The organism is Saccharopolyspora sp. NPDC002376 (assembly GCF_053593195.1).
In genome coordinates, this window is sequence record NZ_JBSFBZ010000046.1 from 1 (window position 1) to 56937 (window position 56937).

The following is a 56937-nucleotide window of genomic DNA, read 5'->3' on the forward strand; positions in this document are numbered from 1 at the left end:
TCATCCACCGCGAGGACCAGGGCGTTCTCCGGCGGGGCCATGTAGAGACCGACGACGTCACGGACCTTGTCCACGAACTGCGGATCGGTGGAGAGTTTCCAGGACTCCACCGCGTGGGGTTTCAGGCCGAAGGCACGCCAGATCCGCGAGATCGCCGACTGCGACATCCCGGTCGCCTCGGCCATCGACCGCGTCGACCAGTGCGTGTCCGAATCCGGTTTCTCCTCAAGGGTTTTCGCGATCACCGCCTCGACCGCCTCGTCGCCGATGACCCGCGGGCGTCCCGGACGGGGCTCGTCGGACAAGCCCTCCAGTCGTGCTTTCGCGAACCGGGAACGCCATTTCGACACCATGTCCCGCGAGACACCCAACTCGGCCACGACCTGGCCGATCGTGCCGCCTTCAGCGCACCGCAGCACAATCCGGGACCGCGCCGCCAACGCCTGCGAGGTCTTGCGCAGACGACTCCACGCCGTCAGCGCCTATCGTTCCTCGTCGGACAGGACCAGCGGCTCAACCTTCGGACTCGGCATACCACACCCTACAACTACCGACGAACTAACGACTCAGAACACTAGGTCAGCTGGGGCGTGGGATCATTCCCGAAGGAGCGGAGCCGGGACTTGTTGACCAACTAATCTATCGACTTCAGATGGTCACTCTATTTGGCTCGTTGTCCGGCTGACCCGTCCGTAGCTGAAGGCTGTGTGGCGATCAGTTCGAGTCGTCGGCGAATTTCGGTCGCTCGCGGTGATCCCTCCGACTCGAAGATCGCGAGCGCCGTTTCCCAGTGAGTTCTGGCTGTGTCCTGATCACCACGCGAACCAGCGGCGTCACCGAGTCCTAAGTAGGCGGCGGCCTGCCGCACCACCGAACCGCACTTCAGCGCGACGTCGAGGGCGTCGTGGTGGCAGCGCTCGCCGTCGTCGAACCGGCCGAGCTCGATGCAGACCTCACCGCAGTTGTTCAGCACCATCGCCAAAGTGTCCAGGTCATCGGCGGCGCGGTAGAGCGCCTCGGCCTCGCGCAGATGCATCAGCGCCTCCTCCAGCTCGCCGTCGACTTGCTCGACCATCGCGAGGTTGTTCAGCGCCCCGGCCTCGAAGTAGCTGTCGCCGAGCGACCGGTAGACCCGCAGCGCGTCCTGGCAGTGCACCTTCGCCTCGTCATAGCGCTTGAGCCGGAACAGCACGCTGGCCATGTTGATCTGCGTCATCGCCCGCCGCGACGCATCGTCGTTGGCCACCGCGACCCGGTAGGACTCGTCGTAGTGGGCCAACGCCTCGTCCAGCTGCCCCGACCGCGAGTGCGCCACACCCAGCCCGGCCGACATCAGCACCTCGCCGGTCGGATCGTCCGCCGCTCGCGCAGAGTCCAGCCCGTCAGTGTAGACCCGGATCCAGTCCTCCCAAGAGGGGACACGCGCCATCAGGTAATTGAACTGCAACCGGGCCAGCTGCCAGGCCAGGTCATGCATGCCCCGCGCCTTGGCCGCCCGGACCGCGGCGACCAGGTTCGGCCACTCGGCGTCGAACCAATCCAGTGCCTGGGCACGGTCGCTGATTTCCGGCCGCGCCACCTCGGCTCCGTCTGCGAAGTTCAGCTCGTCACGCGTCGGGCGCAGGAAGCGGCGCGCGTGATCGGCCGTAACCAAGTAGTGCGTCAACAATCGGCGCAAAGCATCGGTGTCTGGTTGCCGCAGCGGGGTCACCAGGTCGCGGGCGTACAGACGCGCCAGGTCATGCATGCTGTACCGGCCAGGCGCCGATTCGGCGACCAAGGATGCCGCTACCAACGCGTCCAGCCTCCGTTGTGCTTCTCGCTGATCGGCATCGCACAGCGCGGCGACGGCATACGCGGTGAAAGTGTGGCCGGGCACGAGTCCGAGTACCCGGAAGGTTTCGGAATGCGCCGGGTGCAAGCTCCGGACGGAGGTATCAAGCACTTGGCGGACACTAGTGTGCGTGTCACCGATGTCCAGTGCCTGCAACCGGTTCTGCTCGTCCTTGAGCTCATGTACCAGGTCGGATACCTTGCACGCCGGTCGCGCAGCCAGCCGCGCGGCGGCGATCCGTAACGCCAGCGGCAGCCCAGCACACAACTCAGCGAGTTCGGCCACGGCGGCCGGTTCACCGGAAACGCCCATGCGATACAACAACTCGATCGCAGCCTCGATGTGCAACGGATCCAGCACCATCATCTGGGCTCCGTGCTGCACCATGAGACCGCCCATCCGCCGCCGAGTGGTCACCAGCACCAGCGACTCGGAGCTGCCCGGCAGCAGCGGGCGGACTTGTTCTGGAGCCAACGCGTCATCGAGCAACACCAGCACCCGCCGCTTGGCCAGCAGCGACCGGTACAGCGCTGCGCGACCGTCCAGTTCAACAGGGATCGCTTCCGCAGCAACACCAAGCATTCTCAACAGTTGCGTCAGCGCCTCACCCGCACTCAGCCGCCCACGATCAGAATCGAAGCCGTGCAAAGAAAGATAGAGCTGCCCACCGGGGAACTCGCTCTTGACACGGTGAGCCCAGCTCAGAGCGAGGGCACTCTTGCCAACGCCGCCCACTCCGGTGATCACTGCGAGCCGGCTGGAGCTGCCGCGCTCGGACAACAGCCAGTCGAGCTCGGCGATCTCGTGCTGACGACCGATGAAGCCGTGCGGAACCGCTGGCAAGGTGGCCGGAACCAGGCCATCGACACCGTTGGAGACAGTCACATCCTCTGCTGGACAGCGCCGGATGGTCACCGTGATGAACGCCTGCTCCTGCCGGACGGTCGGCGCCGGTGAACCGGCATTCCGGCAATCACGGAGCGCCGACGGAATACCGCTGCCCTCTCCTTCGACCAACCGGATCCAGGACAGAACATGGGCGAGCCGAAAGTTGCGCTTCTTGGACTGGCCGTCCAGCTCCGCCAGATCCCGTTCAGCACCCGTGAGAAGATCTTGCCCAAGCCACGCGCCCGGGCTACTGATCTCTAGCCGATCCTCGAAAAGACGCACATGCACGCAGGAATCCGCGACCGAATAGTCGCGGTGCACCAGCGCGTTCGCGATGATCTCGCGAACCGCGATCATCGGGTAGTCGTACACCACCACGGCCTCGGCCTGATCACTGCTCGGCCGTTCACCACGCCGCACGTGGCGGGCGACGAACTCGCGGGCGGCCACGATTTGTTCCGGGACTGTAGCCTCGAATGTCTCGATCTCTCGTTGGGCAGCACGGTCCTGGCCGAAATAGCGCACGCATTTGACCATCGCTGTCGAACACACCGACAGCGGGACCTTCCCGAACATCAACGCGCCGGTCCGCGTCAGCCCACTACCGTCCCAGAGCCCCGCACGTTCGAGGAACTCCCACGGGCTGAGCGCTGCCGGATACCGAGCAGCCACCTCACGGCGGACTTCCCCACGGAACCTCTGGAGTGCCTCCACGTCGAACGTGGCCAGGTCCGTACGCCGGTCGAGGTACTGCCCTTGGTCGGTGGCCCGGTGCGGCGATTCCAGTGCCAGTTCGACCGGCACCGGCGGGAAGTGCTTGGCCAAGGCATCGCGGAGTTCCCGCAGCCCGGTCGCGGGATCGTCGCAGTACCGTGCCACCTTCGTCTGGATGGCCAGTTGTTCGACGTACGCCTGCCGCTCCATCTGCACCACGAAGACCCGGTGCACACCCTCGGAATGCCCTGCGTTGACGATCTGGTGCGCCCACGCGCTGCCCACCGCACGGGTCGTGGCGCACAGCACGATCGGTGAGCCCGAAGCCAGGGCCTTGGTGGCAGTGCCCACGAGCGACTCACCGACCCCGATGGTCCCCTGGTGCGTGACCGAGTAACCGGCTTCGCGCAGTGGGCCGGCCAGTTGCTCGGCCAGCGGCTCCTCTCCCTCGGCGCACACCACGTGCACAGGCTGCCTACCCACGGGTCACTCCAGCGCCGAGCAGAGGGCGGCCAGCCCACCCGCCCAGTCAGCGACGAGGTCCGCGTACTTGATGTCGGTCAGGATCGCCGGAGGCGCCCCACCGGACAACCGCACCGGAAGCAGCCGAACTCCAGCGCCGTCAAGCTGTCGCGCCAGGGCGGACATCCACTCCCTGCTCATCCACGGACTCTCCACCCCATCGGCCGAGTAGCACACCACGACGTGGGAACAAGCCGTTAGCCCCTCCCCGATCTTCTGCACGGTCGAGTCCCCGAGCCCGATCTCCCAGGCGTCCAGCCAAACCCTATGCCCCCGCTCGCGCAGCTGAGTGGCCAAACGCTCGGCGACCTCCGCATCGGCGAGACGATGGCTGACGAAGACGTCACTCACCAAGCCTCCAATCCGCGCCCGGCACCCTACCTGCCACGTCCGCCGCGGGGTGCCGGAACGGACTTGCAACCGATCATCGGTCGCAGGTCCGACGGGAGTTCTGCTGAAATGGCCCCTTCCGGAACGTGGTTCGGCCAGGATTCACTGGGGTCCCCGAACCATGGAGCGTGCATGTCGATTACTGATCAGCTTCGGTCGTTGAGCTCCACCGACTACCCGGGGCTGTTCCAAGCAGCTGATGCGGCCTCGGTACGCCAGCAACGCACGTACCTGCGGGGTGTTCGCGCCCAGTTACTGCTGACGGTTTCGGCCGCAGTGTTCGCCGCTTTCCCCGTGGTCATCGGTGCGTCGTCGATCGACGTGTTCGCAGTCGGAACCGCGCTGGCGCTAGTCGGCGTGATGATGATCGAGATGGCCACCGCCGGGTCCCGCCCGGACAAGGTCTGGTACGAGGGGCGCGCACTGGCGGAGTCAGTGAAGACCCTGACCTGGCGCTACTCCGTAGGTGCCGCGCCGTTCTCACTCGATTCCAGAGGCGCCGACGACGAGTTTGTGTCGCGCATCCGCGCCCTGCAGCAGGACAAGCCCGGCGTCCTGCTGCTGCCCAACACCTCCTCGGCCATCACCAGCAAGATGCGGTCCCTACGCTCCTCACCGCTGGCCGAGCGCAAGGATGCCTACCTGACTGGCCGTGTGCTCGACCAGCAAACCTGGTACGCGTCCAAAGCCCTCTTCCACCAGCGACGCGCACGGATCTTCCGGACCATCATGCTGGCCATGGAGGCGCTCGGGATCGCCGGAGCGCTAGCGAAGGCGTTCGGCGTGGTCGACTTCGACCTCGCTGGCATCGTAGCCGCCGCGATCTCAGCGGTCGCCGCGTGGAACGCCACCCGCCAGCACAGCACGACCGCCACGGCGTACGTCATGGCCTCCCACGAACTCGCAGTGATCCACGACCTTCTCGACCGGGACCTGGACGAACAACAGTGGTCCGACGGAGTGGCCGACGCGGAATCGGCGATCAGCCGAGAACACACCATGTGGCACGCCAACAGAACCGGCTGATCATGACTGTCGCTAAGAGCTCAATGCCAACGAGGGCCCGTGCTGTAACGGCGCCGTGCGCCGACCTCGACGGGGTCGGCGCGCAAACACCTGTCACTGTTCTTGGTCCCGGCTCAGTCAGCTGGACGTTGCAAGGTCGCGCACTGACATGCGCGAAGAAATTGGTCTACGACTCAGCTCGCCGGGAATGCATCCAGTGCAGCTACATTAGGTAGCCAACCCTGAATCCATTTGGGTGATCTTGCAGGTATCTAAAGTGTCTTTGTGGCGGATCGATCGCTTTCAGCGCACCATGCGTGGGGGGTGATCACGCGCCATCACGATGGCTCGCGCCCCGGGGCGAGGAGGGGGACAGGGCGTGTCGAAAGGTACGTCGTCGGGTCTGCTAGAGGATGCCAAGACCCAGTCGGTCTTCAAGCATGCGATCCTCAACAACTACTTCATCCGGTTTGTCACGATGACGGCCCGGTGGGTACCGACCAAGCGAGTCGTGCTGTTAGATGGCTTCGCGGGACGTGGCCGATACCCGGACGGCAAACCCGCCTCGGGCGAGCACATGCTGTTGGCTGCGATGAAGGCGAAGAACTCCGCTCACGTCGAGGTCGTACTAGTCGAGCAGAGCGAAGAGGACTTCCAACACCTGTCACGCGTCACGACGGAGTACCAAAAGCATGGCGTCACTGCCACGGTTTTCCACGGCGACGTGGAGGACCACCTCGACGCGGTCGTGCGTCAGGCGAACGGAGTGCCGCTTTTCCTTTTTCTCGACCCGTGCGGGGCGAACGTGCCGTACGAGGTTCTGGAGCGGGTGCTCGTTACCACCCGACGGCCGCGGCGCCCGGCGACCGAAGCACTGCTCAATATCAGCGCCGACTTGACACGTCGCGCTGCTGGAGTGGTGAACAAGGGACAGCGCGATCACAAGGTCATCGAACGACTGAACGTCATGTGCGGCGGTGACTGGTGGCAACGAGTGGCATTAGACGCCCACGCAGCTTCACCAGATGGGACCTGGGAGACCGCTGCCGAGGCAGTCGTGGGGGAATATGCACGTAGGCTCGGCGAAGCCTCCCGCATGAACGCTGTCGTGGTACCTGTTCGACGTCGGGCCCATCACCAGCCGGTATACCATCTGGTTTTCCTCACCCGGGCCGAACATGGCCTGTGGGTGTTCGGCGACGCACATGCCCGAGCTCGGCACGAGTGGATGCGCGCACTTGGCCCGGATCAAGATCAAGCCGAAAGTATGTTATTCCATCCGGTAGAAGACCAGATCGAGCATGAGCAACATCGCGGACTGGAACAAATCAAGGAAAATATGCTCGCTCTCGTTGCGCATCAAGGCAGAGTGAAGCTGGTGGACCACACTGTTGCCATTTTCGGTCACACTTACGGCGAGATGCCAGAAAAGTTCGTCCGCAAAGCGGCACGCGAGCTGAACAAAGCTGGGAAGATTCAGCTCAACGCCAAGCCGAAACAGCCGCGCGACTGGGAAATTTGGTTGTAATCTGGCCTATCAGCCCAACGATTCCACGGGCATCTCGTCCCACTGACGCCCGTCCAGCTCCCGGCCGAGCGCCTTGGGTGTTCGGCCGCCCCACTGCTTGAAGAAGAACGGTACGCCGGCGGCCTGGCATGCATCCCGGACGCCGCGGGCCCATGACAGCTCCATCGGCCGGTACCGCGGGCCCGACTCTCCTCCAGCAATCACCCACGAGATTCCGTCCAAGTTGAGACCGTCCAACGGCCCGAGCAACGGCTCACACGACAAGAATCGAACGTTGGCGGGCACCTTACGGAGATCCGCTACGCGTGGCAGTGCATCGGCGTTCTCCACGGAGACGCCCATCCAGAGGTTGCGTGGCCAATCGAGCTTGTCTGCGACGCGACGCACCCGCGTTGAGCGCTTCGTCAGGACCTGGTAGGTATGTTGCGGTGTATCAGAGATGACGGAGAACACATCACGGACGAAGCTCAGCGGCACCTTGGCGTGGAACAAGTCGCTCATCGAATTAACGAACACCACGCGCGGATTCCGCCAACGATAAGGCTCCTCCAGCGCCTTCGGATGGATGGTGACTCCGAAGCCAGGCCCCGAAGTTCGTGGATCACCGTCGTTCCGGTACTTGTCTGAACCCATCGCCTTCAGCCGCGCGGCAAGCGCGAGCGCATAGCAGGAATCGCATCCGGTCGAAACGCGGTCGCACCCCGTCGTGGGGTTCCACGTGACCTCGGTCCACTCGATTCCGGAGCGCTGCTTCGCCATCGTGTTCAACCCTTTCACACTGCACGCTCGCCCGTTGATGCCCACGGCAGTGTGTCCAGGGGGTACCCGAGCCGCCGTGAGCCGCGTGCTACGTCCGCGCAGCTAAGACATGAAGGAGCTTAGGGTATAAGCAGATGACCTTGCGGGGCCACAGAGGGGGACGTTTAAACAGCGCCCTTGCAGCACTTGCCCGTCCGGCTGGTCAACACGACCCTACTGCTATTTGCTTGACCCGATCGCGGGGTCGCCGGTGTTCGACATCCGGTTCCACACAGCGCGTCACCCTCGCACAGCAGCGCATGCTCCGAACACCCTGCCTGGTACGTTAGCGTTCCCGACCGGCTGAACCGCTCCGCCTGTACTCGTCGGTGCTGGCCGTGCATACGGGCCGAGCCAGTTCGGCCATCGAGGCGGCACCGCGTTCTTCCGGGGCGGCAGCGACCTCACCGGACCAGCAACGCAGCCGCTCGCACGTCCCTCTCACAGCGGACATCACTGCCGTATCGGCCATTCGCTGAGCCATCGAGAATCCCTGTGTCGACACCCAACCCGGCACCGCCGCCGCTCAACGGTGTACGACACGAATCCGCAACGTCACGAGGTGCACCGGCTCGATGCCGAGCACTGGACCTGTATCACCGGCCTATCTCGACCAACGCACCCAGTCTGCAACTCGGTATCGGCGCTACCCGCACACCTGTCACCGCGAGCAGTGACGTCCACCGCCGTGGTTGGCGCGACCGCAAACCGAAAGCGGGTTGGCACGGGACTCGCTGGCTTTGAACCACGAAGCGAAGTCGTGCGCCGCATCGGCTCGAAACAAGCCCGCCTCACGCGCCACACCCGCCAGCACCACCTGCCCGGAGCAACACTGGCGGCAGTGGAATGACCACCGGCCTATCTACCTACACGCCAAGCCCACTAGGGCGGCGACTCGCTGTCGTGGCGACAAGTGGCTGGCCGCTGAGCTGCGAAGACGGGGCCGGTGGTCGCACTGTGGTCGTATCCCGCGCAGCCTAGAGATACAGAGCTCTGACCTGCGGATATAGAGCCACTCAAAGAAGGTGATCCCGATGGCCTCGAATCCGAACCGTGGCCGGGTCTACCGGCGCTGTGGATGTCGCGACCAGGACGGTCAGCAGCTCGGCCCGCACTGCCCCAAGCTCGCCGCGGGCAAGCACGGCACGTGGGCCTTCGCCGTGGACCTGCCCTCTATCACCGGCCGCCGCCGCACCCTGCGCCGCAGTGGCTACGACACCCGAGCCCACGCCCTGGCCGAGCTCAACCGCGTCCTGGCCTGCGAACGCAGCGGTGTCGCTATCGACGACCGCCAGACCGTCGCCGACTACCTCACCGACTGGCTCGCCACCAAGACACTGACACTCAAGCCCACCACCATCGCCCGCTACACCGACTACATCATCAAAAACCTCATCCCCGCCCTCGGCGAGATCCGGCTGGAGAAGCTCAGCCACCAGCACGTCACCGAGTTCGTCCACGCCCAACTCGACGCTGGCCGCGGCCCGGTCACCCTCCGCCGCTGTATCGCCACCCTCTCCAGCGCACTCAACGACGCCGTCCGTCAACGCCGACTGACCCACAACGCAGCCAAATACACCGTGATCCCGCAACCACCGAAACCCCAACGGATCTGCTGGACACCCGCCGAAGCCGTCCGATTCCTGGCCCACTGTGCAGACATCAACGACCCGCTCACCGAGCTGTTCGAGGTACTCATCGGAACCGGCATGCGCAAAGGAGAAGCACTCGCTCTGCACTGGGCAGACGTCCACCTCGATGACCGCGTTCTCTACGTTCGCCACACACTGTCCAATGTGAACAACACAACCCCGGTGTTCACCACACCCAAAACAAAAACCAGCCAAGACTGGGTCGGACTCTCCTGCCGCGTCATCAAAGCCCTGCAACGACAAGCCACCCGCCAACACACCCAACAGCTCGCCGCAGGGCTCCGGTGGCGCGACTACGGGCTCGTCTTCACCAGAGCCGACGGACACCCCCTAGGGGCTGCCCAGGGTTTGGTTGACACCTGATGTGTGAGGTCAACTCCTCATCTGGAAGGATGTCGCCGTGCCCAAGCCCTATCCGCGGGAGTTCCGTGATGACGTGGTCGCTGTGGCCCGTCGTGGCGAGGCTCCGTTGAGACAGATCGCCGCTGATTTCGGGATCTCCGAGTCCTGCCTGGCCAATTGGATGCGTGCCGCCGACGTCGAAGCCGGCACGCGTGCTGGTGTGACGCGTGAGGAGTCCGCTGAGCTGCGGGAACTCCGCAAACGCAATCGGTTGTTGGAACAGGAGAACGAGGTCCTGCGTAAGGCGGCGGCGTATCTGGCGCAGGGCAATCTGCCGGGAAAATAGTTTTCCCGCTCGTCCGTGACCTGGCCGCCACCGACGCCCCGATCAGGGTGTCGGTGGCGGTGACGTGCAGGGTGCTGGGGATCTCCCGGCAGGCCTACTACCAGTGGTGTGCGCAGCCGGTGTCGCAACGCGACCTCGACGACGCGTATTTGATCAACGCGGCACTTGATATTCACGCCGACGACCCGGCCGACGGGTACCGGTTCATCGCCGATGAACTCGCCCGGCGTGGCTACCAGGCGTCGGAGAACCGGGTGTGGCGGATCTGCTCGATGCAACAGATCTTTTCCGTACACGCCAAGAAGAAAGGCCGGTCGCCCAAGTCCGGCCCGCCGGTGCACGACGACCTCGTGGCCCGGGAGTTCACCGTGAGCGCCCCGAACCTGACGTGGTTGACCGACATCACCGAACACCCCACCGATCAGGGAAAACTCTACCTGTGTGCGATCAAGGACTGCTACTCCAACAAGATCGTCGGCTACTCGATCGCCGACCACATGCGTTCCTCACTCGCGGTGGCCGCGTTACGCAACGCCATCGCATTACGCGACCCACGAGACGTGATCGTGCACTCGGACCGGGGCAGCCAGTTCCGGTCGAAGACCTACCGGAACCTGCTGCGCGAGCACAAACTGACCGGATCGATGGGCCGCGTCAGCGCCTGCGGCGATAACGCCGCGATGGAATCGTTCTTCTCCTTGCTGCAAAAGAACGTTCTCGACACACGCCGCTGGCGCACACGGGACGAACTACGCCTGGCCATCGTCACCTGGATCGAGAAGAAATACCACCGCAAACGCCGGCAACGCCGCCTGGGCAAACTCACCCCGGTCGAGTTTGAGACCATCTACACCACCGCCCAAGCGGCCTGAAACCAGTCAACCCCTGGTGACAACCGAAGTCTGGGCAGACCCCTACGACCGGAGTACGTCCTGCACCACTTCCACGACCTCAGCACCGCCGCCGGAGTTCCCCGCATCCGCGTTCACGACCTCCGGCATCTCGCCGCCACACTCATGATTGCCAGCAACGTGCCGCTCGGCGTGATCTCCAAAACCATGCGTCACTCAACGCTCTCGGTCACCGTCAACATCTACGGTCACCTCGCCCGACACACAGCCCACCAAGCCGTCGATGCCATCGCCACCACACTCAACACAGCCCAAGCACACGCCGCCTGACCAAAAGACAACCCGCGGAAACGATCGCACGACATGCGACCACAATGCGACCACAACAGCCCCAAAAACGAAACCAGCGGGTTCACCTTTCGGCAAACCCGCTGGTCACAACCGTCGGGATGGCGGGATTCGAACCCACGACCCCTTGACCCCCAGTCAAGTGCGCTACCAAGCTGCGCTACATCCCGACTCACCTCTTGGGGTGTGCAGATAGCTTACCGCACCGCTGAACGGGCGATCATCTACCCCCCTCGTTTGGTGTTTTCGCTGGTCCAGGCGTCTACGGCCGTCGTCAGGGAGCGGGTCCAGGTTGTCAGGGTCCGCTCGCCCTCCTCCTGCGTCGCTCCTCGGGGATCACCGAGGACGCCGTTGGGCGTCACGGCGGCCAGGCCCTTCGAGCGGAGGGTGGGCAAGAGGTCCGGGAGCGGCGTTGTGGTCCCCGGTTCTGCTCGGTCGAGGTGGACCGCCGCTGGGCGCAGGGCCAGCATCACCGATGTTTCAGTGCGGCCTGCGTGAGTGTCGGTGGGCCTCCCGGGTGGGGACCAGGCGAGGACTCGGCGGTTCTCCGCGGTGAGGGTTCGGAGCGCTCGGTGGAGGGGTTCGGCGTTGCCTCCGTGGGCCGAGATCAGGACCACTCCTGCGTAGGCGTCAGCCGAGCGGACCAGTTCCACGAGGAGGAGTTCCACCGCTCGTTGGCCGATCGACAGAGTTCCCGGGAAGCCCGTGTGCTCACCGCTCGAGCCATAAGCCACCGGCGGGGCCACCAGGACTGGACGTCGCTGCGCTAGCCGTTCACACAGGGCGACCGCGATCTCGGTGTCCACGGTGAAGGGCAGGTGGGGACCGTGCTGCTCGGTCGCTCCCACCGGCACCGCCAGCAAGACCGGCTCGTCGATCTCAGGCCAAGTCAGGTCCGCCAGATTCGTCATGACCGCTCCCCCGCTGTTGGGACGCTGCTGCGGCCGCCGACGTCGGACAGGACCGGGAGCAGCGGCGTCGCGGTGCCCGCTTTAAGCGCACCGCAGAGCACTCCACAGCCATAGGCCGCATCGTCGGCCATGCGCGCGAGAGTCCAGCGGGCCGGGTCCAGCGGTGGGCGTTCGCGGGCCCAGTCCAGCAGGTGCCGCAGAGCCACTGCGGTCAGCACTCGGCGACCGCTGCGGGTCGCGGCCAGCAGCGGGATGGCCACCGGGGCCCAAGGCCTGCCGATGGCGTCAGCCAAGTAGCGACCCGCGCCGAGGGTTCCGAGTGCGGTCAGGCTCAGCGACTCCGTCGTCGGGACTCCGGTCTTGCCGAGTTTTCGGGCGAGAAGAGCCGCCGACCCACCGACCAGTGCGATAGCCGGACCTATTCGCCGAGCGCTGATCAACGCCCACGCAGCAGCGCTCCACACTGACGTCCGGACCGGGGCGACCGCGGTGCCGTGACGGAGGGCGAGGGGGCCAGCCGATGTTCCGTAGCCGAAGCGCTGGCGGAGCAGGGCCGTCCAGGTCCGGCGCGGTCGGTGGTGCACGACAGCTGCGGGTTCGTAGCGAACCTGGCGGTGTTGGGCCAGGCGCCAGATCAAGTCCACGTCTTCGCCGAAGCGGAGGCTCTCGTCGAACCCTCCGACTTCGCGTAGCACCTCGGTTCGGACCACCAGTGCCGCCGTGGGCACATAGCTGATCCGGCTACCCGGCTGCACCAGTCCTGGCTGTTCGCCGAGGTCCAGCGGGGATCTCGCGCTCTCGTACCGGGCCAGCGCGGTGGCGCCTGGCGAGCTGCGGACGCGGGGCGCCACTGCCGCGACCTCGGGATCTTCGAAGTGGCGGAGCAGCGGTTCGAGCCAGCCGGGTTCGGCGCTGACGTCGGCGTCCAGGAACGCCACGAGCGGCGTGTTGACCAGCTGTAAACCCGCGTTCCGGGCCGCTGCCGGGCCCCGCGGGGTCTCGTGCCGGATCGCCGCGCCCGGAATCCGGTGCTGGGATCCGTCGTCCACGACGATCGACGAATCCGGTGCGCGGTGGTGGTCGTCGCGCACCGGCAGCACCAGAGCCACGTCTTCCGGCCGGAACCGCGTCTGTTCGTAGCGCGGGTGCATCATGCCCGTTCGGACCAGGCGTTGCGCCAGCGTTGCGCCTGCTGTCACCGGTTCGCCCGCAGCCCAGTTGTCGACCAAGCACGCTCCGGCTGCGCTCAGCCGGAGGATGCGCAACGGTGATCCGCCGACGAGGGTTCGGCCCTCGGCGAAGCGGCGTAGACCGGAGTCGGGCACCAGCCGGAGGGTCATGCGGTGAAACCTCCGTCGGCGTGCACCACGGTGCCGGTGATCGCCGAGGACTTCTCGTCGCACAGCCAGCACACCGCCGCTGCCACCTCCTCGGGCTCCAGGAGTCGTTCGACGAGTTGGTGCTGGCTGAACTCCTCGACGTCGGGCAGGTCGTAATAGGCCGCAGTCGCGGTGAGCATGTCAGTGCGGGTCGATCCGGGCGACACCGCGGTGGCAGTGATCCCGGTTCCGCGCAGGTCGGTGGCCAGGCCGCGGATCAGGCCGACCACAGCGTGCTTGGCGGCGTTGTACCCGGCGAGGTGGTACAGGCCTTGGTGCGCGGCAGAGGAGGCCAAGGCGACGAAGCGTCCGGAGCGGGGTTCGGGCCGTTGCAGCATCTTCGGCACGGTGGCGCGGGCCAGGTTCGCCACGCCTCGTACGCCTACGTCGAACAGCGCATTCCACTGCTCGTCGGTGGTTTCCCACAGCGGTTTTCCGCCTGCCATGACCGCTGCCGCCGCGACTGCTGCGTCGATCCCGCCGAATTCGGTCTCGGCCACTTCGACGGCTCGTCGAACGGCGGCCTCGTCGCGGACGTCTGCGGCGAGGTCGCGCACCGACTCCGGCCACTGCTCAGCCAGCTCTCGCAGCTGTGCTCGGGTGCCGAGCGGGTAGGAAGCGCCCGGGAGGTCCTCGCAGATGTCGACTGCGACCACGCGCCAACCGTCAGTGGCGAGCTGGCGGACGACCGCTGCGCCGATGCCGCGTGCCGCGCCGGTGACGATCCCGACCCTGCTCATGACTGCTCCACCGCTTCTTGCCGGACAAATAGATAGCCGTGGCGTTGCAGGTATTCCAGCAAGGCGTCGGCGGCTTCCGGCGCCGAGAGCGGGCCGACGATCGTCGGTGGAGTGCGCTCGACCAACGCGCCGGTCAGCTCCAAGATCCGGTCGTGTGCGGTCGGCGCATCCGGGGGCGGTAGTTCTCGCGGACGTGGGCGGCGCGGGCGAGTGGAAACCGCAGGTCCTGGCCGAGTTTCGAAGGACACCGAGCGGATCGGGGTGCTTTGAGCGGCCAGTACAGCTGGCAGGCTCGCGCGGCGCAGGCGGATGCCGCCTTCAACGGAGACGACCGCCGGAGTCGGCAGGCGAAGGACTTCGCGACTTCCGCCGTCCAAACGCCGGTGGGCCAGGATCCTGCTCCCCTCCGTTTCGAGCTTGACCACGCCGAGAGCCTGCGCGGCGCCTAGGCGAGCCGCCAGGAACGCAGGCGTAGTGCCGGTTGCCCCGTCGGACGACCTGTCGCCGCACAGCACCAGGTCGGGGGTTGTGCTCAGAGCGGTTGCGATCGCTCTAGCGGTTTCGGCGCCGTTGGACGCCAACCAGCGGGGATCGGTTGAAATGTCACGCTCTACTCGGACCGCATCGTGTGCTCCAGCAGCCAACGCTGTTCGCAGTACTTCGTCCGACTCTGGCGGCCCAACCGTCACAGCCAGGACATGGCCGTCCAGTTCCTCAGCAAGCCTTAGAGCGTGTTCGAGCGCCGCGAGCTCTGCAGCGTTGGCGCCTCGCTGCTCGGCGGTGAGTGCTCCCGTCAGCGGGTCCACTTGGGTGCGCTGCCAGGACCAGCTCAGCGCTGCGACGATACGCATGTCAGCCCTTCCGGAACACGACGCCGTGCCCGCCGTCGGGGTAGGTCCAGGTGATGGCACCGGCCGAGTTGCAGAGCTGGTAGCAGGTGCCGCATTCGAAGCACTGCTCGTAGTTGAACAGGATTCCGCCGTCATCGGTGGGCACGAACAGCTTCGCCGGGCATGCGGGCACGCACGCCTTGGTCGTGCAGGAGCGGCAGATCTCGGTGTCGACCGTGATGTGCGGACGGTCTCCGACGTCGAACTCGACGGTGGCCATCCGGTCCGCAAAGGACATCTCGTGCATGTTCGCTCCTCAGCCGAAGGTCCGGAAGCCCGCCCAAGCATCTGCGGCGAGTTCGCGCAGGCGGATGCCGTGCCGGGCGGCAGTGCGTCGGAACAGATTGCGCAACCCCGGTTTCGGTTCCGGGTTGCGGACCGTGAAGACCTCTTGGGCCAGGTCGCAGAGCAGCTTCGGATACTGCCGCTGGACCCGCTCGGAGAGCACTAGGTGCGGGGCGCGCTGCAAGTTCTTGTGGTCGGTCAGGACGAAGTTGTTGCGCAGCCGCTCGCGGTAGCCGGACAGATCTCGGCTGCCGGTGGCGATGGCTTCGGCTGCCGCGCGGCCTGCCGCCAGTCCGGATCCGATGGCGAAGTTGACGCCTTCCAGCCAGATTCCGGCCGCCAGGCACATCGCGGCGGCGTCGCCGGCGACGAGCATTCCGTCGGTGCTCAGCGGCGGCATGCTGCGGTAGCCGCCTTCGGGGATCATGTGCGCCGAGTACTCCTTGAGCTCGGCGCCGCGCAGGTAGGGCGCGATTGCGGGGTGGGCTTTGAAGTCGGTGAGCACGTCTTCGGGGCGGCTGCCCGCCTCGGCCAGGCCGGTCAGCGACAGCACTACGCCGATGCTGATCGTGTCCCGGTTGGTGTAGAGGAATCCACCGCCCGGGATGCCTCCGGTGCAACCGAGGACTTCGAGGTCGGCGCCGTCGTCGCCGCGCAGCCCGAATCGCTCGTCGATGGTCCGGCGTGGCAGTGCGAGGGTTTCCTTGACGCCCAAGGTGTGGTGCTCGACGTCGGTTTCGGGGAGCAACCCGGCTTGTTTGGCGAGGAAGGAGTTGACGCCGTCACAGGCGATGACCACGTCGGCGCGGATGTCGCCGTCCGGGCGATCCGTGCGCACCCCGACCACGCGCCCACCTTCGCGCAGCAGCTCGGTGGCCACTGTGGAGGTCACCAGCTGCGCTCCCGCGGCGACCGCCTTGCCGGCCAGCCAGGAGTCGAAGTCGGCGCGGTAGGTCGTCATTCCGTTGTGCGGTGCGCTCGCCCAGTCCTGCGTGCGGAAGTCGACGGTCAGCGCCTGGGTGTCGGTCAGCACCATCGTGCTTCGCCGGGTGACCCAGCGCTGCACCGGCACTTCTTCCCACCAGTTCGGCAGGACCTCGTCGAGCACGCGGCCGTAGACCACCCCGCCGTAGACGTTCTTCGCACCGGGGAAGGGTCCGCGTTCCAGCAGGATGACGCTCCGCCCGGCGCGGGCCAGTGCCAGCGCGGCGGCCGAACCGGCCGGTCCAGCGCCGACCACCACCGCGTCCACCCGCTCAACGCTCATCGGCGGCTCCGTTCAGTCGGCGGGCGAGTTCGTCCAGGACCTCCGGCGCGTCGGCGATGATGCCGACGTCGGCCATCGCCGTCATCGGGCAGGACGGATCGGTGTTCACGCTGATCACGTGCTCGGGGCGGCCGAGTCCGCCGACGTGCTGGGAGGCACCGGAGATGCCGAACGCGACGTAGAGGTCCGGGTCGACGACGACCCCGGTGGTGCCGATCTGGCGGTCGTGCCCGGCCCATCCTGCGTCGGTGATGACTCTGGTCGCGCCAGCGGAGGCGCCGAGCGCAGCGGCGACTTCGGTGAGCGTCCGCATCGCGGCCGTGCCGTCCTCTCCCGGTCGCACCAGTCCGGCGCCTGCCCCCAGGATCCGGTCGGCTTCGGTGAGTTCCACGGTTTCCGGGTCGGGCGCAAGGACTTGGACCGTCTCGGCGTCGAGGATGTCGTCAGGGAATTCCAAGGGCAGCTCGACAGGTTCCGAGCTCGGCATCGGTTCGGGTACTCCCCGCGCGCCTGGCTGGAGCGTCACCACGACCGGGCTGTTGAGCTGTACCTCCACCGCCAGTCGATCGTCCACTCTGGACAATTCGACTTGCACCGAGGTGCAGCTGGTGGCACCCGCGAACAACTGGCGATCCATTTGGAAAGCGAGCCTTGCTGCGAGATCGCGTCCGTCTGGGGACGCGGGGAGTAACACGATCGGAACGCTGTCCAGAACCGGAGCGAGGGCCGCAGCCATCGCACCGGGCGCAACTCTCGGCACTTCACTCGTCCAGACCGTCCGGGCCGCGGTCAACTCGCCGGCCGCGGCCCGCGTACCCGTCCCGACCAGCAGGACCGCTCCCCCGCACTCGGCAACGGCTTCGCCAGCTCCGCTGGGCAGCGCCGCGTCGCGGACGACCACGACGGCCAGCATCTCGGGCAGCTCGGTCACAAGCCCACCGCCAATCGATGTCCTTCGACCACAGCGGCATGCGCGCGCCGCGGGCTGACGCAGTCCCCGACGCGGTGAACCTCGAACGCCGAGTCCTTCAGTTCATGCCACAGTTCATCCTCGGGCGCCTGGTGAGCTGCGCAAACAACCCAGTCGAAGCGCGCCTCGGCCATGTCCCCCGTGGTGTGTTTGAGGATCTGCAGCACCACGCCGTCGGCTTCGCCGAACGCGGACATCACGACCTCGTCGGTGCGCTGCTCGATGCCCTTCGCATGTGCGCGGATGTTGAAGGTCTCCATGTCCAGGGTCACGCCGAGGTCCTGGCAGACCACCATGCCCGGAGTCGTGACCTGCACCCGGCAACCGCGGTCGGCCAGCAGCTCGGCGACCGAAGCGGCTTGGTGGAAGCCGAGTTCGTCGACCACCAGCACATCACCTTCGGGCACGACGCGGCCCTCCAACACGTCGCGGACGTCGACCACCCGCTCCGCATCCCCGGCCCAGTGAACCGGCTGCGGGCGGGCGCCGGTGGCCAGCACGACGATGTCGGGGCGCTCGCCGCGCAGCATCTCGGCCGTGGCTGCCACGCTGGTCTTGATGTCCGCGCCGAAGCGCTCGCACTCCGCTCGGAGGTTGCGCACCATGTCGAGGAATTCAGCACGACTGGGCACTGAGGCTGCGACCGCGACCTGGCCTCCGGTGGACGATTCGCGCTCGAACAGGGTCACGTGGTGGCCGCGCTCGGCTGCGGTCGCCGCGGCCTGAAGACCGGCTGGTCCACCACCGACGACGAGCACCCGCTTGCGCAGTCGCGGCAGCGGCAGCGGGGTGGACTCGCGTCCGGTGCGCGGGCTCTCGATGCAGCCCAGCCAGCGGTTCAGCCCCATCCGGCCGACGCATTCCTGGTTGCAGGACAAGCAGGTCCGGATGTCGTTGCGGTGCCCGGAGCGGGCTTTGCCTGCGAAGTCCGGGTCCGCGATCTGACCGCGCACCACGCCGACCAGGTCGCAGTGCCCCTCTTCCAGAGCGCGTTCGGCCTGCAGCGGATCCTTGATCCGGCCGACGCCCACGACCGGCAGGTCCACCACGCGGCGGATCGCGTTCGAGATGAACAGCGCGTACCCGGGCGGGACGGTCATGGAGGCCTCGATCATGTAGAGCGTGGAGGTGGCCACGCCGATCGAGGTGTTGATGTAGTCGACCTTGCCGGTGGCCTCGACCAGCTTTGCGACCTCGACGGCCTCGTCGATGGTGGTGCCGCCCTCGATCAACTCGTCACCGCACAACCGGACCCCGAGAGCCCGATCCGGGCCGATCGCTTCCCGGACGACGTCGATGATCTCCAGCAGGATCCGGGCGCGGTTGACCAGCGGACCGCCGTAGGCATCGGTGCGCGTGTTCGTCGCCGGTGACAGGAATCCGCGCACGATCGAGGAGTGCGAGCACTGCAGCTCGACGCCGTCGAACCCGCCTTCCGCGCAATGCCCGGCCACGGTGGCGTACCCGGCGACGACCTCGGCTATCTCGCCGGTGTCGATCGCTTTGGGCACCTCCCGGAACATCGGGTCGGGCACCGCCGACGGCGCCCACACCGGCAACCTCGAGTACATCGAGGAAGCCTGTCCCCCGTTGTGGTTGAGCTGCGCGAGGATCGGAACGTCATGGGCGTGGACGGCCTCGGTGATCCGCCGGTAACCGGACACCACCCCGGGCCGGAATCCGTGGATCAGCTTCTCGTAGGGCCAGTCCGTCGGGTGGGTGGAGTGCTCCTCGGTGATGATCAGCCCAGCACCGCCCTCAGCACGCGCCGCGTAGTAGGCGGCGTGCTGCTCGGTCGGCACTCCGTCTTGGGCGTAGTTCGTCAGGTGCGCGGAGAACACGATCCGGTTCCGGACGGTCAGCGGCCCGATCCGCAGCGGCGAGAACAGGTAACGGTGTTCGCTCATCGCACGCCCTCCAGCGCGGTGATCCGGTGCGCGGCGCGACGGCCTTCGAGGATCGCTTCGTGGATCGTGCGGGGCGCCACGCAGTCCCCGGCCCGCAACTCACCGGCGGGTTCCGGATTCGGCAGGCGGTGTCCGCAGTGGACAACCACCGAGCAGGGCACTTCACGGCGTTGAGCGGTGAAAACGTCCTCCAGCACCACGTGATCGGGATGGACCTCGCGCAGCAGGGAACGCTTCTCCAGGCGTACTCCGGCTCGTTGCAGACGTCCATTCGCATCAGCCAGGTCTCCGGTCAAAGCGAGCTGGGTGCCCACGACCTGGTCCTGGGTGACGATCGCGGTCTCCCGCCCCCGCTCTGCGAGCAGCTCAGCGACCCCGACGCCCACCGCGTCGCCGACCGGATCGAACACCACGACCGGCCCTTCTGGAAGTACTTCGCGCGCCAGCAGTTCGGTGACGTCGAGGACCTCACCGCCGAAGTCCTGGTAGGCGCGCGGACCTGGCACCGAGCCCGTCGCGACCACCACATCACGGCCGATCAGGTCCGCTTCGCCGACTTCGGTGCCGACGGTGACACGCACGCCGAGCCGGCGGACCTCAGCCTCGAGCCAGTCCGCGACCCGCCGCAGCCGTTCGCGGCCGCCCACCTTCGCTGCCAGCAGCAACGAGCCGCCCAGGAGTTCCCCACGCTCGACGATTCCCACCGCGTGTCCAGCCAGGGCCAGCACCCGCGCGGCCTCCATGCCGGCCGGGCCGCCTCCGACGACGAGCACCTCGCGTGGAGACGACGGGGCACCGATCTCCTCAGTCCCCTCGTGACCGCTGAACGGCTCGCCGATGCACGAGACGATCGGATTCCGATTGTCCCGAACCCGGCACTTCTGGTTGCACAGCACGCACGGCCTGACCTGGCCCGGATGGCCGGATCGGACCAGCTCGACCAGCCGCGGCTCGGCGATCTGCGCCCGCGTCATCTCGACGAGGTCCGCAACGCCGTCGTCCAGAGCCCACTGCGCCTGCCCCGGATCCACAACGCTGCCCTGCAGAACCACCTGGGGCCCGCTCACGACTTCGCGAATCTGGCGGCAGAGGTCGATGTTGAAGCCCGGCTCGGTGTGCAGGTCCGGGCGGGTAGCCGCGGTCGCCATCGCGGATCCGCGCACCACCACGAGGTAGTCGATCCGGTCGGACACCGCCTGGGCGATATCGGTGGCTTGTTCCGGAGTGATGCCCGCCCACGGTGCGAGTTCGTCGCAGGACAACCGCAGGCCCATGACACCATCGCCAACCGCGTCCCGGACCGCGGCCAGCACCTCGTGCAACAACCGCTTGCGGTCCTCGCCGTAGCCGTCGGAGCGCTGGTTGGTGAGCCCGGAGAGAAACTGCCTGAGCAGGGAGAACTGCCCGGCTTCCAGCTCCACACCGTGCAACCCGGCACGCACCGCCGAGCCCGCTGCGGCGGCGAAACCGGCCACCAGCTCGTCGATCTGGTCCTGCTCGACTTCCATTGGCAGCTCGCGGCTGACCACGTCCGGAACTCGCGAAGCTCCCCACAGCGCTTGCTGGCCGAACGCCGACGATCCCTGCGCCCCGGAGTGACCGAGCCCGGCGAGGACGACCGTGCCGTGCGGGCGACACGCTTCAGCGACCGCCGCCCACCCGGGAGCGCACTCAGCCGCCAGCGGTGCCCGCTCGTAGGGCCAGTCCGAGGCGTGCACGCTAGCGGTTTCGGTGACGATCACGCCGGCCCCACCGACAGCGCGCGGCTGGTAGTAGGCGACGTGGCGGTCTGAAATGGTCCGGCCACGCCCCAGGTTCGTCTCGTGCGGCCCGAACAGCACTCGGGACGGAGCATTCGCGGAGCCCAGCCGCACGCCTTCGGTGAGCCTCATGTGCCGGCCGCCAACGGACTGGAGTCGCAGGGCTTGGCCGGGACTGCGGGCAACCCCAGGCTCACCTTGCGCCGGGATGACCGAGAGTGGTCCTGCGACGGCTTCGGCAAGCCACCTCTGTACACAACGGACAACGCCGTTTCCCCGTGCCCCTTGACGCATTCCGGATCGGGCCCGTCCAGCGGGAGGCCAGTGAAGAACTTCGCCGCCATGCACCCGCCCTGGCAGGCGTCGAACTCCGAGCAGGACTGGCAAGCTCCACCGGATTGCGGCTGGCGCAGCTCGGTGAACAGCTCCGATTCGCGCCACACCCGCGCGAACCCGCCCTCGTCCCGGACGTTGCCGGCCTTGAACACGTCGTGGATCGCGAACGGGCAGGCGTAGACGTCACCCACCGGGTCGATCAAGCACACCACCCGGCCCGCACCGCACAGGTTCAGCCCCGGCAGCGGAGTGGACCCCAGCGCGTTGAGGTGGAAGAACGAATCGCCGGTGAGCACGCGATCACCGTGCTCGATCAGCCAGGAGTAGATCTCGTGCTGCTGCGCATCGGTCGGGTGCAGCTCGTCCCACACGTCCGCGCCGCGCCCCGACGGCCGCAACCGGGTGATCCGCAGCTGCGCGCCGAACTCGTCGGCGATGGCCAGGAAGTCGTCCAGCTGCGAAACGTTCTGCCTGGTCATCACCACCGAGATCTTGAAGTCCCGCATCCCGGCGTCCGACAGGTTCCGCAACGCCCGCATCGCCATGTCGAACGAGCCGGGTCCGCGGACCTCGTCGTTGACCTCCCGCGTAGCGCCGTCCAGCGAGATCTGCACGTCCACGTAGTCGGTGGCGGCGAGCCGCTCCGCCCGCTCGCGGTCGATCCGCAGGCCGTTGGTGGAGAACTTCACCCCCACCTGGTGCTCAACGGCGTAGTCCAGCAGCTCCCAGAAGTCCGGCCGCACCGTCGGCTCACCACCGCCGACGTTGACGTAGAACACCTGCATCCGCTGCAGCTCATCGATCACCGACTTCATCTCCGCGGTGCTCAGCTCCCGCGGATCGCGCCGGCCCGAGGACGAAAGGCAGTGCTCGCAGGCCAAGTTGCAGGCGTAGGTCCACTCCCAGGTCAGGCAGATCGGGGCGTCCAAACCACCTTTGAACTGCTCGACCAGGGAGGGCACCGGTTCCACCGCAGTCACGTCGTCTCCACTCCGTCAACGGGGCCGGATCATGTCCGAGGCGGCCAGCGAGGCCAGGGCCTGCCGGAACTGCGGCCGCCGCTGCTGCGGCACGGCCAGCAGCGCGTCCTCGACGCTGGTGTGCTCGCCCAGCCCGCGCACCAGATCCACCAGCTCGGGAACCTTCAAGAACGACAACTTCCGGTTGCCGAAGTGGTACGCGAGCGCCCCGAACGGTTCGGGGCGCAGCGCGACCTGCGGATTCAACCGGTAGCCCAGGCTCGTGTCGAACTCCGCTGCGATGGTCATCAGTAGACCCCGCACATCCCGTCGATCGAGACCTCCTCGACGAGCAACTCCTCTTCGACGACCGGCTCGGTGGTTCCCGCTTCGACCTGTTCCTCAGCCATGGGATGCTCCTGTCGACGTTGACCGATCCACCGCCGACACCGTATTTGCACCCGGTGCATTTTGAAAGACGTGGAGCAGGAACTCTTGGGACGCAACACTGTTGGAGCAACCGCGCGAGCCGGTGGACGGCAGCGGGTGACCAGCGCCGCCGAACTGGAGCAGGTGGCCTTCGACCTGTTCGACGAGCAGGGGTTCGAGAGCACCACGGTCACCGACATCGCGCGCGCCGCGGGCATCGCGCGCCGGACTTTCTTCCACTACTTCCCGTCGAAGAACGACGTCCCGTGGGGCGATTTCGACGCCGAGCTGGCGCGACTGCGCGCGGACCTGCACGCCTCCCCCGCCGGAACGCCGCTGATGGACAAGATCCGGCACTGCCTGGTCGAGTTCAACCGGGTACCACCGGAGCAGGTCCCGGCGCACCGACGCCGGATGCGCCTGATCCTCGGCATCCCCGCGCTGCAGGCGCACTCGACCTTGCGCTTCCAAGCCTGGCGGCAGGTCATCGCCGAGTTCGTCGGCTCGCAGACCGGACAGCCCGCCAATGGCCTCGCTCCCCAAACGATCGCGCACGCGACGCTGGGGGTGGCGCTCGCAGCCTACGAGCGATGGCTCGACGAACCCGACACCGAGCTCACCGATCTGCTGGACGCCGCGATGCACGAACTCGCCGCCGGATTCGCCGGTTCCGCTGGATCAGGAACGACCAGCTAGCGGGGCTGGGTGCCACTACGCGACACCCAGCCCCGTCCGATCAGTAGTCGGATTCGTCGTAGATCACGACGCCGTGCAGGTTCTTGCCGTCGCGCATGTCCTGGTAGCCGGTGTTGATGTCTTCGAGCCGGTAGGTGGTGGTGACCAGCTCGTCCAGCTTCAACGTGCCGTGCCGGTAGAGCTCCAGCAGCCGCGGGATCTGGGTGCGCGGGCTGACCCCGCCGAAGATCGCGCCCTGAATCCGCTTCTGCAGCAGGGTCAGTTCGAACAGACTGAGCTTGGCGTCGGTCTGCTCGAAGTGCCCCATGCCGGTGACGACCACCTGGCCGCCCTTGGCCGTCATCGACATCGCCGGCTGCAGGTGATCGCCGTTCGTCTCGCCGATCGTGATGATCACCGTGTTGGCGTTCTGCCCCCAGGTCATCTCCGAGACCGGGCCGGCAGCTTCCTCCATCGACGAGAAGGCATGGGTAGCGCCCAGCTCCAATGCCTTCTCCCGCTTGAACTCCACCGGATCGACCGCCACCACGTACCGCGCACCCGCCGCCGCAGCGCCCTGCACCGAGTTGATGCCGACGCCGCCGATGCCCACCACGACCACGGTGTCACCGGCACGCGTGTCGCCGATCTCGGTCGCCGACCCCCACCCGGTGGACACCCCGCAACCCAGCAGCGCGGCCTTGTCCAGTGGGATGTCGTCCTCGATCTTGATCACCGACGCCTGGTTGACAGTCACGTACGGCGAGAAGGTCCCCAGCAGGCACATCGGAATGACCGGGTTGCCCCGGTAAGTCGTCCGATAGGTCCCATCGGAGATCGCCCGGCCGGACAGCAGGCCCATACCCGCATCGCAGAGGTTCTGCATGCCGCGCGCGCAGGAACGGCAAGTACCGCACCCCGGGATGAACGCGAGCACGACGTGGTCGCCTTCCTTGAACCCGGTGACCTCCGCTCCCACCTTCGTCACCACGCCAGCGCCCTCGTGCCCACCCACGACGGGGTAGAACTCCACCGGGTTGGCGCCGGTGCGCAGATGCTCGTCGGAGTGGCACAGCCCTGAGGCCGCCAACCGCACCTGCACCTCTCCGGCAACGGGATCTCCCAGTTCGATCTCGTCGATCTCCCAGTCCTTGCCGGGGCTGTGCAGCAAGGCGGCCTTGGTCTTCATATCCACTCCTCGTCGAATGGGCACAGAAGGACTTATGGCTTCCTGAGCATGGGAAGTCAGGTGATCACAGTCAAGGGGTCAGCCGCGGCGAACCTCGCACCGCCGTTTCGCACCAAGCGCTCCACAACTCAACGCCTCGCACGGAACCGCCGAGCACGAGTCTTCGGTCAGCGCACCGGATTTCGGAATCGGCCGAAGAACGCGGCTGACCGAACACGAATCGCTCGATGACATCACGGCGCGGTGCCATCAAGCTTGCCGCCAGATCCCACCGCACGGCAGGAAGCCCCCCGGCCGCTTCCACACATCCCCAGTGACGCGCACATCACCCCGCGCCGCAGATGACCAAAATCCAGTCTAAACAAAGGAAAAGCGAACTTCCTTCAAAGTTGATCACCCCATCGGGCGACCAATATTTGCTCGAATCCACGTTCGACAGATGGCACACTGGAACGCGTCAGCCGATCACGGCGACCCTCCAGGACACAGTGTCAAATCTCGAAAACCACTGATCCGAAACAGAAATCCATTGTGGTGTGACTGGATTGTACTTCACCGCAATATCATTGACGATCAGAAGGTCACCTCAGCACCTGCAAAACGAAAGGACCTCAGTCATGTTGTCGAAGTACCGATGGAGCATGGTGAACCACGGCGCAGCGGTAGCGCTCCCCCTCACCGCCACATCATGCGGACGAGGCCAGCGCGGAGTTGCGAACGATCAGCACCGGACACGGCGAGTGGTGCAACAACTTGTGACTCGTGGAACCCAGGTGCGCCCCTGCAACTCCACCTCGGCCGCGTGCACCCACCACCACGAGCTGCGCCTCCTGCGCCCGCGAGAGCAGCTCGGCGGTCGGTGCGCCGCGCCTGACGAACCTGAGCACCTCCACGCCCGGGTACCGCTCGTCCCAACCAGCGAGAATCTCTTCGACGAAGCTCTCGGCGTTGTCTCCGACCACGTCCGAGGGCAGCCGGGAACGCAGCCACTTCAGGTCGACGCCGATCACTTCCCAGGTGTGCACCACGTGCAGCGGGACACCCCAGTCCGCAGCTGCGGCGAAAGCGTGCGCCAGCACCGGCTCAGCGGACCGCGCATCGTCGACTCCGGCGAGCACGGGACCGGCGACCGGGAAGGTGAGCGGATCGCCGGTGTCCGGCACGACCGCGACCGAGGACTGCGCGTGCGCGGCGACCTTCACCGCGACCGCTCCGGCGAGCAGTCCGGTGAACCCGCCGAACCCGCGGTCTCCCACGACGACCAGTCCTGCCGTTCGGGACTCGTCGATCAGCACCTGCTCCGGCGAGCCCGCGCAGGCCGCCGTGCTCACCTCGACCTCCGGCGTCTGCTCCCGCGCAGCACCCGCGGCGACGTTCAGCCGGTGCGCGACCTGGTCGCGCACCTGTTCGCGCTGCTCCTCCGGCCAGCGCAGACCTGGGAACTCCGGCAGCAGGGGCGCGGCGGTGGGGTCGGCGTAAACGATCCGCAACCCGGATCGTCGTCGAGCCGCCTCGCGCGCTGCCCAGCGTGCGGCGTTGAGCGCCACGGCGGATCCGTCCACCCCGACCACCACATGTCCGACTTCGCCCATCCCGGCCCTCCCAGCACTGCGCAGGACGACAGCTCCAGGGTGGGCGAGTTCGTCGAGCTCTGCTCGCCGGAACAGCCGCTACTACCGCGTTGGCATGCGTCCGGGGACCAGCAGCTCCGTGTTGCGGTCACCGAGTTCACCGAGCTGAGCGAGATCGGTGTTCGGGTTATTGAAGGACAGCTCCCGGTACAGGGAGGCCAGCGCCGCCGGGGATCGGTCGTCGTAGTCGGCCTGGTAGGGGCTGTCGGCTTCGATCAGCGTGGTGAACAGCGACAGCGTGCCGTCCGCGTTGTCCACCACTTCGATGATCCGGGCCAGCTGCGGGAAGTCCACATGGGACGCGGTGTTGATCTCCCAGAAGCCGCAGGCCGGGTCGTCGGCGTGGTGCGGGGTGATCGTGTTTCGGTGGGTGTGCCCGTTGACCCACGCCAGCACGTTCGGGAAGCGCTTGAGCAGCCGCACGACCGAGGCACCGCTCATGCGGATTTCGCCGGGTCGGCGGAAATCCGGCAGCAGCGCAGTCATCGTGCTGCTGGTGTGGTGGCTGAACAGCACGAACAGCTCGTCGGTGGCCGACCGCTGCTGCTTCCGGCCGAGTTCGTCGTAGTAGATCGAGCTGCCGGCGGTAAGCACCTTCTCCAGCCAGCGGAACTGCGCGAGTCCGAGCGAACCCTCGGCGAAGCCAGCGGTGTTGGTGCTGTCCAGGCTGATCCCGGTCACGCCGGGCGCGATCGGAAAGGTGTAGTACGACTCGTCGTCCGCGCTAAACCCGTGGCCGACCGGGCCGGGTCCGGTGTTGGCCGGGTCGAGGTGTGCCTGGATGAACTCCTCGGTGTTGAACGGCCGACGCCGTTCGTCCGGGGTGACAGTGCGCACCAGTCCGGTGCGGGTGTCCATGACATCGGCCGTGCGCTGCTGGCTGTGCCCTTCCATGAGAGCGGCGATCTCGCGGGTTTCGCGCTCGTCCCGGCCGATGATCTTGCGCGATCCGGTGTACCAGTCGACCAGTCCTGGGATCAGCTGGTCCGGCACCGTCCCGACTACGGTGTTGTCGTGGTTGCCGAACACGGCATACCAGGGCATGCGCAGCCCCGGGCTGTCGAAGGACCGGATGGCGTCGTCGAGCAGTCCGGTCAGCACCGGGAAACCGGCTTCGCGGAACCGGTCCGAGACTTCCCCGTCGGGGTGCCAGTACAGCGGGTCACCGGAGTCCTGCACGCCTTCGTAAGCAGTCAGGTCGCCCGTGTTCGGCGTGACCCGACCACCGTTGAGCACACCGAAGTACCAGTCGAGTTCGGCGAGTTCGTGGTTGTCGGTGCTGTCACCGGTGGTGATCATGAAGTCGATCGGGCGTCCGGTCACCGGTGCCCCGGGCAGCGAGTTCACCCGCCGCACGAGGTGCGCTGCGCCGAGCGCGGTGAGCGTCTCCTGCGGACGGAAAGCCCCAGCCGAAAGCGGGTGGACGTACTCGAAGCGGGCCGGGCTCTGCGCGTCCACCACGTGCAGGTCTGTGAACTGCGTGAACGCGGCCACCGGAACCCTGCGGTCAACGCGGTCTGCCCGGGCCACCACCAGGTCGGTGCGGACCACCTGCGGCCACCCCGGACCGGCCGTGAGCCGCCGATACCCATCGCCCGCTTCCGGCTGGGCTGCGGCCTGCAGCGTGGTGCCGGCGCTGTGCACCAGCTGTGGGCTCGCGCCTCGCGCGAACGACGGTGTCGAGCTCAGCATCCCGCTGCCGAGAACGGTTCCGACGATGCCCGCAACCCGGAGGAAGCCGCGCCTGTCGATCGCTGCCACGTCTGTTCACCAGCCCATGCGCCCTGATCATCAAAGTTATCGGAAAATCTTTCACGTTTTCCAGGCGCAGTACACCCCCAGACAGGTGAGAAAATGCGACCAACGAACAACGCCCCAGAACGTCCACAGTGGCCAGTTCAGACCTGGACGTCGACGGTCAGACCAACCGACGGCCGGCTCGGATCCGGCGGCGGAGATCCCAGAGGATCAGGTTGAACGGGAAGTGCCGCAGCACCGGTGGCAGGTGCCGAACGATCACAGCGATCGCGGCCATCAACCGGTCGAAGCGGCGCTGGTCCCGGGCGGTCCAGGGCAGGCGCATCTCTGCCCGGAACGGTGCGGGCAGGAACCCGGTCGTGACGAACTTGTTGAAGCGGCCGAACAGCATCGACAGCGGACGTGGCAGCCAGGCCAGCATCGTCACGTCCAGGAGGTACTCCCGAACCGTGTCGTCGATGGAGATCCGCTCCAGCGACTCGGTCCAGTACCGCTCGAACGCGGCCAGATCGCGAGGCCACGCATCAGGTGGCACCTGCAGCGTCGTGCCCAGCACAGCGCCGTCGCGGTAGAACGCCTCGGCGGTTGCCGCATCGGGCTCACCGAAGAAGAGGAGGTGGAGGTCTTCGAACCCCTTGTACAAGCATGCTGCGACCCACAACTGAAGATCCGGGTCGAACGCGTTGTAGCTGACCGGGCTGGAGTCGGTCGAGCGCACCTGAGCATGAGCGCGGTTGACGCCGCGACGGAACAGCTCCCGCTCGCGCTCGGTGCCCATCGTCGCGACGGCGATGTAGGCCAGGGTGGTGCGGGTCCGCTTGATCGGATGCCGGAAGAGCTGACCGCTCTCCACCCGGCTCTCGACCACGCCGTAGCCCACCCCGGGCCTGGCCAACTGCATGATCACGTTCGCGTTGCCTGCGAGGAGTCCGGCCCCGAACACCGCGTCCCGGACCTGAGTGGTCGTGTCCGCCGAAGCCGTCACCGTCGTCACCCTCCGCCACGAGGCCAATCTGCACACGGCCGTTTCCAGTTAGGAGACCAGCGGCCTCGTCGATCTGTCAAGATGTGCCCATGAGCACGTCTCCACTGCGGGTCTACGGCGGGGTGCGGGGCGATCACCGCAGGGCAGAACGCCGCGCGCAACTGCTCGAGGCCGGACTGGACCTGCTCGGTGCCCCCGGCGGGGGTCCTGCCCTGACGGTGCGCGGTGCGTGTCAGCAGGCGGGGTTGGCGACGCGCTACTTCTACGAGAGCTTCGCCGACCGCGATGCGCTGGCCGCAGCGGTGTACGACCACGTGGTGGATGGCCTGGCGAGCACTACGCTCGAGGCGGTGACCATCGCAGGACCGGACGAACGCGCCAAGGCCCGCGCCGGGGTGGAGAACATCGTGCGGACCATCGCGCGGGACCCGCGACGCGGTCGGCTGCTGTTCTCGGTCAGCCTGAGCAGTCCACTGCTCGCCCAACGACGGTTGGACTCCTCCCGACTGTTCGCCGCGCTGCTGGGCGGTCAGGCGAAGGACTTCTACGACATCACCGAGAGTCCGGACCTGGAGCTGACCACGCACTTCATCGTGGGCGGGCTCGCGCAGACGCTCACGGCCTGGCTCGACGGCACGCTGCGGCTCGAGGAGCCAGAGGTGGTCGAGCACTGCACGGGGCTCCTACTGACCATCGCAGCCGGGTTCGCGTTCCCGGAAGCAGACAGCTAGTCCTTGACCCGAGGCAGCTCGGCGCGGACGCCCAACAGCCGGACCGGCCGGTCCAGTGGGAAGCGGTCCAGCGCGGACCGGGCAGCACGTTCCAGCGCATCGGCATCCCGCGTCGGGCTCGACAACGACACGCCGTGGGTGTGCGTGGCGAAGCTGGAATCGCGCACCTTGACCACGATCCGACGGGCCAGCTTGTCCTCCACGGCTAGGTCGTCGGCCACCACGTGCGACAAGCGCTGGACCTCCGCACGCATCTCCTCCACGTCGCGGAGGTCCCGCTGGAAGGTCACCTCCCGACCGTGCGAACGGGCTTCGTAAGGCTCGTCGGTGACGGGCGTGGAGTCGTAACCGTGCGCGTGCGCCACCAGCCACGGGCCGACGTTGGGACCGAACTCCCCCGCCAGATCGTCCATCTTCGTGCGGGCCAGGTCGCCAACGGTCGCGATACCACGGGCGGCGAGCTTCTTCGCAGTCTTCGCACCGACGCCCCACAGCGCGTCCGTGGGCAGCTCAGCCATGACCTCGACCCAGTTCACCATCTCCAGCCGGAACACCCCGGCCGGCTTGGCGAAACCGGAGGCGATCTTCGCGCGCAGCTTGTTGTCCCCGATGCCCACCGAGCACGCCAGCGCGGTGCGCTCCCGCACCTGCTGCTGCACGACGCGCGCGGTCTGCTCTGCATCCTCGGTGTCGACGAGCATGAACGCCTCGTCCCACCCGGCCACTTCCAGGATGCCGCCGAGGTCGCGCAGCGCGTTCATCACGTCAGCCGAAGCGGCGAGGTAGGTTTCGCGATCGGCAGCCAGGAACACTGCTTCAGGGCAGCGGGCTGCCGCTGTCCGCAGCGGAGTCCCGGAGCGAACCCCGAACTCGCGGGCCTCGTAGGAGGCCCCTGCCACCACTCCGCGCTGCGTCGGATCGCCGCTGCCACCGACGAGCACCGGCCGTCCCCGCAGCTCGGGATGGCGCAACAACTCGACGGCCACGATGAACTGATCAAGATCCACGTGCAGGACGACCCGTTCCACGCTGCCAGCATCGACGGGTTCCGCCGATTCCGCCAGGCCTCGAGTGCGCGACACTGGCGAGATGAGCAAGCGAAGCGCCGGCATCCTGCTGTTCCGACTCACCGACGGTGCCCCGCAGGTCCTGCTGGTCCACCCGGGCGGACCGTTCTGGAAGAACAAGGACGCAGGCGCCTGGTCGGTCCCCAAAGGCGAGTACGAACCCGACGAGGACGCGCAAGCAGCCGCGATCCGAGAGTTCGCCGAAGAGACCGGAACCGCACTGACCAGCCACGACCTGCTCCCGCTCGGAGAGGTCAAGCAGCGAAACGGCAAGCTCGTCACAGCCTGGGCGGCCGAGGGCGATTTCGACGAGACGTCGTTGCACAGCAACGAGTTCGAAATGGATTGGCCACCACGCTCAGGCCGCCGCCAGTCCTTCCCAGAAGTCGACCGCGCCCTCTGGTGCGACCCGAACACCGCCCACGAGAAGCTCAACCCGGCGCAGACAGCATTCGTCGACCGCCTTCTGGACCTGCTCCGCGAAACCGGACGACTGCCCTGAGAACCGGCCTCCGAGCACGTCCCACGTGACGATCCGGATAACAGGACCTCAGCGTGTGTCAGCCTTCGAATCCTCTGACGTCCACTAGGACGCGGGTTGCCCTTCACCAGGCGATCGCTGAGAGCCCGGAGGTACCGGTTGCCGGCTTAGCTAACGGCGACAGTGGCCAACTTCCGCTGCGGGCCTTTGCTCAACGTTGTCTGGACTGCGCTCGGACTCACCGAGCGCGGTTCCGGAAACGATGGCCAACGGCAGCCGATTGGCGCTCGCCAGCAAGCCCGAAAAGGCTGAGTATCCCGGGATACGACGTATGCGGAGCTACACGCCGAGTTCGATGCCCTGCGCGCAGAGGACCTGCGACGACGCAGCTCGCAAAAGTGGTCGCTGGCCGAGCCGGACGTGCTTCCGGTTGGGTCGCCGAAATGGACTACCCGCTGTGCGAGGCGGCGCAGTCGGTGCTGGCGAGGTTGGCGGCCCGGTCGGACTTTGGCTACCCCTTGATCGACAGCTATTTGGCGGCGTTCAGCGAGTGGGCCGCCCGAGAGCAGCACTGGTCAGTCAACCCCGCGCTGACCGCACCAGTCGCCGACGTGATGCAGGGACTCGACCACGCGGTGCGCTGCCTGACCGAGCCCGGTGACGGAGTCGTCGTGCTCACGCCCGCCTACCCCCCGTTCCTGGTCATGCTCGCCCATCTGGGGCGGCTGTTCCGGGAATTCCCGCTGCTGGACACCTCGGAGGGGTGGCGGATCGACTTCGACGCGGTGGCCGATGCACTGGCCACCGGGGCCAAGGCCGTCCTGCTCTGCCACCCGCACAACCCGACCGGCTGGGTGTGGTCGTCGGACGAGCTGCGGTCCGTCTCCGAGCTCGCCGACCGGCACGGCGCGGTCGTGATCAGTGACGAGGTCCACGCACCACTAGCGGCCGGTGGCCAGGCTTTCGTCCCGTACGCCGCGAACGACGGAGCGAGCACTCACTGCGTCACGGTGACCAGCGTGTCCAAGGCGTGGAACGTCCCGGGGTTGAAGTCTGCCGTGCTGGTGTGCCAGGACTCCACGAAGCAGGCTCTGGACTCGATGTCTACGAGATGATGCGCGCCTCGGTGCCCGGGATCGCGGTGGCGACCGCGCTGTGGCGCGACGATGGGGGTGGCTGTCCGCGGTGCGCAGCTACCTGGACCGGACCCGCGACGCACTGCAAGCGTGGGTCGAGCGGCACGAGCAAGTGCGGTGGCACCGAAGCCAGGCTGGTTTCCTGGCCTGGTTGGAGCTCCGCGGGGTGGGCTCGAACCCTGCCGAAGTGCTACACCGGAAGGCTCGCGTCATGGTCAGCCCCGGAACGAACTTCGCCCCGCCTGGCTCGGTGGCCGGGCGGGGCTTTGTTCGCTTCAACCACGCGACCTCCCTGCCGTTGTTGGCGGAGATGATCGCGCGGGTTGGCTCAGCCCTCGATTGAGCTTTCCTTTGTCTCCTTGGTGAGCAGCAGCGCGATCAGCGTGATCGCGCCCATCGCTGCCAGGTAGACGCCGACCCAGCCCAGGCCGTAGGAGCTGGCCAGCCAGGTCGCGATGTAGGGCGCGGCCGAGGCGCCCAGCAGGCTGGCCAGGTTGTAGGACACCGAAGCGCCCGTGTAGCGCACCGCGGTGGGGAACAGCTCCGGCAGCACCGCGCCCATCGGGCCGAACGTCATGCCCATCAGGCCGAGACCGACGATCAGGAACGACAGGGTCGCGACCGTGGAGCCCGCGCCGAACCACGGGCCCAGCACCAGGCCGAACACGATGATCGCGATGGTGGTGACGATCAGCGTGGGGCGCCGCCCGTAGCGGTCGGCCAGCAGGCCCGCCACCGGCACCGTCAGTCCGAAGAACACCACACCGATCATCAGCATGATCAGGAACGGCGAGCGCTCGTAGCCCAGTCCGGTCTCGGCCGTGCCGTAGGACAGCGAGAACACCGTCATCAGGTAGAACAGCACGTAGGTGGCCAGCATGATGAAGGTGCCCAGCACCAGCGCCTTGAAGTCGCTGCGGAAGACCTGCGCGAAGGGCACCTTGGCCCGCTCGTTGCGCTCCACGACCTTCGAGAACACTGGGGTCTCGTGCATGCTCAACCGCACCCACAAGCCGACGATCACCAGCACCGCCGAGACCAGGAACGGCACTCGCCAACCCCAAGCCAGGAACGTCTGGTCGTCCATCACCTCGGACAGCAGCAGGAACAGGCCATTGGCGAAGAAGAACCCGATCGGCGCGCCGAGCTGCGGGAAGGTGCCGAAGAAGGCGCGCTTGTGCGCAGGGGCGTTCTCGGTGGCCAGCAACGCGGCGCCGCCCCACTCACCACCGAGGCCCAGCCCCTGCCCGAACCGGCACAGCGCCAGCAGCAGCGGCGCGACGATGCCGATCTGCTCGTAGCCGGGCAGCAGGCCGATCACCACGGTGGAGATGCCCATGGTCAGCAACGAGGCCACCAGCGTCGACTTGCGGCCGATGCGGTCGCCGAAGTGGCCGAAGAGCGCGGAGCCGACCGGCCGGGCCACGAAGGCAATCGCGAAGGTGGCCAGTGACTGCAGGGTCGCGGCAGTGGCGTTGCCCGCCGGGAAGAACAGGTGCGGGAACACCAGCACTGCTGCGGTCGCGTAGACGTAGAAGTCGTAGAACTCGATCGATGTGCCTACGAGGCTGGCGAGGACCACCTGTCGCGTCGAGTTCCGCGGGGTGGGATCCCCCGATGCTCCGGATCCCCGCACCTCTGGTGCTGGGACGTGGCCGACAGCCATGGCGCCACAACCTCCTCGTCAACATGATCGGACCACTGCACTGTAATCCGCGAATGACCACTTGCCGAGACGGGGCTCCCGAATGGTGGACACCCTCACCTGACGCGCACGCTTCGCAAGCAACAGAGAACAGCCTGCTGACGCCGATCCACTAGGAAGAAATGGCCGGTCCATCACGAGCCGCGCACGCAGCGCCACTCTCGTCGATCCCATATTTTGAGAATCCCGCCCCCTTGCTTCCAGTGACTGAACCAGCCGATCACAGCAACCGACCGAGCCCCGAGAACGGGGAAACCCCTGGCGTTGATCGCTCTCCGAATTCAACCAGTTTCGTACTGCAAGAAAGCCGCCAATCCTAAGAAAGCCCGCCCGCCCGCCCGCCAAAGCCACCACCATCGGACCTCGCACATCCACCGTCATCCGAAAATCGTTCGCTCCAGCGAGCTTCAGCGCGCATGATGGGCGGCGCAGCCGTTCCACCCGAGGAGTTCCCATGTCCGATGCCGAGTCAGCGGACCTGCCGCAGGACTGGGCAGAGCGGCATCGGAGCCGCCTGAACAAGCTCCACGCGCATTGGCGCCAGCCTTCGCGTGATGCCGACGGACTCGGGGACGTCGACTTCCGCTGGCGAGGCGAGGTGTCCGATGCCGAACTAGTCGATCTGACACTGTCGCACGGTGGGAACCCGGAATCCAGTTGGTGGAACCGGATTCGGGCGCACAGCTTGGGCTGGGTGACCGGTCGACTCCCGGACGGGACTCTGATCGGCTTCGTCAACGTCGCGTGGGACGGGTCCGACCACGCCTTCCTGCTCGACCCGAAAGTCAACCCGGAGCACCAGCGCGGCGGTATCGGGACCGAATTGGTGCGCCGCGCCGCCGACGGCGCCACGCGCGCCGGATGCACCTGGTTGCACGTCGACTTCGAACCGCACCTGCGAGGCTTCTACTTCGACGCCTGCGGTTTCCAACCAACCGATGCCGGGCTCATCGCACTGCGCTAACCGGCCCGTTCACCGGGCCAGGAACTCGGCGACCAATGCGGTCAGCCGTGCCGGATCGCCCTCCTGGACCAGGTGGCCGCCCTGGTCGATCCAGGTCAGGTCGGCGTGCGGCATGCGCTCGGCCAGCTGCTTCGCCCGGTCGGCCGGCAGCCACTGGTCCTGGTCGCCCCATGCGATGAGCACCGGGCAGTCGAGTTCCGCGTACCGGTCCTCGACCTCGCGGGTGTAGCGCTCGTCGGCCTGGCTGATCTGACGGTAGAAGGCCGGTTGCCCCGCCTCTCCGAGCCATGGCGCGACCAGCTCGTCCAGCACATCGGTCCGCAGTTCCCGGTGGGCTGCGGTAGTGAGGTAGCGGCGGACCAGGGCTCCGTGCAGCAGCCGGGGGCAGCGCGGCGAAGACCTCGGAGTTGTCGTGCACCAGCCGGAAGAACTTCGATCCCCACGGCCGAACGCTCACCGCGTCGACCAGCATCAACCGCTGGTAGCGGACTCCGCTGAGCAGCGCCGTCCGCAGCGCCACCGCGCCACCGAAGTCGTGAGCGACCACAGCCGGTTCCTGTAGTCCCCAGTGCCGCAGCAGTTCAGCGAACACCTCCTGCTGAGCGGCCAGTGAGACGTCCTGACCATCACGCTTCTCCGACTGCCCGTAGCCCGGCATGTCCTAGACGAACACCTGGTACCGGTCGCTCAACGCCGCGGCGATATCCCGCCAGACGTAGGAGGAGAACGGCGTGCCGTGCATCAGCACCACCGGATCCCCCTGCCCGAAGCTCGCCCAGCGAACCGTCCCGCGCGCCGACTCGAACCGCTCCGACAGCTCCCAACCCATCACGCACCTCCGTTGCCGACTATCCATCTATGCGGCGGAGCGGATGATCGGCGACCTCGTGGTCGCGCTAGCGGTGGCGGACCTGAGCGGGAAGCCCGGACGTCTCAAGGTCTGCCAGGCCGAGGACTGCCGCTGGCTCTACTACGACCGCTCCCCCGGCAACAACAGCATCTGGTGCAGCATGGACATCTGCGGAGCCCGCCACAAGATGCGCGCCTTCCGCGCCCGCCGCAAGGACACCTGACCGCACCGGGCCCCAACGTCGGGTGGCGCTCCCAAATTTCCCCTAAATTTGGGTCAGCGAGGATCGAGCAGCAGCGTCGGGGCCAATCGTCGGTTCGGGGGATTTCCCAACTTTAGGGAAATTTGGAACCAACGCGGCCACCAAAACGCGAGGCACCTCCGGAACCCCCCGGAGGTGCCTCGTTGCGTTGTTGGTCAGACGACTGCTTCTTCGGCGTCTTCCGGGGTGCTGTCGTCCCGCACCGGGAGGGTCGCGAAGGCCGCCGGGGGTTCCTGCCAGTACGTCGCCGAGGCTCCGTCCTTGATCGCCTGCCAGACCCGCTCCGGGGTCGTCGGCATGTCGATGTGGCGGACTCCGAGGTGCTTGACCGCGTCCACCACCGCGTTCTGCACCGCCGGCGTCGAACCGACCGTCGCCGATTCGCCGATTCCCTTTGCTCCCAACGGGTTCAGCGGGCTCGGGGTCTCGGTGTTGGCCACCTCGAACGAGGGCAGGTCCGCCGCCGACGGGATGGTGTAGTCGGCGAGGGTGCCGGTCTCCGGGTTGCCCTCCGCGTCGAAAGTCACCTGCTCCCACAGCGCCTGGGCGATGCCCTGCGCCGCGCCGCCGTGCTGCTGTCCGCGCACCAGCATCGGGTTGATGATCCGGCCGCAGTCGTCCACCGCGATGTGCCGCAGCGGACGGACGAACCCGGTCTCCACGTCCACCTCGACCACCGAGACGTGCGCGCCGAACGGGAACGTCGCACCGCCGGGCGCGAAGTCGATGTTCGCCGCCAACCGGTCGCCGTCCTCGGCCGCAGCGCGGGCCAGCTCCGCCCAGGCGATGGTCGCGCTGGGCACGCCAGCCACACCCAGCTCCCCACCATCGGTCAGGTCGATGTCGTCGACGGAAGCCTCGAGCCGGGCCGCGGCCAGTTCCTTGGCCTTGCGCAGCACCTCTCCACCGGCCTCCTGCACCGCGCTTCCGGCGATCTGCAGCGACCGCGACCCGCCGGTACCGCCACCGCGCGGCACTGCGGCAGTGTCGGACTGGACGAACTCGATGGATTCCAGCGGGATGCCCAGGGTGTCGGACACGATCATCGCGAATGAAGTCGCGTGCCCCTGACCGTGCGCGGAGGTCCCGACCTTGATCCGGGCACCGTGCTCGTGCACCTCGACCTCGGCGTACTCCCCCGCTCCACCGCCAGTGATCTCCACGTAGGCGCTCGTCCCGATGCCGAGCAGCACCTTCTCCCCCGCTTCGATGCGCCGGGCCTGCTCAGCGCGCAGCGCCTCGTAGTCGGCCAGGCGCAGCGCCTCGTTGAACGGCAGCGCGTAGTCACCGCTGTCGTAGGTGGCGCCGAGCAACGTCTTGTGCGGGAACGACTCCGGGACGAGGAAGTTCTTGCGCCGCAGCGCAACCGGGTCCATCTCCAGTTCCGCGGCGGCCAGGTCGACCATCCGCTCCAGCATCGCGGCGGCCTCCGGCCGTCCAGCACCGCGGAACGCGCCGACCGGGGTCGTGTTGGTCAGCACCGCCACGCCGTCGTAGCTGATCTTCGGGATGTCGTAGACGCCCTGCGCCATCATCCGCGTCGAGCTCAGCGCGAGGGCACCGCCGAAACCGGCGTAGGCACCGCCGTCACCGATCACGCGGCAGCGCAGCCCGGTGATGGTGCCGTCGCGGCGCAGACCCAGTTCCGCGAACTGCACCTGGCCGCGACCGTGCGGCATGCCCTGCATGTTCTCCGAGCGCGATTCCACCCATCGAACCGGACGGCCCAGGCGCAAAGCGATCGCGACGGCGACGGCGTGTTCGGAGATCACTCCGGCCTTGCCGCCGAAACCGCCGCCGACGTGCGGGGAGATCGCCCGCACCCGCTCCGGTTCCCAGCCGAACGTCTTGGCCAGCCCGTTCCGCAACCCGTGCGGCATCTGGGTGGACACGTGCACCGTGACGTCGTAGTCCTGGTCCGGGCCACCGGGCTCCACCGCGATGGCGTTGCCCTCCAGCGGCACCACCGCGACGCGCTGGTTCTCGATGCGGGCCCGCACCACCACTTCGGCGTCGGCGAGCACATCGGCACCGGCCGGATCGCGGAACCCGCCGGCGACGTTCGACCCGAGTTCCGGGAACTGCTGTTCGGCGTCCGGGTCCAGCGCCTGCTCCGGGTCGGCGACGGCGGGCAGCGGCTCGTAGTCGACGTCGACCAGTTCGATCGCGTCGGCCACCGCTGCGGCGCTCTCGCCCACGATCACCGCCACTGGCTCACCGACGAAGCGCACCCGATCGGTGGCCAGCGGCGGACGCGCGCAGTTCGGGTTGAGCTCGACGAACGGCGGCGGGATCGGGACGTCGAGGTCAGCCGCGGCGAAAGCACCGACGATGCCCGGCGCACCAGCGGCTGCCGTGACGTCGATACCGGTGATCTGGGCGTGCGCCACCGGCGAGCGGACGAATCCGAGGTGGAGCGCACCGTCGATGTTCAGATTGCCGACGTAGGTGCCCCGGCCGCGGAGCAGTTCCGGGTCCTCGACCCGTTGGACTTCGGTCCCCAGCAGTGAACCCACCATGTGCGAAACCCTATCCGTCACGCCGTCGCGAAGCGGCGAAAATTGTGGTTGCGGGAGTGGATCAACGCCTGGCGGGCGGGGGAAATTCCCACCTCAATCGGTTGACCCCGGACAGCACAGACCGAGCACCGGTTCCAGCGCTCTCGGCGCCTGGCCGATCGAGGGGGTGTCCCGACCCGCGAGGAAGCGATAGTGCCCGGAGCATCCCGGTCGCGGAATCGAAGGAAGCTGCTGCACGACCGGGCCGCAACGACCTCACCTTCCCCTCCGCCCGCCGGGCCGCGTTCGAACACCGCGATGCGCTCATTGGTCCAAGCGCCCGTGCTCGATCTCCTCCGAAGCCGTGGGGACGCGCAGTCCAGACAGGTCCTAGTGCCGGGGGACGACTCTGCGCGGGCGGGTTGGCCGGGGCATCGACTCCAGTCCACAGAGGATCATGAAGCCCAGCACCGCTAGTCCCGCGTGCAGGAAGTTCTCCGCCGGTCCGAGCAGGAATGGCGTTCTTCCCTTGTCCAGCGTGCTTTCCGCGGTTCCGTAGACGAACAGCAGCACCCCGCCGACCATCTGCACCGTCGCGCACAACACCGCTGCGCGGCGCCACGGGGCGACGAGCACCGCGACCACGCCGAAGCTGAGCAGCAGCAGGCTGTGCGCGGTGTTGAGTTGGAAGACGACGAGCACCGGGACATCACCCGAGGCGCGCCAACTGGCGTTCGCCAGTCCCAGCAGGCCGAGCGCGATCAGCAGCAGTCCTTCCGCGGCGAGCAGCATTTGCCAGCCCGCCTTCGGCAACCACCGTCGGGGATCCATCGGCACCTCCGGTCCCGGGACTGCGCTTCCGAGGTGCCCGTCGCAGAGCGATCGAAAACCAGCCGCGCTGCCCGTTGACCGGTCCTGTCCGCGACTGTAGCTTTCACGTCCATCGCAAATCGTTCACAGATGTGAAAATGCCCAGCCTGCACAGAGGAGTGCCAGATGGGTGCACCCAATGCGACCAGCGACGACCCCTACCTCCTCACCGCCGACGGCGTCAAAGAACCACCACGGGGCTGGAAGTCCAGCCTGCGCTACCTGGGCCCGGGACTCATCGTCAGCGCCTCCATCGTCGGTTCCGGCGAACTGATCGCCACCACCGCGCTAGGCGCTGAAGTCGGTTTCGCGCTGCTGTGGATGGTGATCCTGTCGACCGCGGTGAAGGTGGCCGTGCAGGCCGAGCTCGCCCGCTGGACGATCATCACCGGCAGGCCCGCCCTGACCGGCTACAACGAGGTGCCGCCGAAGATCGGGCGGATCGGCTGGATCAATCTGCTGTGGATGCTGATGGCGCTGTCCAAGCTGTTGCAGGTCGGCGGGATCATCGGCGGCACGGCGGTCTCGCTGAGCATGCTGGTGCCGGTCGGCGGCGATCCGCTCGCCTTCACCTCGCTGGCGGTGTGGACGACGATCCTAGTCGCCGGCAGCATCGCGCTGCTGTACTCCAACAGCTACAACCTCATCGAGCGCGGCGCCTTCGCACTGGTCGCGGTCTTCTCCGTGGCGACCGTGGTGATCGCGATCGGCCTGCCGTTCACGCCGTTCGGCTACGACGGTGGCGATCTGCTCTCCGGCCTGACGTTCACCATCCCGGTCGGCGCGGTCGGTGCGGCGGTGGCGATGTTCGGCATCACCGGCGTTGGCGCCGACGAGATCACATTTTATACGTACTGGTGCGTGGAAAAAGGGTATGCGCGCTGGGTCGGGCCGAACGACGGCAGCGAGGACTGGCAGCGGCGCGCCCAGGGCTGGATTCGCGTGATGTACAAGGACGTCTTCCTGTCCTGGGTGATCTACACCTTCAGCACCTTGGCGTTCTTCGTGATGGGCGCGGCCGTGCTCAACCCGCAGGGGCTGATGCTCGAGGGCAACGAGATGATCATCACCCTGTCGCAGATGTACACCGACGTGATCGGCGAGTGGGCGGCGGTCGGGTTCCTCGTCGGCGCGATCGCGGTGCTCGGCTCCACCCTGTGGGCGGCGATCCCGAGCTGGTCCCGGATGTACGTCAACGTGCTGGCGACGCTGGGCGTGCTGGACTGGTCGGACGCGCGATCCCGCCAGAAGTGGATTCGCGGCTTCACGGTCGGGCTGCCGATCGTGTGGGGCGCGACCTACCTGTTCATCAACTCACCGGTGGTCATGGTGCAGATCGGCGGCATCATGACCGGAATCTTCCTGCCCGCGGTCGTCGTGGCGACCTGGTACCTGCGCAACACGCAGGTCGACAAGCGCCTGCACGGTTCGCGAGCGTTCAACACCCTCCTGGTGGTGAGCAGCGTCGCGATCAGCCTCCTAGGCGTCTACACGCTCGTGAGCGTCTTCGGCGTCCTCGACTGACCGGAGCAGGGGCCGGGCTGTCCGTTCCGAGCAGCCCGGCTCCGCGCTGTCCGCGAATCGCTGCGAACCGGTGGTTCCGAGATCAGTGGTGGTGGTGGCCGTGCGGTTTCTGACTCGCGTTCTGGTTCGAACTCTGATGGTGGGCGTGGTGGTGCTTCGGGTTCTCACTCGCATTCTCGTGCGCACTCGCCTGGTGGTGCTGGTTCCGCCCGATCACCTGGTCCTGCCCCATTTGGCAGGCCGGGTTGTTCATGTCGACGCAGTTCACCGGGGCTTGTGAGGGCGAGTCGAGCGGCGAGGCCATGGCGAGCGCGGGTGCACCTAGCAGCAGAGGCAACGCCAGCGCGAAGCCGGCCAGGCCGCGCAGGGTGGAACGCATGTCGTTCCGCCTCCGATCGATGGGTCGGCGGACACTCCGAGAAAAGCGCGAAGTCCCGCGCGTAGAGTTGATTACACTTCCACCGTACAAACCGGGCACATCGCCGGTCACCCCGGATTCCATGATTTTTCCGGGCAAAACCACCTCGACTTGCGGCGGAATTCCCGGATGCCCGATATCGGGACGAAATACCCTGGCTTCTCCACCTAGAAAAGCGTCGTTTCCGCGAAATCAAACCGAAGGTTCCTCCGACTCGGCCGGTCGAAGGCACCTTGCACCTATTGCGCGGTCGAACCCGATCAGCGGGGTGCCATCCGGATCGCGCAGTCGAGGCGGATCGTTTCACCGTTGAGGTAGGGAAGCTGAAGGTTCGGCCTATATCCAGTGGACAGCCGGGTGAGAATCAGCGGGTGCGAACCTTGAGCATCGAGCCCACCGCTGTGGACCAGCCCGCCGTCATCAGCCTGCTCCGCGAGTACACCGACGAGATGGCCAGCCGGTACTACGGCCGCCCCGCAACCGATGCGGAGGTGGACGCGGTGATCGCCGAAGACTCCAACAAGGGACTGTACCCGCCCACCGGCGTGTTCCTGGTGGCCCGCGAAGGCTCCGAACTGGCGGGCTGCGTCGGCATCCGCGAACTCGAACCCGGTGTCGCGGAGCTGAAGCGGATGTACGTCAGGCCCCAGGGACGCGGACTCGGAGCGGGTGCCCGGCTGCTGGCCGCGGTCGAGGAGCACGCCCGGGAACTCGGCTACCAAGCGATCCGCTTAGACACCCGCAACGACCTGGTGGAGGCCCGCGGTCTCTACGCCAAGCACGGGTACCAGGAGATCCCAGCCTTCAACAACGGCCCCTACGCCGAGCACTGGTTCGAGAAGGTCCTGGGGTGACCCCGCAACCGTTGACCGCCGCCGACGCGGGCGAGATGCTCACGTTGCAGCGCGCCGCATACGTCCCCGAAGCGCAGGCGCACGACGACTTCCGGCTGCCGCCGCTGGTGGAGAGCCTCGATGATGTCCGCGCCGCCCTCGCCCGGCCGGACTGCCAGGCATGGGGCGTCCGCGAGTCGGGACGGCTGGTCTCAGCGGTCCGCGTGGAGCTGGGCGAAACCACGGCCGCGCTCGGTCGGCTGGTGGTCGCGCCGGACTGCCAGCGCCGGGGTCTGGGCACCGCCCTGCTGACGCACGTCGAGCAGCACCTTCCGCCGCGGATCGCCGCGATCGAGCTGTTCACCGGCGAGCACAGCACTTCGAACCTGCGCCTCTACCGGCGTCTGGGCTACCGGGAGACGCACCGGACCTCGGCCGGTCACTACGAGCTGATCCACTTCCGGAAGTCTCTGGGATGAACGAGCGCGTCGCACCACCGGTGATCCGGACCGAACGGCTCGACCTGGAGCCGCTCCGCGCGGACCACGCCGACGAGATGTCCGAGGTGCTCGCCGCCCCGGAGCTCTACGACTTCATCGGTGGTGCACCGCTCACCGCGTCGGAACTGCGCTCCCGCTACGTGCGGATGCTGGCGGGTTCTCCGGAACCCGCGGTGTCGTGGTGCAACTGGGTGATTCGGCTGCGCGCCGAAGACTGCCTCGTCGGCACGGTGCAGGCGACGATCAGCCCCGGCTACCCCGGTCCCGCGGCCCAGATCGCCTGGGTGGTGGGCACCGGCTGGCAGAAGCGCGGCATCGCGAAGGAATCCGCGCTCGCCCTGGTCGACTGGCTCCGCCGGCTACCGGTTCGCTGCGTCATCGCCCACATCCGCCCGGACCACCAGGCTTCGGCCGCGGTCGCAGCGGCGGCAGGTCTGGAACCGACCGGCGATGTCCACGACGGAGAACTCGTCTGGCGATTGCCCCTCACCACCTGACTTCCTGCCGTCAGCGCGCGGGATGTGCGGTCCGGGTCGGCTGTCCGGCGAATGCCAACGCCGCGGCGAACACCACCTTGAAGACACCGTCGGCGACGATTCCCACCAGCATGTTTCTCCTCCCGGTCCATGAGCACCCTCGTCCGTAATCTGATTATGACTATAATCAGATTATGCGAAAGACAAGAGCGCAGGCCAGGGAGGACAACCGCCGCGCCCTGCTGGACGCCGCGTTGCAGATCGTGCCCCGAGACGGGTACCGAGCCAAGCTCGAGGACATCGCCGAGCGGGCCGGCCTGACCACCGGCGCCATCTACTCGCTGTTCGGCAGCAAGAACGGCCTGGTGGTCGCGCTGGTCACCGACTACCTGCAACCGCACTACGAGGAGATCGAGCAGGCGGTGCCCGCCGAACTGGATCTGCGCGCCGCAGTGGATGCTTTCGCCCGGCACTACCGGCGCACCTGCGACGCCCCCGACGCACTGGCCGCGCAGTCGCTCCAGACCACCCTGCAGGACATGGCCCTGCACGACCCGAAGCTGCGCACCCAGCTCGCCAAGTCCGTCCAGGAACAGGAAACCCACCTGATCGCACTGTTCACCGGACGAACCCACAACGGGACCGTCGTGACTCAAAACCAAGCAGAACACCTCACCACTGCGCTCAGAGCACTGCTCATCGGCCTGAGCCAAGGCGTCGCCTTCGGCCTGGCCCCCACTGCCGACGAAAACTACTTCGCCGACGCAGCCCGCGCCCTGACCTCCCTCGTCGACCACGTCGCGGAGTAGCGTGCGACCGACCCGCCCAGTCCTGACCTGCTGGTCAGCTGTCGACGAGTTCTTCCAGGTGGCGCAAGGCTTCTGGGACCGGGTCGGTTGCTCGGAGGACGTGGTGGAGGTAGGTGTTGGCCACCAACAGCTTACGGCGACCGAGGCCGGTTCGGGCTTCGTGGTCGGCTTGTTCGAAGAGCAGTGATGCCATCGTGGTTTGGGCCGCCAGGTCGGTGAACTCGCCGCACATCGCTTGGGCGTAGTCGTCGCTTTCGGCCAGCAGGGACTTGCCGAGGGAGCGAACTCTGTCCACTTCGGACATCAGCTGTTCCACTCCGGCCGCCACGTCCGCGTCGGTGATGCTTTCCAGGCGTCGTTGGGCGGTTTCGGCGAGGAGTTCGTGGGCGTTGTCCTTGCGGATGCAGCGCAAGACGTCCAGGGCGATCACGTTGCTGGAGCCCTCCCAGATCGAGCCCAGGTGGGCGTCGCGGACGAGCCTGGGGTTGATCCAGTCCTCGATGTAGCCGTTGCCGCCGCGGATCTCCATCGCCTCGCCGGTCACCACGCGTGCCTTCTTGCACAGGTGGTACTTGCCCAGCGGGGTCAGGACGCGGATCAGCCGGCGCGCTTCGGGATCACCGGCGTCGGCGCGGTCGAGGGTGGCGGCGGCTTCCAGCACGAATCCGAGACCCGCCTCGGTGTGCAGCAGCATCGGCAGCAGAATCTTGCGCATCAGCGGCTGGTCGAAGAGCGGTTTGCCGAAGGCCACCCGCTGGCGGGTGTGCGCGATCGACTCGTTCAGCGCGCGCCGCATCAGCGCCACCGCGCGCATGGCGTTGGACAGCCGTGAAACGTTGACCATCTCGGCCATCTGCAGGAATCCGCGGGACAGGTCGCCGACGGGCAGCGCATAGCAGTCCTCCAGCGTCACCTCGCCGCTGGCCATCGAGCGGCTGCCCATCTTGTCCTTGAGCCGGTCGATCCGGTAGCTGTTGCGGCTGCCGTCCGGGCGCAGCCTCGGCACCATGAACATCCCGAGCCCCTTGGTGCCCTCCGGGCCGCCCGGAACTCGGGCCAGGGTGAGGATCACGTCGGCGGAAACGTTGGAGGCGAACCACTTCTGCCCGCGCAGTGTCCAATGTGAACCGTTCGGGGTGGCCTCGGTTTCCGTGCGGCCGACGTCGCTGCCGCCCTGCTTCTCGGTCATGAACATCGCGCCGGTCAGCAGCGAGTCGAAGTCCGGCGAGCTCAACCCGTCGATCTCGCGGGCGAACAGCGACTGGTCGCCGAACCGGCGCAGCACCCGGGCGGCCGAGTCGGTCATCGAAACCGGGCAGAACAAGCCGAACTCCGCCTGCACGAACACCGATGACAGGCCGTACTTGACCACGTGCGGCACCGCGGTCGGCCAGCCGTGCACGCCCGGCCGGTGCGACATCGCGGCGAACCCGAACCGCTCGAACGCCAACCGCGACATCTCGGTGTAAGCCGGGTGGTAGACCACCTCGTCGACCCGCTCACCCGCGGCGTCGTACTGCCGCAGCTGCGGCGGGTTGACCTCCGCGACCGCGGCCAGCTCGTCCAGCTCCCCCGCCGCGACCGCGCCGACGTCGCGCAGCACCGGTTCCACCCGGTCCATCGAATCGACGTACCGGGCGAGCAGGGGGCGCAGAGCTGGATCGAGATCGACGAAGTTCATGACCAGCACGTTTTCACCGCTCATCCTGAGCTGTCCAATACCGAATGGCCCCCTCGCTGAGACTCCCACCGACTCAATCCCTTCCTGCGCTCCGAAAGCAGGCGCCGGTGCGGGCATCCCTCTACCGTGTGGTGGGAACGTCGGCGAGCGGGTGGGGCGGGACATGGTGGATGCGGAGCGCAAGCTCGTGCTGATCCGGCACGCGAAATCGGCCTGGCCGGACGACGCCGACGACTTCGACCGACCACTGTCCGACCGCGGCCGCCGCGACGCACCGGCCGTCGGCCACTGGCTGCGCGACAACGCCGCGGCCATCGAGCTGGTGCTCTGCTCCCCCGCCATCCGGGCGCGGCGGACCTGGGAACTGGCCGCTCCCGAGATCCCGGCCGAGCCGCGGTTGAAGTACGACGACCGGATTTACGCTGCCTCCGCCCGCGAGCTGCTGGCCGTCCTCCGCGAGGTCCCGCCGACGGTGATGACCGCTGCCGTCATCGGCCACAACCCCGGCCTGGAAGACCTGGTCAGCTTGCTCACCGACGAACCCGCCGTGCTCAAAACCGCCGCGGTGGCCGTGCTCGGCCTCCAGTGCCCGTGGGCGTCCGTCGGCCCGGACTGCGCCACCGCAGTGGATTTCGCCAAGCCACGGGGTTGAAGCCCACCCCGCCACCGGCCCCTCCCGAGGAGGAGCCGGTAGCGGGAACGGGTCAAGCGGGCTTGACTCCGGGCCGGCGGTCTTCGACCACGTAGGTGGCGCGGGTCGAGATCTCCGCACCGGGGCGTTCGATGAACGGGACCACCCGGTAGTCGCTGCGCCAGAGCTCCGGCGTCAGGGTGCAGCGGACGTAGCCGCGCTGGGAGTTGAAGAACTTCATGTGCGGATTGGCCGCGAGCATCGTGCGGCCTTCGTCGGTCATGTCGGCACCGTCTCCCCCGCTGGTGATCGACGTGCCGACGAACTCGCTGGCCACGGTGGGCGAGGCGGCGTCCTCAAAGTCGCTCTTGAGGTCCCAGGCGTAGTTCTGGTGCCGGTCACCGGTGATCACCACAAGGTTGCGCACACCGCGCTTGGTCGCGCCCGCCAGCACCGCGTTGCGCTCCGCCACGTAGCCGTCCCACGGGTCCATGAACAGCTTCTTCTCCGGGCCCGCGTCGAGGTCGGTCTCCCCCATCGGCGCCTGGTTGCCAATGATCTGCCACCGCGAGCGGCTCCTGGAGAAGCCGTCCAGCAGCCACTCCCGCTGCTGTTCGCCGAGGATCGTGCGGTCGGGGTCCAGCCGTTCGTCGCAGTCGTACTTCGAACCGTCACCGCAGGGCTGGTCGTCGCGGTACTGGCGGGTGTCGATCATGGTGAGATCCGCCAGCTCGCCGAACGCCAACCGGCGGTGCAAGCGCACGTGCGGGCCGTCGGGCAGCGCGCTGCGCCGCAGCGGCAGGTTCTCGTACATCACCTGGAACGCCGCGGCCCGCCGCTTCAGGAACACCTCGGGATCATCGTCGTCCTGGGAGATGTCACCGGCCCAGTTGTTGTCCACCTCGTGGTCGTCCATCGTGGTGATCCACGGGAACGCCGCGTGCGCGGCCTGCAGGCTCGGGTCGGTCTTGAACAGCGAGTACTGCAGGCGGTAGCGGTCGAGGGTTTCGGTCTCCGACTTGAACTCCGAGCCCAGCTCGATGCCCCGCTTGTTGTCGGTCTGGTCGTACTCGTAGATGTAGTCGCCGAGGTGCACGACGAAGTCGAGGTCCTCGGCCGCCAGGTGCTCGTAGGCGGTGAAGAAGCCCGCGCTCCAGTTCTGGCAGGACGCGAAGGCGAAGGACAGCGAAGCCAGCGCGGCCGCAGCGGCGGGCGCGGTCTTGGTCCGGCCGACGGGGCTCAGGTCGCCGGCGGCCCGGAAGCGGTAGAAGTAGTGGCGGCCCGGCTCCAGACCTGTGATCTCGGCGTGCACGGAATGCGCGAGCTCCGGGGTCGCGGTGACCGAACCGCGCCGCACCACACCGCGGAACTGCTCGTCGGTGGCGACTTCGTACTGCACCTTCACCGGTTTCGCCGGCATTCCCCCGGAACCGTCGGCCGCTAACGGTTCCGGGGCCAGCCGGGTCCAGATCACCACACCGTCGGGCAGCGGATCTCCGGAGGCCACCCCCAGCGAGAACGGGTATTCGCCGCGCAGTCGCACGTCGGCCGCTGCGCTGCTCCACGCTCCCGTGCCCAGCAGGACCGCGGCCGCGCTCCCGCCTCCGATGCCCAGCGCCTTGCGGCGATTTACCTTCCCTGGCATTCACTACTCCTTCCGCTAATCGGGCAATGGGCCGATTCTGCCGATCATGGGCATCGAGCAGACCACGATCAACTGTCGTAGCAGTGAACGTCGGGAACTGGCCACACCGTCGTCACGGCAAGCTGATCGCCACCACTTCGCGGCCGAAACCGGCAACCTGGTCGGCAACGCTGCGCGCCCACGGGTGCTCGTCGGAGCTCATCCCGCCGAGGTCGACCTTGAAGCGCACCGCGCCAGGACTGCGCACCACTTCCGCGTTCGCGCCGTGCTCGGCGAGCAGCCGCTGCACCTGGTCGGCGACGGCCGGTCGCACCGAGAGGACCATCCGGTCTGACGTTGCGGCGGTGGGCGCCTCGACGGCCTTCGCGACCGCCTGCGGCGCGTTCGCTGGCTTCGGTCCGGTCATGGCGTTGTGCAGCAGCTTCGCCGTGCCGTTGGTGAAAGCGCGGTAGTTCGGGTCGAAGCCGAACAGCACCACCCGGCCGTCACCGGATGCTTCGTCCACGACCGCGGTCTTGCCGTGCAGCTGCTCGGCGCCCGTGCCGAATCCGGAGAGGTACCAGTCCGGGTCGCCTTCGGCGGGGAAGCTCGCCACCGACGACTCCGCCGGGGCCGACCACACCGCCTCGTACTCGTACATCGCCCACGCAGTCGGGCCGACGCCCTCGGCCAACGGGCTGTCCGAGTCGACCTGCATCCGGATCAGCGCCCCAGGAATGTTGGAGGTCGGTTCGGTGTAGGTGGCCGAGGTGAGTCCGAGGCGAGCCGCCAGCCGCGAGGCGTCGCGCAGCGCGATCAGCGTCCCGCCGCCGCGGACCCACTCGGTCAGCGCCGCCCGGCCCTGCTCGCCGAGCGAGTCGAAGGCCTCCTGGTCCGAACCGTTCGGGACGACCAGCACGTCGTAGTCGGCCAGCGCACCGGCTGCGATCTGGTCGGCGGCCACATCGCCGAAGTCCAGCTTCTGGTCGCCCAGCCACCAGCGCAGCCAGCCCGCCGATTCCGTCGCCGCGCTGCCGTTGGAGATCTGCCAGACCGCCGTGCTCGGCGCATCAGCGACCGGTCGCGCTGCCGGTTCGGCCTGCTCGGGCAGGAGCATTGCCTGCGGCCGCAGGTCGGTGCCGGAACGTCCGCCGCTGATGTTCTCCAGCAGCGGGCTGCTCCAGGCCGTGACGTCGTAGAAGTACGGGAACGGCACGTAGCTGTTCTCGTTGAGCATCGCCTGCACCCAGTGCTTCTGGCCCTGCTCCATCGGGATCCACAACGTCCCGGCCGGCAACGTCGTCGACTGCTCGGCGCGCCCGTACTCGGTGTAGTCGGGAACCTCCAGCGGTCTGGCCAGCCGGTAGACATCGACGTCCATCCGCTGGAGCCGCCGCGCGAGGCGCTGCACCTCGGCGGATTTCGCCGGATCGTCGGTGCGCAGGAAGTAGTGCTTGACCTTGATGTCGGGCACCGGGTTGGTGATCTCGCCGTCGTTCCAGTACAGCTGGTTCGGCTCCAGCTCACCGGCCGCGCCCTGCCGGTTGGCCTCCAGGTGCTCGGCGCGCCATTCGGCGAGCAGCTGCTCGTCCTGCGCCCCGGCGGCCATCAGCGTCGACCAGATCGCGGTGTACTGCTCCTGGAGCCGCTGGGGTATCGGGTCCTCGGAGTTCTTCTCGAAGGTCATCCCGGCCGCGTTGAAGCCGGTCAGCGGCACGGTGTCGCCGTAGCCGAGGTACATCAGGTCGTAGGACTCGCCGTTGAAGTACGGGATGCCGAACCGGTCGAACGCCTGCTGCATGGCCGGGCCGTACACGTCGTAGACCCAGTTCAGCGGCGTTTCCCCGATGTCGTGGTAGACGGGGTCGGCGTTGGGCGGGAAGAAATAGCCCTTGCTGCCCATCTCGTGGGCGTCGATGAACATCTGCGGCGGCAGTTCGCGCAGCTTCTCCAGCTTGCCCTCGGTCTCGGGCTGGGTGCGGGCGAACCAGTCGCGGTTCATGTCGAACCCGTTGGCGTTGCGGCGGGTGTCGGCCTCGCGCCCGTCCGGGTTCTGCGTCGGCAGCACCACGACGATGGCGTTGTCGAGGATCGTCTGCGCGGTGCAGTCGGTGCGGGCGGCCAGCTCGTAGAGCACGCGTAGCGCCGCGTCCGTGCCGCTCTCCTCGTTGCCGTGCACGTTCGCGCCGAGCCACAGCACTGCTGGGGTGTCGCGGATGATCTGCTGCGCGGCGGGTTCTGGGGTCTTCGGGTCACGCAACCTGTTGAGCTGCTTGCCGATGTTCTGCAGCGCTTCCGGCCGCACCCACTTCTCCTGGCCGACCACCGCGTAGTGCAGCGGGCGCCCCTCCACCGAGGTGGCCAGCACGCCGTCGACGACCTTCGGACTCTTGTCGGCGAGCGCCTGGAGGTAGGTGCCGGATTCCTCCGAGGTGACCTCCCGCTCGCCGAGGTCAACGCCCAGGACGTCGCGCGCTGTCGGCACCGAATCGTCCACCGCTGGTTGGGTGAACGGGTCGCAGGACGGTGCCGCGGCAGCCTGGGGCACCGCGAGCAGCGGCAAGGACACGAGCAGCGCAGCAGTGCCGGTCAACCACTTCGAGCGACCGGCTCCTCGGAACGTGAAGATCGCCATGTGACCGCCCATCTCCGAGTGCTGAATTGCCCGGCAGTCGATCACGCCGTCACCAGCGGAACAAGCGCCGATCGGGGACGAACGGGATGAGTCAACGGAAACTGTCGCTCGACGCGCCGAGGCTCAAAACCGCTCAACCGCTGTCCGGGGCTTGTCGTAGGGTGCTCGGCGCGGGATGTGCTGGAAGCCTAGGAGGATCGATGGCCGAATCCGCTGGTCTGGGACCGTTCTTCAGCTCGGACGGGGACCACCTCGTCCCCGCTCCGCACGCGAACAGCCCGTGGGCGCCGGACATGGTGCACGGGCGTCTGTTCGGCGGTTTGCTCGCCCGGGCTCTGGAACGCGAGCACGGCGAGCCGGGCCTGCACTTCAGCCGGTTGACCGTCGATCTGTTCCGCAACGCCAAGCTAGCGCCGGTGCGGGTGGAGACGCAGCGCGTCCGCGACGGGCGTCGGATCCGGGTCGCCGATGCGACGGTGTTTTCCAGCGACACCCCGGTCGCGCGAGCGAGCGCGGTGTTGTTGCGTCGCGGTGAGCAGCCCGCGGGCGCTGTGTCGAGCACTCCGCCTTGGGATGTTCCGGCGCCCGAGGAGATCGGTCCGCCGCGCACCGAGTCCGATGGTTGGCCGCCGCCGTTCGACATCTGGATGATCGACACCGACGGCAACCCCACCGAGGACTGGCGGGGCAGCGGTCCGCGTCGCGCCTGGGTGCGGGACCGGTGCGACCTGGTGGCGGGCGAGTCGATGTCGCCGCTCGTGCGGGTCGCGATCGCGGGCGACTTCGCCAGCCCGATGGTGAACTTCGGCGAGGATGGGAAGCTGGAGTTCATCAACGCCGACTACACGCTCACCCTCGCCCGCCTCCCGCTGAGCGAGGCCATCGGCGTCGAAGCGACCGGCCACCTGAGCGAGGACGGCGTCGCGGCGGGCAGCTGCACGTTCCACGACGCGAAGGGGCCGATCGGGTTCAGCACGCTGACCGCGGTGGCCAACCCGGCCGTCTAACTTGACCGGATCGTTCCGCCTCGCGCCGTGATCGTGCCTTCCCGGTCACGGCGCGGGCGACGAGACTTCTCGGCGTGAACAAAGCACTCCTCGTCGTCGACGTCCAGGAATCCTTCCGGCAGCGCCCGCTGTGGCAGGCCATCTCCAACCCCGAAATCGTCACCCACGTCAACCGCCTGGTCGACCACGCACGCGCCGAGGGCGATCTGGTGGTCTGGGTGCTGCACAGCGAACCGGGCACCGGTGGCGCATTCGACCCGGTCAACGGGCACAACGTCCTGCAGGACGGGCTCGTCCCGACCGAAGGCGAACCGCTGCTGACCAAGACCTCCCACAACGCCTTCACCACCACGAAGCTGCACCAGCTGCTGACCCAGCGCGGCATCCGCGAGCTCAGCGTGTCCGGCATCCGCACCGAGCAGTGCTGCGAGACGACGACCCGCGTCGCCTCCGATCTCGGCTACGACGTCACGTTCGTGACCGATGCGACGGCGACGAACCCGATCCCCCACCGCGACGCCCCGGCCGACCTGACGGTGCCCGAACTCCTCGCGGACCCCCGAACCCTGCACAGCGAGGACATCATCGCCCGCACCGAATACGCCCTGTCCGGCCGCTTCGCCACCATCCGCACCGTCGCCGAGCTCACCGGCACCCCGGTGTGACCAGATCCGTCTACCCCACCCGGCGCCGATGCGGACCCTCCCGCGAGTTCAATGGAAATCAGACGTCTGATTTCCATTGACCTTGCGTCATCCCCGGCGCCGGGCGAAACCACAGTTTCAATTGAAACTGTAGTTGTCCCCCACGGCCGATCACAGTTTCAATTGAAACTGTGGCCCGGGCGCTCGACATCGGTGAACGCCCGGAGGTGCTCAAGGACTACCCGGCGCCGCCGAGCTGCACGTCTCCGTTTGCGCCCATCTGGATCAACTAGATGGTGCGCCGCAGAGCTAGGTCTTCAGGGCGGATTCGATGCGGACCGCTGCGGCGACCACGTCTGCTCCGAAGCGCTGGCCGGGGCTGGGGTGGCGTTGAGTCGGGGCCGAGAGGCAGACCGCTGCGGCGATGTCGCCGTGCAGGCGGACCGGGGCGCTGACCGATCCGACGCCCGGCGCCCGGGCTTCCACGCTCTCCACCCAGCCGTGGCCGCCCGGGGCCTGCTCGCCGAGCAGGACCCGCGCCGCCGATCCGTGCGGCAGCGGCAGCAGGCTGCCCACGGGTTGGCTGGCGCGCAGCTCCTCCGCCGACTCGATGCTCACCACGCACAGCCGGTAGTCGGCGCGGCGCACCCACAGCTGCGCGGATTCCCCTGCTGCTGCGACCAATTCCGCCAGGATCGGCCGCGCTGCTTCAGTCAGTCGCGAGGTGGCGAACCGCGGGCCGAGGTGGAAGTAGCCTGCACTGTCGCGTCGCAGCAGGCCGTGCGCGACGAGCGCGGTGGCCAGGCGGTGCGCGGTGGACGTGGTCAGGCCCAAGGTCCTGGCGAGGTCGCTGGTGCCCATCGGGTTGCTCTCGACGCAGTCCAGGATCGCCACCGAACGATCCAGCACCCCGACGCCTGTGGTGAACGATTCGGCCATCGCCTACCGCCGGACCTCGGCTGGTGCGGCCGGGATCTTCGCCAGCGCCGACGGCAGCGCGTGCCCGACCAGTCGGGCGAGGTGTTCGCGCAGATCGCTGAGCTTGGTGACGTCGATGCCGGTGTCGATGCCCTCCCGGTGGAACAGGTGGATCAGGTCGTCAGCAGCGATGTTGCCGGTCGCTCCCGGCGCGAAGGGGCAGCCGCCGAGCCCGCCGAGCGCAGCGTCGAAGCGCCGGATGCCGCAGCGGTATGCCTCCCAGGCGTTGGCGTCAGCCATGCCGTAGGTGCTGTGCAGGTGCAGCCCGATCCGCTCGATCGGGAACACGTCGCGCACTGCGGTGAGAGCTCGGTTGATGTCGCCGGGCGAGGCAGCGCCGATGGTGTCGGCGAAGTGCAGCACGTTGACGCCGATCTCCTCGTAGTGCCGGGCGACCCGGACCACGCGCTCGACCGGGGTGTCACCGTCGAACGGGCACACGAACGCCGTCGCGATGCTGCCCTCAGTGCTGACGCCAGCGTCGTGCAGGACCTCTGCCGAGCGGGCCAGCCGCTGCATCGCTTCCGCAGTGCTGACACCGGAATTCGACGTGCTGTGGCCTTCGCTGGCCGACATCACGAGCCGCGCGTTCTTCACGCCCGCCTCGACCGCGCGCTGCGCACCGCGCTCGTTGAGCACGAGCGTGTGGAACGTCGCAGGCTGATCGGCGAGCCCGGCGACGACGTCGGCGGTATCGGCCATCGTCGGAACCCGCTTCGGGCTGACGAACGATCCGATCTCCAGGTGCTGGAACCCGGCGTCGACCAGCAGCTCCCCGAACCGGACCTTGTCCGCGGTGGGCACGACGACCGGTTCGATCTGCAGCCCGTCGCGCAGCGACACCTCGGTGATGAGCACCAAATCAGATCACTCCTTCGGCCTGCAGGTCAGCGGCTTGCTCGGGCGAAATCCCCAGTTCATCGAGGACTTCGCCGGTGTGCGCACCCAGCTCCGGGCCGAGCCAGCGCGTGCGGCCCGGTTCCTCGGAGAGCTTGGGCACGATGCCGGGGAACCGGACCTCGCGGGTCTGGTCCTGCTCGATGCGCACCTCGTGGCGTTCGTGCATGCCGCGCGCCTCGTAGTGCGGATCGGCCACGATGTCCGGCACGTCGTAGATCGGTCCACTGGGGACGGAGGCCTCCGCGAGCAGCTCCAGGATCCGCGGGCTGTCGGCCGTCGCGGTCCAGGCGCTGATCGCCGCATCGATCTCGTCGCTGCGCTCGACCCGGCCGACGTTGGTCTGCAGCTGCGGGTCCTCGGCCAGATCCGGCCGGTCGATCAACCGCATGAACCGGCCGAAGATGGCGTTGTTGTTGCCGCCGACGACCACGTACTTGCCGTCCGCGCACTGGTAAGTGCTGGACGGGACAACGCCGGGGATCGTCGGCCCGGTGGCCTCCCGCGTGACGCCGAAGGCGTCGAAGTCGGGTACCGAGGACTCCATGAGCGAGTAGATCGCCTCGTAGAGCGCGACGTCGACGGTCTCGCCCGGCTGACCTGCGCGGCGACGGAGCAGCCCCATCAGCGCACCGATCACCGCGTAGAGCCCGGCCACCGAGTCGGCCAGGCTGACCCCGGTGCGCACCGGCGGCAGGCCCGGGTAACCGGTCAGGTGCCGCACTCCGCCGAAAGCTTCAGCGACACCACCGAAACCGGGGCGCTCACGGTAGGGACCGGTCTGGCCGAAACCGGAGATCCGCACCAGCACCGCTTCGGGGTTGAGCGCGCGGATCTCGTCCGGGCCGAGCCCCCACTTCTCGAGGGTGCCGGGCCGGAAGTTCTCCAGGACGATGTCGGCGCCGCCGATGAGCTGTCGCGCGATGTCCTGCCCGCGGTCGGACCGCAGGTCCAGGGTGATCGAGCGCTTGTTGCGCGCCATCGCGCGGAACAGCAGCGACACGTCGCCGCCGTGCAGCCGCCAGCTGCGCAGCTCGTCCCCGGTGCGCGGCCGCTCGACCTTGATCACGTCGGCGCCGAACTCGGCCAGGATCCGGCCGGCGGTCGGCGCGGCGATGAAGTTGCCCAGCTCGACGACCCGGATCCCGGTCAGCGGGCCGTGTCCCGTGGACGTCATCGGTCCTCTCCTGTTGTCAAGTGCGTTGGTGGCGGGGCGATGTGCGCGCCCGCGGGCCACGAGGTGTCCGCCTCCGCGAGCCCTGCTGTGCCACTATTTGGGAAACTCTTCCCAAAACTGACAAGCAGCGAACGTAGCCGCCCGAATCCACCCGCACAAGGCCCGATTGACCCGCCCTGACGGAAACTTCCGATTCAACTACGGCCCGGCAAAATTCGGTCACACAATGCGACCACGTCCGTCCACACAGGACACACCGATGCTCCGACACGGGTACCGCGTTCCACCGGAACGAGAGCGGGGATCAGCGCAGGGGGTTGGCTTCGACGAGGTAGTCGGGGGCGGAGAGGCGCCAGGCCTCGTAGACCAGCTCTTCGAGCTCGTCGGCGGCGATCTTCGGCAGGTGCACCACGACCCAGCCGAAACCACCGGCGGTGAACTGGATCTCGAACACTTCGGGCCGCTCCGAGACCAGCGCGATCTGCTCGGACAGGGTCTGCTTCAAACCGACCGTGCTGGTGCGCGGCCAGTAGTAGCCGAACCCCTTGCCGTGCACGCTGAAGGACGTGTAATCGCGCCCCTCCCCCGGCTCGACGTCGGCGAGTCCGTCGATCATCCGCAAGAACCGACTGCTGGCCACACCCATGCCCGGCATCATCGCGCACCCCACCGACAATCGCCGAACGCCCTGCTGGCGACGGCCTTGATCGCTCCGCGGCCGTGTGTATGCTGTGCCGGTCCGCCTTCGTCCCCGCCGGTTGAGCACAACTCTTCCCCGGCGGAAAAGAGCCCTGTCCGCGGCAAAAGCTGGAGTCGGCCGCGCCGGCCCCGACGAATCGGACGCTTCGAATGTCGGACATCGCAGTCTTCGCCAACACCGCGATCACCATCGTCGGTGTCGTGGTGCTCATCCTCCGGGTCAAGATCAGCCCGGCGATCGCGCTGGTGCTCGGCGCGATCTACCTGGGCCTGGTGTCAGGTCTGGGGCCGGAGCAGACGATCAAGTCCATCACCACCGGCTTCGGCGACCTGATGACCGAGGTCGGGCTGCTCATCGCCTTCGGCGTGCTGCTGGGCTCGCTGATGGCGTCGCTGGGCGCGATCGAGCAGCTGGTCGACCGCCTGGTGCGCATCTTCGGCCCGAAAACCCTCCCCTACGCCTTCGGCACCACGGTCGGCACCGTGCTGCAGTCGATCTTCGCCGACGTGCTGCTGGTGATCACCGCACCGCTGGCCAGCCGGTTGTCCCG

52 protein-coding genes, 1 tRNA gene and 2 pseudogenes (1 of these 55 only partly in view) are annotated in these 56937 nt (G+C 67.5%); 21 read left to right on the top strand and 34 right to left on the bottom strand.

The annotated features are described in order from the left end of the window. The 3 genes from ACWCO2_RS26295 to ACWCO2_RS26305 form a co-directional block, all read right to left on the bottom strand. Nucleotides 1-479 (bottom strand): IS630 family transposase (locus ACWCO2_RS26295; RefSeq protein ID WP_450130495.1); only part of this gene is annotated, 479 nt, incomplete at its 3' end. Nucleotides 480-661: 182 nt separating this feature from the next. Further along, nucleotides 662-3919, bottom strand: coding sequence for a tetratricopeptide repeat protein (locus ACWCO2_RS26300; protein WP_450130443.1), 3258 nt, complete (start codon nt 3917-3919; stop codon nt 662-664). A 3-nt stretch (nt 3920-3922) separates the two neighbouring features. Then, complete coding sequence (locus tag ACWCO2_RS26305) at nt 3923-4309, bottom strand: toll/interleukin-1 receptor domain-containing protein (protein ID WP_450130444.1); 387 nt, start codon at nt 4307-4309, stop codon at nt 3923-3925. Nucleotides 4310-4480: 171 nt separating this feature from the next. On the opposite strand from ACWCO2_RS26305, the gene ACWCO2_RS26310 reads away from it, so the two are divergent. Together ACWCO2_RS26310 and tcmP are read left to right on the top strand one after the other, a co-directional pair. After that, the gene (locus tag ACWCO2_RS26310) at nt 4481-5374 is read left to right on the top strand and encodes a DUF4231 domain-containing protein (protein ID WP_450130445.1); all 894 of its coding nucleotides are present in this window, start codon (nt 4481-4483) and stop codon (nt 5372-5374) included. A 358-nt stretch (nt 5375-5732) separates the two neighbouring features. Continuing rightward, a complete protein-coding gene (tcmP, locus tag ACWCO2_RS26315; RefSeq protein WP_450130446.1) occupies nt 5733-6881 on the top strand; it encodes a three-Cys-motif partner protein TcmP in 1149 nt (382 codons plus the stop codon). A 9-nt stretch (nt 6882-6890) separates the two neighbouring features. Here tcmP and ACWCO2_RS26320 read toward each other — a convergent pair whose 3' ends face one another. Beyond that, on the bottom strand, nt 6891-7640 hold the full coding sequence (locus ACWCO2_RS26320; protein WP_450130447.1) for a DUF5131 family protein: 750 nt from the start codon (nt 7638-7640) through the stop codon (nt 6891-6893). 1073 nt (nt 7641-8713) lie between these two features. On the opposite strand from ACWCO2_RS26320, the gene ACWCO2_RS26325 reads away from it, so the two are divergent. The 3 genes from ACWCO2_RS26325 (at nt 8714) to ACWCO2_RS26335 (ending at nt 11200) form a co-directional block, all read left to right on the top strand. Beyond that, nucleotides 8714-9694 (top strand): site-specific integrase, encoded by a 981-nt coding sequence (locus ACWCO2_RS26325; protein ID WP_450130448.1) that lies wholly within the window; start codon nt 8714-8716, stop codon nt 9692-9694. A gap of 37 nt (nt 9695-9731) precedes the next feature. Continuing rightward, nucleotides 9732-10891 (top strand): IS3 family transposase gene (locus ACWCO2_RS26330; protein ID WP_450130449.1). Its coding sequence is split into 2 segments (ribosomal slippage): nt 9732-10010 and nt 10013-10891, totalling 1158 coding nucleotides; the frame shifts between segments, so codons are not numbered across the junction. A gap of 30 nt (nt 10892-10921) precedes the next feature. Further along, nucleotides 10922-11200 (top strand): tyrosine-type recombinase/integrase, encoded by a 279-nt coding sequence (locus ACWCO2_RS26335; protein ID WP_450130496.1) that lies wholly within the window; start codon nt 10922-10924, stop codon nt 11198-11200. Nucleotides 11201-11314: 114 nt separating this feature from the next. Here the strand turns inward: ACWCO2_RS26335 and ACWCO2_RS26340 are convergent. From ACWCO2_RS26340 to mftA, 13 genes are all read right to left on the bottom strand, one after another. After that, nucleotides 11315-11388 (bottom strand) — tRNA-Pro (locus ACWCO2_RS26340). Between the two features lie 54 nt (nt 11389-11442). Further along, on the bottom strand, nt 11443-12129 hold the full coding sequence (gene mftE, locus ACWCO2_RS26345) for a mycofactocin biosynthesis peptidyl-dipeptidase MftE (RefSeq protein WP_450130450.1): 687 nt from the start codon (nt 12127-12129) through the stop codon (nt 11443-11445). Continuing rightward, nucleotides 12126-13469: a mycofactocin biosynthesis glycosyltransferase MftF gene (gene mftF / locus ACWCO2_RS26350; protein WP_450130451.1), complete on the bottom strand. Its 1344-nt coding sequence runs from the start codon at nt 13467-13469 to the stop codon at nt 12126-12128. The genes mftE and mftF overlap by 4 nt, the downstream gene beginning before the upstream one ends. Next, on the bottom strand, nt 13466-14248 hold the full coding sequence (locus tag ACWCO2_RS26355) for a mycofactocin-coupled SDR family oxidoreductase (protein ID WP_450130452.1): 783 nt from the start codon (nt 14246-14248) through the stop codon (nt 13466-13468). Before ACWCO2_RS26355 ends, mftF begins: the two co-directional genes overlap by 4 nt. After that, on the bottom strand, nt 14245-15099 hold the full coding sequence (locus ACWCO2_RS26360; RefSeq protein WP_450130453.1) for a mycofactocin-associated electron transfer flavoprotein beta subunit: 855 nt from the start codon (nt 15097-15099) through the stop codon (nt 14245-14247). Before ACWCO2_RS26360 ends, ACWCO2_RS26355 begins: the two co-directional genes overlap by 4 nt. 1 nt (nt 15100) lies before the next feature. Further along, nucleotides 15101-15385 carry a ferredoxin family protein gene (locus ACWCO2_RS26365; RefSeq protein WP_450130454.1) on the bottom strand — a complete coding sequence of 95 codons (285 nt, stop codon included), beginning with the start codon at nt 15383-15385 and terminating at the stop codon, nt 15101-15103. A gap of 9 nt (nt 15386-15394) precedes the next feature. Continuing rightward, nucleotides 15395-16690, bottom strand: a complete 1296-nt coding sequence (locus ACWCO2_RS26370; RefSeq protein WP_450130455.1) for an FAD-dependent oxidoreductase — start codon at nt 16688-16690, stop codon at nt 15395-15397. Next, on the bottom strand, nt 16680-17621 hold the full coding sequence (locus tag ACWCO2_RS26375; RefSeq protein WP_450130456.1) for a mycofactocin-associated electron transfer flavoprotein alpha subunit: 942 nt from the start codon (nt 17619-17621) through the stop codon (nt 16680-16682). Before ACWCO2_RS26375 ends, ACWCO2_RS26370 begins: the two co-directional genes overlap by 11 nt. After that, nucleotides 17618-19567, bottom strand: a complete 1950-nt coding sequence (locus ACWCO2_RS26380) for a mycofactocin system FadH/OYE family oxidoreductase 2 (protein WP_450130457.1) — start codon at nt 19565-19567, stop codon at nt 17618-17620. Before ACWCO2_RS26380 ends, ACWCO2_RS26375 begins: the two co-directional genes overlap by 4 nt. Beyond that, a complete protein-coding gene (locus ACWCO2_RS26385) occupies nt 19564-21459 on the bottom strand; it encodes a mycofactocin system FadH/OYE family oxidoreductase 1 (protein WP_450130458.1) in 1896 nt (631 codons plus the stop codon). Before ACWCO2_RS26385 ends, ACWCO2_RS26380 begins: the two co-directional genes overlap by 4 nt. Beyond that, nucleotides 21456-22643 carry a mycofactocin radical SAM maturase gene (gene mftC, locus ACWCO2_RS26390; protein WP_450130459.1) on the bottom strand — a complete coding sequence of 396 codons (1188 nt, stop codon included), beginning with the start codon at nt 22641-22643 and terminating at the stop codon, nt 21456-21458. Before mftC ends, ACWCO2_RS26385 begins: the two co-directional genes overlap by 4 nt. Nucleotides 22644-22658: 15 nt before the next feature. Then, nucleotides 22659-22931: a mycofactocin biosynthesis chaperone MftB gene (gene mftB, locus ACWCO2_RS26395; RefSeq protein WP_450130460.1), complete on the bottom strand. Its 273-nt coding sequence runs from the start codon at nt 22929-22931 to the stop codon at nt 22659-22661. Beyond that, complete coding sequence (gene mftA, locus ACWCO2_RS26400; RefSeq protein WP_093149417.1) at nt 22931-23032, bottom strand: mycofactocin precursor MftA; 102 nt, start codon at nt 23030-23032, stop codon at nt 22931-22933. Before mftA ends, mftB begins: the two co-directional genes overlap by 1 nt. Nucleotides 23033-23102: 70 nt before the next feature. On the opposite strand from mftA, the gene mftR reads away from it, so the two are divergent. After that, nucleotides 23103-23747, top strand: coding sequence for a mycofactocin system transcriptional regulator (mftR, locus tag ACWCO2_RS26405; protein WP_450130461.1), 645 nt, complete (start codon nt 23103-23105; stop codon nt 23745-23747). 40 nt (nt 23748-23787) lie between these two features. Here the strand turns inward: mftR and ACWCO2_RS26410 are convergent, their stop codons facing one another. From ACWCO2_RS26410 to ACWCO2_RS26425, 4 genes are all read right to left on the bottom strand, one after another. After that, nucleotides 23788-24915, bottom strand: a complete 1128-nt coding sequence (locus tag ACWCO2_RS26410) for an NDMA-dependent alcohol dehydrogenase (protein WP_450130462.1) — start codon at nt 24913-24915, stop codon at nt 23788-23790. A 686-nt stretch (nt 24916-25601) separates the two neighbouring features. Further along, complete coding sequence (locus tag ACWCO2_RS26415) at nt 25602-26507, bottom strand: universal stress protein (RefSeq protein WP_450130463.1); 906 nt, start codon at nt 26505-26507, stop codon at nt 25602-25604. An 81-nt stretch (nt 26508-26588) separates the two neighbouring features. Further along, nucleotides 26589-28307: a TIGR03767 family metallophosphoesterase gene (locus ACWCO2_RS26420; protein ID WP_450130464.1), complete on the bottom strand. Its 1719-nt coding sequence runs from the start codon at nt 28305-28307 to the stop codon at nt 26589-26591. 157 nt (nt 28308-28464) lie between these two features. Then, complete coding sequence (locus tag ACWCO2_RS26425) at nt 28465-29289, bottom strand: oxygenase MpaB family protein (protein WP_450130465.1); 825 nt, start codon at nt 29287-29289, stop codon at nt 28465-28467. A gap of 89 nt (nt 29290-29378) precedes the next feature. Here ACWCO2_RS26425 and ACWCO2_RS26430 point away from each other — a divergent pair, with 89 nt between their 5' ends. Next, nucleotides 29379-30020 (top strand): TetR/AcrR family transcriptional regulator, encoded by a 642-nt coding sequence (locus ACWCO2_RS26430; protein WP_450130466.1) that lies wholly within the window; start codon nt 29379-29381, stop codon nt 30018-30020. Here ACWCO2_RS26430 and ACWCO2_RS26435 read toward each other — a convergent pair. After that, on the bottom strand, nt 30017-31048 hold the full coding sequence (locus ACWCO2_RS26435) for a DNA polymerase IV (protein ID WP_450130467.1): 1032 nt from the start codon (nt 31046-31048) through the stop codon (nt 30017-30019). The two genes, ACWCO2_RS26430 and ACWCO2_RS26435, sit on opposite strands and share 4 nt — an antisense overlap. A 61-nt stretch (nt 31049-31109) precedes the next feature. Between ACWCO2_RS26435 and ACWCO2_RS26440 the strand changes: the two genes are divergently transcribed. From ACWCO2_RS26440 to ACWCO2_RS26450, 3 genes are all read left to right on the top strand, one after another. After that, nucleotides 31110-31589 carry an NUDIX domain-containing protein gene (locus tag ACWCO2_RS26440; RefSeq protein ID WP_450130468.1) on the top strand — a complete coding sequence of 160 codons (480 nt, stop codon included), beginning with the start codon at nt 31110-31112 and terminating at the stop codon, nt 31587-31589. 422 nt (nt 31590-32011) lie between these two features. Continuing rightward, nucleotides 32012-32683: an aminotransferase class I/II-fold pyridoxal phosphate-dependent enzyme gene (locus tag ACWCO2_RS26445; RefSeq protein ID WP_450130469.1), complete on the top strand. Its 672-nt coding sequence runs from the start codon at nt 32012-32014 to the stop codon at nt 32681-32683. Between the two features lie 40 nt (nt 32684-32723). After that, on the top strand, nt 32724-33047 hold the full coding sequence (locus ACWCO2_RS26450) for a hypothetical protein (RefSeq protein WP_450130470.1): 324 nt from the start codon (nt 32724-32726) through the stop codon (nt 33045-33047). Here ACWCO2_RS26450 and ACWCO2_RS26455 read toward each other — a convergent pair. Then, nucleotides 33033-34370 carry an MFS transporter gene (locus ACWCO2_RS26455; RefSeq protein ID WP_450130471.1) on the bottom strand — a complete coding sequence of 446 codons (1338 nt, stop codon included), beginning with the start codon at nt 34368-34370 and terminating at the stop codon, nt 33033-33035. The genes ACWCO2_RS26450 and ACWCO2_RS26455 overlap by 15 nt on opposite strands. Nucleotides 34371-34863: 493 nt before the next feature. On the opposite strand from ACWCO2_RS26455, the gene ACWCO2_RS26460 reads away from it, so the two are divergent. Further along, nucleotides 34864-35373, top strand: coding sequence for a GNAT family N-acetyltransferase (locus tag ACWCO2_RS26460; RefSeq protein ID WP_450130472.1), 510 nt, complete (start codon nt 34864-34866; stop codon nt 35371-35373). Nucleotides 35374-35382: 9 nt separating this feature from the next. Here the strand turns inward: ACWCO2_RS26460 and ACWCO2_RS26465 are convergent. Then, nucleotides 35383-36202: pseudogene (locus tag ACWCO2_RS26465) on the bottom strand (alpha/beta fold hydrolase). An 88-nt stretch (nt 36203-36290) separates the two neighbouring features. On the opposite strand from ACWCO2_RS26465, the pseudogene ACWCO2_RS26470 reads away from it, so the two are divergent. Next, a pseudogene (locus tag ACWCO2_RS26470) lies at nt 36291-36446 on the top strand (CGNR zinc finger domain-containing protein); the annotation flags it as partial. 194 nt (nt 36447-36640) lie between these two features. Here ACWCO2_RS26470 and ACWCO2_RS26475 read toward each other — a convergent pair. Together ACWCO2_RS26475 and ACWCO2_RS26480 are read right to left on the bottom strand one after the other, a co-directional pair. Next, nucleotides 36641-39004, bottom strand: coding sequence for a xanthine dehydrogenase family protein molybdopterin-binding subunit (locus ACWCO2_RS26475; protein WP_450130473.1), 2364 nt, complete (start codon nt 39002-39004; stop codon nt 36641-36643). Nucleotides 39005-39373: 369 nt separating this feature from the next. Continuing rightward, the gene (locus tag ACWCO2_RS26480; protein WP_450130474.1) at nt 39374-39814 is read right to left on the bottom strand and encodes a DUF4383 domain-containing protein; all 441 of its coding nucleotides are present in this window, start codon (nt 39812-39814) and stop codon (nt 39374-39376) included. A gap of 165 nt (nt 39815-39979) precedes the next feature. On the opposite strand from ACWCO2_RS26480, the gene ACWCO2_RS26485 reads away from it, so the two are divergent. Continuing rightward, nucleotides 39980-41377: an Nramp family divalent metal transporter gene (locus ACWCO2_RS26485; RefSeq protein ID WP_450130475.1), complete on the top strand. Its 1398-nt coding sequence runs from the start codon at nt 39980-39982 to the stop codon at nt 41375-41377. An 82-nt stretch (nt 41378-41459) separates the two neighbouring features. On the opposite strand, the gene ACWCO2_RS26490 is transcribed toward ACWCO2_RS26485, so the two are convergent. Continuing rightward, nucleotides 41460-41756 carry a hypothetical protein gene (locus ACWCO2_RS26490; protein ID WP_450130476.1) on the bottom strand — a complete coding sequence of 99 codons (297 nt, stop codon included), beginning with the start codon at nt 41754-41756 and terminating at the stop codon, nt 41460-41462. Between the two features lie 410 nt (nt 41757-42166). Here ACWCO2_RS26490 and ACWCO2_RS26495 point away from each other — a divergent pair, with 410 nt between their 5' ends. From ACWCO2_RS26495 to ACWCO2_RS26510, 4 genes are all read left to right on the top strand, one after another. Then, nucleotides 42167-42649 carry a GNAT family N-acetyltransferase gene (locus ACWCO2_RS26495; RefSeq protein WP_450130477.1) on the top strand — a complete coding sequence of 161 codons (483 nt, stop codon included), beginning with the start codon at nt 42167-42169 and terminating at the stop codon, nt 42647-42649. After that, complete coding sequence (locus ACWCO2_RS26500; RefSeq protein ID WP_450130478.1) at nt 42646-43107, top strand: GNAT family N-acetyltransferase; 462 nt, start codon at nt 42646-42648, stop codon at nt 43105-43107. Before ACWCO2_RS26495 ends, ACWCO2_RS26500 begins: the two co-directional genes overlap by 4 nt. Beyond that, a complete protein-coding gene (locus ACWCO2_RS26505; protein ID WP_450130479.1) occupies nt 43104-43625 on the top strand; it encodes a GNAT family N-acetyltransferase in 522 nt (173 codons plus the stop codon). Before ACWCO2_RS26500 ends, ACWCO2_RS26505 begins: the two co-directional genes overlap by 4 nt. A 173-nt stretch (nt 43626-43798) precedes the next feature. Further along, entirely contained in the window at nt 43799-44413 is a 615-nt protein-coding gene (locus ACWCO2_RS26510; protein ID WP_450130480.1) for a TetR/AcrR family transcriptional regulator, read from the top strand. A gap of 34 nt (nt 44414-44447) precedes the next feature. Here ACWCO2_RS26510 and ACWCO2_RS26515 read toward each other — a convergent pair whose 3' ends face one another. Further along, the gene (locus ACWCO2_RS26515; RefSeq protein WP_450130481.1) at nt 44448-46118 is read right to left on the bottom strand and encodes an acyl-CoA dehydrogenase family protein; all 1671 of its coding nucleotides are present in this window, start codon (nt 46116-46118) and stop codon (nt 44448-44450) included. Nucleotides 46119-46257: 139 nt separating this feature from the next. Here ACWCO2_RS26515 and ACWCO2_RS26520 point away from each other — a divergent pair, with 139 nt between their 5' ends. Continuing rightward, nucleotides 46258-46746, top strand: coding sequence for a SixA phosphatase family protein (locus ACWCO2_RS26520; RefSeq protein WP_450130482.1), 489 nt, complete (start codon nt 46258-46260; stop codon nt 46744-46746). Between the two features lie 52 nt (nt 46747-46798). Here ACWCO2_RS26520 and ACWCO2_RS26525 read toward each other — a convergent pair whose 3' ends face one another. After that, nucleotides 46799-48370 carry an alkaline phosphatase D family protein gene (locus ACWCO2_RS26525; RefSeq protein WP_450130483.1) on the bottom strand — a complete coding sequence of 524 codons (1572 nt, stop codon included), beginning with the start codon at nt 48368-48370 and terminating at the stop codon, nt 46799-46801. Nucleotides 48371-48482: 112 nt separating this feature from the next. Further along, the gene (locus ACWCO2_RS26530) at nt 48483-50984 is read right to left on the bottom strand and encodes a M14 family zinc carboxypeptidase (RefSeq protein ID WP_450130484.1); all 2502 of its coding nucleotides are present in this window, start codon (nt 50982-50984) and stop codon (nt 48483-48485) included. Between the two features lie 200 nt (nt 50985-51184). On the opposite strand from ACWCO2_RS26530, the gene ACWCO2_RS26535 reads away from it, so the two are divergent. After that, nucleotides 51185-51991: a thioesterase family protein gene (locus tag ACWCO2_RS26535; protein WP_450130485.1), complete on the top strand. Its 807-nt coding sequence runs from the start codon at nt 51185-51187 to the stop codon at nt 51989-51991. A 74-nt stretch (nt 51992-52065) separates the two neighbouring features. After that, nucleotides 52066-52656: a cysteine hydrolase family protein gene (locus ACWCO2_RS26540; protein ID WP_450130486.1), complete on the top strand. Its 591-nt coding sequence runs from the start codon at nt 52066-52068 to the stop codon at nt 52654-52656. A gap of 288 nt (nt 52657-52944) precedes the next feature. On the opposite strand, the gene ACWCO2_RS26545 is transcribed toward ACWCO2_RS26540, so the two are convergent. From ACWCO2_RS26545 to ACWCO2_RS26560, 4 genes are all read right to left on the bottom strand, one after another. Then, complete coding sequence (locus ACWCO2_RS26545; RefSeq protein WP_450130487.1) at nt 52945-53574, bottom strand: IclR family transcriptional regulator; 630 nt, start codon at nt 53572-53574, stop codon at nt 52945-52947. A 3-nt stretch (nt 53575-53577) separates the two neighbouring features. Beyond that, nucleotides 53578-54471, bottom strand: coding sequence for a hydroxymethylglutaryl-CoA lyase (locus tag ACWCO2_RS26550; protein ID WP_450130488.1), 894 nt, complete (start codon nt 54469-54471; stop codon nt 53578-53580). A 4-nt stretch (nt 54472-54475) separates the two neighbouring features. After that, nucleotides 54476-55687, bottom strand: a complete 1212-nt coding sequence (locus tag ACWCO2_RS26555) for a CaiB/BaiF CoA transferase family protein (RefSeq protein ID WP_450130489.1) — start codon at nt 55685-55687, stop codon at nt 54476-54478. Between the two features lie 304 nt (nt 55688-55991). After that, a complete protein-coding gene (locus tag ACWCO2_RS26560) occupies nt 55992-56333 on the bottom strand; it encodes an MmcQ/YjbR family DNA-binding protein (protein WP_450130490.1) in 342 nt (113 codons plus the stop codon). Nucleotides 56334-56536: 203 nt separating this feature from the next. On the opposite strand from ACWCO2_RS26560, the gene ACWCO2_RS26565 reads away from it, so the two are divergent. Further along, nucleotides 56537-56937, top strand: the 5' portion of a protein-coding gene (locus ACWCO2_RS26565) for a GntP family permease (RefSeq protein WP_450130491.1). Its footprint extends 937 nt past the window's final position; the window shows 401 of its 1338 coding nt (coding positions 1-401); the start codon lies at nt 56537-56539; its stop codon lies beyond the right edge, outside the window.

Coding starts and splice junctions, on each gene's coding strand:
- ACWCO2_RS26445 (WP_450130469.1), top strand. CDS start 32,012: ATGGACTACCCGCTGTGCGAGGCGGCGCAGTCGGTGCTGGCGAGGTTG.
- ACWCO2_RS26505 (WP_450130479.1), top strand. CDS start 43,104: ATGAACGAGCGCGTCGCACCACCGGTGATCCGGACCGAACGGCTCGAC.
- ACWCO2_RS26325 (WP_450130448.1), top strand. CDS start 8,714: ATGGCCTCGAATCCGAACCGTGGCCGGGTCTACCGGCGCTGTGGATGT.
- ACWCO2_RS26370 (WP_450130455.1), bottom strand. CDS start 16,690: ATGAGCGTTGAGCGGGTGGACGCGGTGGTGGTCGGCGCTGGACCGGCC.
- mftA (WP_093149417.1), bottom strand. CDS start 23,032: ATGGCTGAGGAACAGGTCGAAGCGGGAACCACCGAGCCGGTCGTCGAA.
- ACWCO2_RS26535 (WP_450130485.1), top strand. CDS start 51,185: ATGGCCGAATCCGCTGGTCTGGGACCGTTCTTCAGCTCGGACGGGGAC.
- mftE (WP_450130450.1), bottom strand. CDS start 12,129: ATGACGAATCTGGCGGACCTGACTTGGCCTGAGATCGACGAGCCGGTC.
- ACWCO2_RS26365 (WP_450130454.1), bottom strand. CDS start 15,385: ATGCACGAGATGTCCTTTGCGGACCGGATGGCCACCGTCGAGTTCGAC.
- ACWCO2_RS26430 (WP_450130466.1), top strand. CDS start 29,379: ATGAGCACGTCTCCACTGCGGGTCTACGGCGGGGTGCGGGGCGATCAC.
- mftB (WP_450130460.1), bottom strand. CDS start 22,931: ATGACCATCGCAGCGGAGTTCGACACGAGCCTGGGCTACCGGTTGAAT.
- ACWCO2_RS26515 (WP_450130481.1), bottom strand. CDS start 46,118: ATGAGCGGTGAAAACGTGCTGGTCATGAACTTCGTCGATCTCGATCCA.
- ACWCO2_RS26380 (WP_450130457.1), bottom strand. CDS start 19,567: ATGAGCGAACACCGTTACCTGTTCTCGCCGCTGCGGATCGGGCCGCTG.
- ACWCO2_RS26475 (WP_450130473.1), bottom strand. CDS start 39,004: ATGGTGGGTTCACTGCTGGGGACCGAAGTCCAACGGGTCGAGGACCCG.
- ACWCO2_RS26360 (WP_450130453.1), bottom strand. CDS start 15,099: ATGCGTATCGTCGCAGCGCTGAGCTGGTCCTGGCAGCGCACCCAAGTG.
- ACWCO2_RS26460 (WP_450130472.1), top strand. CDS start 34,864: ATGTCCGATGCCGAGTCAGCGGACCTGCCGCAGGACTGGGCAGAGCGG.
- ACWCO2_RS26510 (WP_450130480.1), top strand. CDS start 43,799: ATGCGAAAGACAAGAGCGCAGGCCAGGGAGGACAACCGCCGCGCCCTG.
- ACWCO2_RS26355 (WP_450130452.1), bottom strand. CDS start 14,248: ATGAGCAGGGTCGGGATCGTCACCGGCGCGGCACGCGGCATCGGCGCA.
- ACWCO2_RS26520 (WP_450130482.1), top strand. CDS start 46,258: ATGGTGGATGCGGAGCGCAAGCTCGTGCTGATCCGGCACGCGAAATCG.
- mftF (WP_450130451.1), bottom strand. CDS start 13,469: ATGACCCTCCGGCTGGTGCCCGACTCCGGTCTACGCCGCTTCGCCGAG.
- ACWCO2_RS26320 (WP_450130447.1), bottom strand. CDS start 7,640: ATGGCGAAGCAGCGCTCCGGAATCGAGTGGACCGAGGTCACGTGGAAC.
- ACWCO2_RS26560 (WP_450130490.1), bottom strand. CDS start 56,333: ATGGGTGTGGCCAGCAGTCGGTTCTTGCGGATGATCGACGGACTCGCC.
- ACWCO2_RS26480 (WP_450130474.1), bottom strand. CDS start 39,814: ATGGATCCCCGACGGTGGTTGCCGAAGGCGGGCTGGCAAATGCTGCTC.
- ACWCO2_RS26455 (WP_450130471.1), bottom strand. CDS start 34,370: ATGGCTGTCGGCCACGTCCCAGCACCAGAGGTGCGGGGATCCGGAGCA.
- ACWCO2_RS26385 (WP_450130458.1), bottom strand. CDS start 21,459: ATGAGGCTCACCGAAGGCGTGCGGCTGGGCTCCGCGAATGCTCCGTCC.
- ACWCO2_RS26490 (WP_450130476.1), bottom strand. CDS start 41,756: ATGCGTTCCACCCTGCGCGGCCTGGCCGGCTTCGCGCTGGCGTTGCCT.
- ACWCO2_RS26530 (WP_450130484.1), bottom strand. CDS start 50,984: ATGGCGATCTTCACGTTCCGAGGAGCCGGTCGCTCGAAGTGGTTGACC.
- ACWCO2_RS26440 (WP_450130468.1), top strand. CDS start 31,110: ATGAGCAAGCGAAGCGCCGGCATCCTGCTGTTCCGACTCACCGACGGT.
- ACWCO2_RS26410 (WP_450130462.1), bottom strand. CDS start 24,915: ATGAAGACCAAGGCCGCCTTGCTGCACAGCCCCGGCAAGGACTGGGAG.
- ACWCO2_RS26555 (WP_450130489.1), bottom strand. CDS start 55,687: ATGACGTCCACGGGACACGGCCCGCTGACCGGGATCCGGGTCGTCGAG.
- ACWCO2_RS26525 (WP_450130483.1), bottom strand. CDS start 48,370: ATGCCAGGGAAGGTAAATCGCCGCAAGGCGCTGGGCATCGGAGGCGGG.
- ACWCO2_RS26415 (WP_450130463.1), bottom strand. CDS start 26,507: ATGGGCGAAGTCGGACATGTGGTGGTCGGGGTGGACGGATCCGCCGTG.
- ACWCO2_RS26545 (WP_450130487.1), bottom strand. CDS start 53,574: ATGGCCGAATCGTTCACCACAGGCGTCGGGGTGCTGGATCGTTCGGTG.
- ACWCO2_RS26485 (WP_450130475.1), top strand. CDS start 39,980: ATGGGTGCACCCAATGCGACCAGCGACGACCCCTACCTCCTCACCGCC.
- ACWCO2_RS26310 (WP_450130445.1), top strand. CDS start 4,481: ATGTCGATTACTGATCAGCTTCGGTCGTTGAGCTCCACCGACTACCCG.